Origin of the sequence: Pseudomonas sp. SWRI50 (genome assembly GCF_014269095.1) — a bacterium.
GTDB lineage: Bacteria > Pseudomonadota > Gammaproteobacteria > Pseudomonadales > Pseudomonadaceae > Aquipseudomonas > Aquipseudomonas kermanshahensis.
In genome coordinates, this window is the sequence record NZ_JABWRW010000002.1 from 336,582 (window position 1) to 394,252 (window position 57,671).

Sequence of the window (57,671 nt, forward strand, 5' to 3'; positions counted from 1 at the left end):
GGGTGGCGCACGAGCACTGGGAGAAGGTGAAGGTCGTGCATTGCGGCCTGGAGCGCGACTTCCACGCGGTTGCCGCCGTTGCCGCACCCTCGGCGCCACGCCTGGTGTGCGTCGGGCGCCTGTGCGAGCAGAAGGGCCAGCTACTGCTGATCGAGGCGGCCCGCCTGCTGGCCATCCAAGCCATTGCATTCGAGCTGGTGCTGGCGGGTGATGGCGAAATGCGCGAGCAGATCGAAGCCCTGGTCGCCCAGCATGGTTTGCAGGCGCAGGTACGCATCACCGGCTGGATCAGCAGCGCTCAGGTGCGGGAAGAAATCCTCGCTGCCCGTGCGCTGGTGCTGCCGAGTTTCGCCGAAGGCCTGCCGGTGGTGATCATGGAGGCCATGGCATTGCGCCGGCCGGTGCTGACCACCTATGTGGCAGGCATCCCGGAGTTGGTGCGCCAGGGCGAAAACGGCTGGTTGTTCCCCGCCGGCACGGTAGAAGAGCTGGCTGCGGCAATGGCCGACTGTCTGTCGCAACCGGCCGACGTGTTGCAGCGCATGGGGGAGGCCGCTTACCAGCGGGTGCTGCAACGCCACGATATCGACACCGAGGTCGCCAAGCTGGCCCGCTACTTCAAGGCATCCGCATGATCAGCATCGTGACGTGGTTATTGAGCCTGGTGGCGTTTTGCATCTTCGTGCCCGCGCTGGTGTTGTTTGCGCAGGTACTGCTGGCGTGCCTGCCGGTGCGATCACGACCTGAGGAGGATGGTAGGCGCCCGCGCGTGGCGGTGCTGGTGCCCGCGCACAACGAGGCCTTGATCATTCGGTCGACCTTGGCAAGTGTCTCCCCGCAATTGCTGGCGCAAGACCGCTTGCTGGTGGTGGCGGACAACTGCACCGACGACACCGCGCAGTTGGCACGCAGCGCGGGCGCTGAGGTGGTGGAGCGCGACAACGACCTGTTGCGCGGCAAGGGGTATGCCCTGGACTTCGGCGTACGGCATCTGGCGCAGCGTCCACCCGAGGTGGTCATTATCGTTGACGCCGATTGCCAGGTGGGCGAGGGCGCCATTGACCTGCTGGCACGCCGTTGCCTCGAAGCTTCACGGCCGGTGCAGGCGCTGTACTTGATGCGCGCGCCCGCCGGCGCGGGCCTGAAGGTGCAAATCGCGGAATTTGCCTGGCGGGTCAAGAACCTCGTTCGCCCGCGTGGTTGGGCACGCCTGGGCTTGCCCTGCCAGCTGATGGGCGCGGGTATGGCCTTCAGTTGGCGCGACTTGGCTGCGGTCGACTTGGCCAATGGGCACCTCGTCGAAGACTTGAAGCTTGGCCTGGACTTTTGCCGAATCGGCAAACCGCCGCTGTTTTGCCCGGATGCGCAGGTCACCAGCCAGTTTCCGCTCAGCCAGGAAGGCTTGAGCAGCCAGCGCACCCGCTGGGAGCATGGCCACTTGGGGGTGATCCTGGCCGAGGTACCCAAGCTGCTGGTGAGCGCGGTCACTCGGCGTAACGCGCCCTTGCTGGCCATGACCCTGGACCTTCTGGTGCCGCCATTGGCGTTGCTGGTCATGGCTCTGGTAGGGGTTGCATGTGTTGCCTGGCTGGCTGCGCTGCTGTTCGGTATCACTGCACCTGCATGGGTCGCCACGGGTGCCCTGGTCATGCTGGGTGTTGCAGTTCTGCTGGCGTGGGGCCGGTTTTCTCGCGAACTGATCCCCTTTTCGGTCTTGCTTTACGCCCCGTTCTACGCCGCGAGGAAGATTCCCCTGTACCTGGGGTTCTTGATCAAGCGGCAGGTAGAGTGGGTGCGCTCGAAACGGGATGACAGCTAATGGGCGAATGGCAAAACAGCTGGAAAACGATTATCGGCAAACTTCAGACCGTGAGTGACCCTGCACACGAGCAGCGCTTGCTCGAGGCCCTGGGCCAACCTGAGGCGCCCACGGTGCTGGGTTTTGTCAACGCCCACGCCATGAACCTGGTCGCAGGCAACGCCGATTACTGCCAATCGCTGGCCTCGGCCGATGTGTTGCTGCGCGATGGTGCGGGCATGGCAATCCTGTATCGCCGCCTGGGCCTGGCCCCAGGGCTGAACATGAATGGCACGGATTTCATCCCCAAGCTGCTGGCGGCCTTCAAAGGGCGACGGGTGGCATTCTGGGGTACTCAGGAGCCATTCTTGAGCCGGGCGGTAGCGTGCAGCGAGGCGCGGTTTGGCGTGTTGCCGGTGTCGGTTCACGACGGATTTGCTGAAATGGCCACCTACCTGGAGCTTGCGCGGGTAACGCAGCCAGAGCTGATCGTGCTGGGCATGGGGATGCCCAAGCAAGAAGCCGTTGCCGCTCGCCTGGCTGCCAGTGGGCGGGCGTGCCTGATCGTGTGTGGCGGGGCGATTCTGGATTTTCTCGGCGGCAAAGTTAGCCGGGCGCCGCAATGGCTACGGCGATTGGGCGGGGAGTGGGTCTACCGCTTGCTGAGAGAGCCCAGGCGCTTGTTCATGCGCTACGTGGTGGGCAACCCGCTGTTCCTGTTACGCACTCTGCTGTGTACCAAGGCGATGACGCTTGGGGCCCGGAACACCCCAAGGCGTATCTGATGATTCTGCCTCCCGAGCCGTCCGAAACGGCCAAAATCCATGGCAGGAGTGATTCCGCCCGCCGGGTGTGCGGGCGACTGCTACAGTGATAGCAAGCGCCCAGGGGGCGGCGAAGACTATTCAGTGTGCAGGATTATAGTTTAAAGGCTGGTATTGATTGACTGAATAAGCTGCCAGGCATGTGCTGCGCGCTAATTAATGAGGTCTGAAATGGTTCTCGAACCCAGAAGCAGTCGTTCCTTACTTCAACGAAGAAGCAGCGTAAGTAACGCCATTCAGGCCGGCCTTGATGGGATTGCAGTCACCGGTGTCGCCTGGTACTTGATCTACGATCAGTTTGGTCACATTACCTCGGATTATGTGATCATGCTGCTCTTGTTGATTGGGGCGCTGGCCGTTATTTATGATCATTATGCGATCTATCGGACCAACGTGGGCTTGTCCATCAAGGCGTTCAGGTTATTCAAGGCCTGGTCAGCAACGTTTTGTTTTCTGGTGGTCATGGCGTTTTTGACCAAGCAGAGCGAAACCTATTCGCGGTTGTTGGTGGTGCAGTTGTTCGTCATTGGTTATGTGGTGCAATTGTTTTTGCATTTTGCAGTGCGTGAACTGCAAAAACGGTTTACCGCGCACGCTCGGCTGGACAACGCACTGATTATTGGCGCCGGCGACCTGGCCAACTTCCTGCACCAGAAGATCAGTAACAACCCGTGGTTCGGTGAGCGTGTGCTGGGGTGTGTGCTGATAGACGATGTGGCTGAACAGGGCGCGCCTGATGCAAAGCAACGCCTGCCTGTGCTGGGCCATGTCGCTGACCTTGACGAGATCGTTGCCAAACATGCTATTCGCACGGTGTACCTGGTGACGCCATTAGGCGGCTCGGCGGTCATTAACGAAGTGTATTTGAAGTTGCTCGACAAGTGCATTGCAGTGAACTGGGTGCCGGATATCTTCTCGCTGCGTTTAATCAACCACAGCGTCCGTGAAATTGCCGGTATCCCGGTATTGACGTTGTCAGAAACGCCGTTGACCGGCATGAGCCTGTTCCTTAAAAACCTCGAAGACCGCGTGCTGGCAGCACTGATATTGCTGTGTGCATCGCCGGTGCTGTTGGCAGTGGCGATAGCCATCAAACTAGACAGTCGCGGCCCGGTATTCTTCAGGCAAGAACGCATGGGCTGGACCGGTGAATCGTTCCGGATCTGGAAGTTCCGCAGCATGCATGTTCATCAACCGGAAAACGGTGTGGTCAAACAGGCCCAGAAGAACGACCCGCGACTGACCCGCGTTGGGGCTTTTATTCGCAAGACCAGCCTGGATGAACTGCCGCAGTTGTTCAATGTATTGACCGGCGAAATGTCGTTAGTGGGGCCGCGCCCGCATGCACTTCAGCACGACACGCTGTATTCGCAGGATATTGTCGACTACTTCGCGCGACACAACATCAAGCCTGGCATGACCGGCCTGGCACAGGTCAGGGGCTTCCGGGGTGAAACCAAGGACATCGAGCAGATGATTCAACGGGTCGACTCGGACATCGAGTACATCAACAACTGGTCCTTGTGGCTCGATTTCGTCATTTTGGTGCGCACGCTCAATGCTTTTACCGGCAAGCAGGCCTATTAGCCGGGGTCGACGAGCTGCCCCGGGGCAGGCACTCAACCCAACGGGTGCAATTCCCTGAAGCCACGGGCCTCTTCCACCAGCCAGTCATGCACCGCGCGGGCACCCGGCTGGGTCAGCCCGCCCGGCGGGTAATGCACCACGTAACGCTTGTGGTTGGCGATAGCCACGCCGAACGGCACGATCAGCGCCCCCCGTTCCAGTTCATCGTTGAGCAAGGTACGCCGCGCGATTGCCACGCCAACCCCGGCAATCGCCGCTTCAATGGTCAAGTGGTTGCGGTTGAAGGTATGGCCCCTGCGCACGTCCAAGCCACCTGCGCCGATGCCTTCCAGGTAGAACTCCCATTCAGCGTATTCCGAGGCGCCCCGCCAGGCGGTGATGTCGTGCAGCAGCGGGTAATGCGCCAGGTCAGCGGGCCCGTGCAGCGGCGGGCGACCGCGCAGCAGGGTGGGGGAGCACACGGGAAAGATCTGCTCGTCCAGCAATGGCGTCGACAACATGCCAGGGTAACTGCCGTCGTTCAGGTCGATGGCCAGGTCGAAGTCGCCCGGGTGCAAGGCTTGCGCACTGTCTTCGGCCACCAGCCGCAATTCGATGTCCGGATACCGCTGCTGAAAGCGCGGCAGGCGCGGCGTCAACCATTTGGCCAGGAAGGAGGGGATCGAGCGCAGGCGCAGGGTGCCGCGGATCTCGCCGGCGTCCAGGCGCAGCAGCTCGGCCTCAATGCTGCCATAGGCCTCTGAAACCGTTTGCGCCAGGCGTTGGCCTTCGGCGCTCAGCTCTACCCCACGGGCACGGCGCAGGAACAGTCGATAGCCCAGCCGTTCTTCCAACTGGCGCATTTGCTGGCTGACGGCGCCAGGGGTGATGTGCAGTTCTTCGGCGCAGCGGGTAAATGACAAATGCCGGGCTGCACAGGAGAACACATGCAGCCAGACGAACATCTGGCCATTGAGTTGTCGTCGCATCGTTTAGTACCACTAAAGCCTTGCTTAGGAAGTTTCGTTGGTCATCTTCGCGGGAGCAGGTCAGTATCGCTCAAGTCCGCAGTAGTGTTCAATTTCTCCAGAGAACCGCGCATTGGCGATTCTGCCCAACGCGGTCAGGCATTAGTATGGCTATCAGTGTTTTCGACCTCTTCAAAATCGGCATCGGCCCTTCCAGCTCTCACACCGTAGGCCCGATGCGCGCAGCGGCAACCTTTGCCCAGGCCCTGCGTGAGCGGGGCTTGCTGGCCCAGGTCAGCCGTGTCGAGGTGCGTCTGTATGGCTCCCTTTCGGCCACGGGGGTCGGACACGCCACCGACCGTGCCTGCCTGCTTGGCCTGATGGGGCAGTGGCCCGACCGGATCGACCCGGCCACGATCGAGCCACGTATCGGTCAGGTGATGCAGGAGCAATGGCTGATGCTCGATGGCAGCCATCCCCTGGCGTTCAACTACACCCGCGACATGCTGCTGCTTGAGCAAAGCCTGCCGTACCACCCGAACGCCATGAGCCTGGAAGCACTGGACGAGCAGGGCAGCCTGTTCAGCCAAACCTACTATTCGGTGGGCGGTGGTTTCATCGTCGAGCAGCAAGAAATCGATGCCCCCCAAGGCGAGGCGAATGCGGTCGAACAGCCGTATCCGTTTGCCAGTGCGGCTGAGTTGTTGGCGCTGTGCAAGGCGCACGGAATGGGCGTGGCGCAGCTGATGATGGCCAACGAATGCGTCTGGCGCACGGAAGCCGAGGTGCGCGAAGGCCTGATGCGCATCTGGGCGGCGATGTGTGAATGCGTCGACAATGGCTTGCGCAATGAGGGCATCCTGCCGGGCGGGCTCAAGGTCAAGCGCCGGGCTGCGCGTTTGCACCGCAGCCTGCAGGAGTTGGGCAAGCCGAACGTGATTGGCTCCACCCTGAGCGCCATGGAATGGGTCAACCTGTTTGCCCTGGCGGTCAACGAAGAAAACGCTGCCGGCGGGCGCATGGTCACGGCGCCCACCAACGGTGCGGCAGGGATCATCCCGGCCGTGTTGCACTACTACATGAAGTTCAACCCGGATGCCTGCGACGACGATGTGGTGAGGTTCCTGCTGGCGGCAGCCGCAGTCGGCATCCTGTGCAAGACCAACGCGTCGATCTCCGGTGCCGAAGTGGGTTGCCAAGGCGAAGTAGGCTCGGCCTGCTCGATGGCAGCCGCAGGCCTGGCCGAAGTGCTCGGTGCCACGCCGCCGCAACTGGAAAATGCCGCGGAAATCGCCCTGGAGCACAACCTGGGGCTGACCTGCGACCCGGTGGGTGGCCTGGTGCAGGTGCCGTGCATCGAGCGTAATGCGATTGCCGCGGTCAAGGCGATCAACGCCGTGCAAATGGCCCTGCGCGGTGATGGCGAGCATTTCATCTCGCTCGATCAGGTTATCCGCACCCTGCGCGACACCGGTGCGGACATGCATTCCAACTACAAAGAAACCTCGCGCGGCGGCCTGGCCGTCGCCTTTGTCGAGTGCTGATTCGCAGCCCAAGGTTTATTCAGGGGCATTGACACGCTACCCGGTAGGAGCAGCCTTGTGCTGCGAAGAGACCAGTGAACACATCATCAATCTTCGCTGCTGTCACTGGCCTCTTCGCAGCACAAGGCTGCTCCTACACGGTCAACGGCTCTTCTGTTTCAGCGTCAGGAAGCTCGCACGCATGTCCTTGGCCCAGCCGTCGAGCACTGGTTTGACGTCATTGAGGGTGAGTTTCTGGGTGTCGTTCTCCAGCTCCTTGCCCGCGCCCTTGCGCACCACCTGAGCGAGCACTTTCTGACTGGCACCGTCCAGGAAGGCCGCCTCTACGCCAACATCTACTTCCTGGTCACGGCCGCCCATGGCGGTATTGACACCCGCCGAGATCAGCGCAATAGGGATGACCTCATAAGGCTTTAGGCCTTCGTTGCTGGTAGACACGGCGGTGATCGCCGGGCGTACCACGATGGTGCCTGGGCCGGGGGCTTTGGCCAGGGTCAGCACGCTGCCCAATTCACGTCGCATGGCTTCGTTGAAGTAACGGGTAATCTCCTGCAGCGTCTGCGCCGAAATGACTGCTGTCGGTTGCGGCTTGGGGTAGAACTGGCTGGGCTCGATGAACACCTGGCTGTATTGATTGACGTTGACCTTGGGGTCGATCCAGCGCATCACCGGCGCGCCGGATGGGCTTTCAGCGGGCTGCAAGCGGCTGTAGTCCTTCAGGAAACCGGAGTAGTCACTGGGGTCCACGCGGTTGCTGGAGCAGGCGGTTACGGCAAGCAAGGCTGCGCACAACAAGGTGATGCGGGGCAATGATTTCATGATCGTGATGCATCCATGAGAGGTCGGCCAGAACAACGCTAGCAGCTGCAGGGCAGTTGGCCAGTGACCAGGGCAATCTTGGGAGCTGGCGCAGTGGTGTAATGGGGCGAAGGCGCCTTCGATTGGCGTAAATGCCGGAAGCCCGATGTGTAACAGAGAAGATTCCTACGTCACAGTAGGATCACGATGGCTTTTCATCTGCGCTCGGTATTGGAAAACTATGCCCGTAACGGGTATGGTTGGAGCGAGTCATGGAGATTTTCAAGCGCAAGGATTTCGCGCGTTGGCAAGTCGGGCAAAGGCTTACTGACAGTATGTTGTGCAAGGAGGTAGAAGAAATGCGCAGAGGGTTGGTTGATGCCAGCTTGGGTGGCGAGTTGTTCAAGCAGCGCATTGCGGGCCACGGCGCAGGTAAACGAGGCGGTTTTCGGACTGTGCTCTCTGCTCGGATAGGCAGCCGTTATGTTTTTCTGCATGGGTTTGCCAAAGGCTGCAAGGCGAATATCACGCTGGAAGAGCAAAGGGCGCTCCGCTTTGCGGGCAGGGTTTTTCTCGAGTTGTCATCTATGGCGCTCTGCCGGGCGTTACAGTCAGGTGTATTAATGGAGGTCTGTTGTGAGCAGCAAACTGATTGAGTCGTTGCGTGATGACCTTGCCCTCTTGCATGAAGCAGGTGCCATCGGCAAGGTCACCCTACGCGATTTCGAAGCAATCTGCCCTGCGCCGGTGCGGGATTTCAGCCCGCTGGACATACGGCATTTGCGTGAGGCGCTGAATTTCAGCCAGCCAGTGTTTGCCATGCACCTGCACACGAGTGCTTCAACCGTTCGAAAATGGGAGCAAGGCGAGACACGTCCAGCAGGGCCGGCGCTTAAACTCCTTAACGTAATACAATTCAAAGGCTTACAAGCTATTCTTTAAGTATTTTATTCGTAGTGGGTTCTAGCGTTAATCACTAGCATTCATTAAGTTAACTATTACTCTTCATGTATTGTCTTATTGTCGCTGCCCTCATCGTGCAAGCGTCCACGACGAGGGCACACAGGCAGCACTTACCCCAGCACCTCGCGTAACCGGTACCACAACATCCCCAACGCCAGCAGCGGTGAGCGCAATGCCTTGCCGCCCGGGAAGGTCAGGTGCGGCACCGCACTGAACACATCCAGCCCTTGGCTGTGGCCCACGGCAATGCCCTCGGCCAGCAGCTTGGCTGTCCAGTGGGTCACGTTCAGCCCGTGCCCTGAATAGCCTTGGGCGTAGTAAACGTTAGGGTGCTGGTGCAGCCGCCCGACCTGCGGGAAGCGGTTGGCCGTGATGCCGATCATGCCGCCCCATTGGTAGTCGATGCGTACTTCGGCCAACTGCGGGAACACCTTGAGCACTTTCGGCCGCATGTACGCGGCGATGTCCTTGGGGTCGCGCCCGGAATAGTGGCAGGCACCGCCGAACAGCAAACGCCGGTCGGCAGTGAGGCGGTAGTAGTCCAGGCCTACCTTCTGGTCGCAAAGCGCCATGTTTTGGGGGATCAGGCTATTGGCGAGCGCCTCGGGCAGTGGCTGGGTGGCCACCACGTAACTGCCGGCCGGCAGCACCTTGCCGCTCAGGCGCGGCTCCAGTTCATCGAGGTGCGCGTTGCAGCCAAGCACCAGGCTCTGTGCCCGGACCTTGCCGTGGGCGGTATGCAGGGTCACGCTGGGGCCATGCTCGATGCGCAGCACCGGGCTCTGCTCGAAAATGCGCACGCCAAGGGCTGCGGCCGCACGTGCTTCGCCCTGTACCAGGTCCAGTGGGTGCAGATGGCCCGAGCCCATGTCGACCAGGCCACCGGCGTACTGGTCGCTGGCGACGATCTGGTGCATGTGCTCGGGGCTGACCAGGCGGGTTTCGTGGCGATAACCCAGCGCGGCCAGGTCCTCCTGTTCCGCCTTGAAGGCGGCAAACTGGGCGGGTGTGTTGGCCAGTTCGCAGAAGCCCCACTGCAGGTCGCAGGCAATGCCGTATTGCTCGATGCGCCTGGCCACCAACGCCACCGAATCGATGCCGGCCTGTTGCAGGTAGCGCACGCCGTCCTGGCCGACATAGCGGGCAAAACCACTGACGTCATGGCCGATACCGCGGATCAGTTGGCCGCCATTGCGCCCACTGGCACCCCAGCCGATGCGCCTGGCTTCCAGCACGATCACCGAAAGGCCGCGCTCGGCAAGCTCCAGTGCGGTATTGACCCCGGTCAGGCCACCGCCGACCACGCACACATCGGCGCTCAGTTCGCCGTCCAGGCTGGGGTAGGGCGCCGCGTCGCGAGCCGTGGCAGCGTAGTACGAAGCAGTGTGCAGGGTATCGAAAGGCATGGTGCGTTCTCGGCTCAACGGTTGGACTTGATCTTGCTCCAGGAGCGGGTCATCACGCGCATGATCTTGGGGCTTGGCGTGCTGGAGATGTACAGCTTGTCCAGCACTTGCTGGGGTGGATAGACCTCGGGGTTGTTCACCAGGGACGCATCCATGTAGGCCTGGGCGTCGGGGTTGGCGTTGGCATAGCCGACCGTGGCACTGACTTTGGCGATTACTTGAGGTTCAAGCAGGTAGTTGATGAACGCCAGTGCCTGGTCCGGGTTGCTGGCGTCCTTAGGGATGGCCAGCAGGTCGAACCACAGGTTGCTGCCTTCCTTGGGAATGCTGTAGGCAACCTTGACGCCGTTCTTGGCTTCCACTGCGCGGTTGGCGGCCTGGAACACGTCGCCGGAGTAGCCGAAGGCTACGCAGACATCGCCGTTGGCTAGGTCCGAGACATATTTGGAAGAATGGAAGTAGGTGATGTAGGGCCGCAGTTCGAGCAGGCGGGCTTCAGCCTTGGCGTAGTCCTCGGGCTTTTCGCTGCGTGGGTCCATGCCCAGGTAGTTGAGAATGGCCGGGAACAGCTCGTCGGGCGAATCCATGAAGGCCACGCCACACTGCTTGAGTTTTTTCAGGTTCTCGGGCTCGAACAGCACCGCCCAGGAGTCGATGTGGTCCACGCCCAGCGCGGCCTTGACCTTGTCGACGTTGTAGCCGATGCCATTGGTGCCCCACAGGTAGGGCACGGCGTACTGGTTGCCGGGGTCGTTCTGCTCAAGCTGTTTGAGCAGTTTAGGGTCCAGGTGCTTCCAGTTGGGTAGCTTGCTGCGGTCCAGCGGCAAAAATGCACCGGCCTGGGCCTGGCGGGCGAGGAAGTGGTTCGAGGGCACGACCACATCGTAGCCAGTGCGGCCGGCCAGCAGCTTGCCCTCCAGGGTTTCGTTGGAATCGAACACGTCATAGACCACCTTGATCCCACTGCTGGCCTGGAAGTCGGCCAGTGTCGTGTCACCGATGTAGTCGGTCCAGTTGTAGACGCTGACGGTCGGAGCGGCCTGGGCAGCTGCGCCGAACAGAAAGGTGAATGCAGCGGGAACCAGGGATTGCAGATGACGCATGTCGACACCTCGTTGGTCTTGTTCTTGGGTTCGGTGTATCGGGGGCTGCGTTGCAGCCCTTTCGCGACGCAAGGCCGCCCCCACAGGAAAGCGTGGCCTTGCGTCATCGCACGGGCAGTGCCCTTGGGTTTAAACGCTGAGCATCAGGAATTCACGTTCCCAGGAACTGATCACCCGTTTGTAGTTCTCGTGCTCGGCACGCTTGACCGCTACATAGCCCTGGACGAACTGCTTGCCCAGGTACTGCTGCACGGTTTCGCAGTCTTCCATGTGCTGCAGGGCATCTTCGATTGTGATGGGCAGGCGCAGGTTGCGTCGCTCATAAGCCCGGCCCTGCACCGGCGCACTCGGGTTGATCTTCTCGACCATGCCCAGGTAGCCACACAGCAGGCTGGCAGCAATGGCCAGGTAAGGGTTGGCATCGGCGCCCGGCAGGCGGTTTTCCACGCGCATTGCATCGGGGCTGGAGGTCGGCACACGCAGGCCGGCAGTGCGGTTTTCTTCACCCCACTCGACGTTGACCGGTGCCGACGTGTCCGGCAAGAAGCGGCGGAACGAGTTGACGTTAGGTGCGAACATCGGCAGCAGCTTGGGGATGTACTTCTGCAGCCCGCCGATGTGGTGCAGGAACAGCTCGCTCATGCTGCCGTCTTCATTGGCGAACACCGGCTTACCGGTCGCGATGTCGACCACGCTCTGGTGCAGGTGCATGGCACTGCCGGGTTCGTCAGTGATCGGCTTGGCCATGAAGGTGGCCGCCACGTTGTGCTTGAGCGCGGCTTCACGCATGGTGCGCTTGAACACGGTGATCTGGTCGGCCAGGTCCAGGGCGTCGCCGTGGCGGAAGTTGATCTCCATTTGCGCCGGGCCGTCTTCATGGATCAGGGTGTCCAGGTCAAGGCCCTGCAGTTCGCACCAGTCATAGACGTCTTCGAACAGCGGGTCGAATTCGTTGGCGGCATCGATCGAGAACGACTGGCGACCGCTTTCTGCGCGGCCCGAGCGCCCCAGGGGTACCTGCAGCGGCAGGTCTGGGTCTTCGCAACGCTTGGTCAGGTAGAACTCCATCTCCGGTGCAACGATCGGCTGCCAGCCTTTGTCGGCGTACAGCTTCAGCACCTTCTTCAACACGTTGCGCGGCGACAGCTCGATCGGGTTGCCTTGCTTGTCGAAGGTGTCGTGAATCACGATCGCGGTCGGCTCGATTGCCCAGGGGATCTGGTACACCGCAGTCGGGTCAGGGCGGCAGACCATGTCGATGTCGGCGGCATCGAGCAGGCTGTAGTAGATGTCGTCGTCAACGTAGTCGCCGGTGACCGTCTGCAACAGCACGCTCTCGGGCAGACGCATGCCACGTTCGTGCAGGAATTTGGCGGTCGGTGCGATCTTGCCGCGGGCGATGCCGGTCAGGTCGCTGATCACGCATTCGACTTCGGTGATCCGGTGTTCTTTCAGCCACGTGGACAGCTGATCGAAGGGGGCGTTCATACAGACCTCTTGGTTGGGTTTTTGTGTGCGCGGCGGGAGCGGGTGGCTTCCCAGGTGACGCGCTGGAGACTATCTTGGTCGCAGCCCCCTGGGGCGATCTATCCACTTTCTCCGATAATCAATGCACCAAAAGAGTGCATACAGGACAATGCGTGACAACGCTCAACGCCTTGCAGGTTCAGGCTTTCCACACCACCGACGTCACCGAGCAGGTGCGTGCCACCCCTGGCTGGCAACAGCAATACCGGCAAATGTCGCCCGGGCATTTCAGCGGCGAACTGCGTTGCCTGGGGCTCGATGGCGTGGAGGTTTATGAAGAACGGCTCAATACCCGTGTCGAGCAGTTCTTTCGCCCCCCCAGTGGATCGCTGGCGTTCTGTTTCGACCGCAGCGAAAACAGCCTGTACCTGCTCAACGAGCAGAGCCGCAATATCTGGATCACCCCGGAGAACTACGAAGAAGTGGCCGTGGTGTTCGACCAGGCGTTTCTGGCCCGTCATGGCCTGGATACGCAGCGCCTGGAAGGCTTGTTCATGGTGCCATTGGGCAGCGGCCAGAACGCCTTGTTCGGCAGTTGGCTGAGCGCCACCCTGACCCGTTTGGGCAACGCCGATTGCCCACTGCAGGGGCAGGCGCTGGCGGAACAGTTGCTGGAAGACTGCCTGTTCATCCTCGACAGTGCCTGCCAGCGGCTGGACAGCGGTGCGCTGGGCAGGCGCAGTGAAGAGCGCTTGATCATGCGGCGGGTCAGTGAATGGGCGGCGGACTGCCCCGAAGAAACCCTCAACCTGGTGGCACTGGCTGATGTGGCCGGAGTATCGCTACGCCAGTTGCAGCAGGCATTCAAGGCCTTTACCGGTATGCCGCCGGGGACCTGGCTGCGGTTACGCCGGCTAAACGGCGCGCGACGGGACTTGTTGCGCGGTGGCGAAGTAACGGTAGCGGAAGTCGCCATGCGCTGGTCGTTCTGGCACCTAGGGCGGTTTTCCGAGAGTTACCGGCAGCTGTTCAAGGAGTTGCCGAGCGAGACCCTGAAACGGCGCAGGGGCTGAGGGCCGGCAGCCGGTGCATTGAACCCAGCACCCCCCACGGAAAGTTGCTATCGTGCCGACCTGTTTCCACCCGAGGTCCCGATGTTCTACCTGCCATTGCTCAGCGACCAAGCCGACCGCCTTGCCAGCGAACCCACCGCCAGCGATTTTTTCCCGACTGCCAGTTTGCTGGAGGCCGCGGCGGTGCTGTTCGTGCAAAACCTGCCACGCCAGCCCGCCACTGCAACGGCCGACGCTCAGGAGCGGCGCTTTGCCGAAATCGTGCGCATCGCGAACGAGGTCGAAACGGCCGCGCCGGGGCGCTTTCAAGGCCAGGTGGCGCAGCATTTCGACCGCGAGGCATTCGCCATGGGCCTTGGCATGCTGGGTGAGAATGGCATCGGTTTGCTGTCCGCCGAGGTCCAATACGACGTCGAGGACCTGCAGGATGACCAAAGCCAGTGGAGTTTCCAATTTGCCGATACCTACCGCCAACAGGTCACGCCGCTGCATCCGGTCTATTTGCCATCGCTGGCCAGCGACCTGCTGCTGAGCGATCAACAAAACCGCCTGCTGCGCGAGTTTCTGTCAGGTGTTGACGAGTCGGTGGCGGTGCAAGGCTTTGCCGGCACCGGCAAGACGTTCCTGATTCACCAGTTCGCCCGTTTGCTCGACCCCCAGCGCACGCTGCTGCTGGCCTTGACCGAGGGCCAGCTGCGCGCATTGCAGGCACGCGTCAAGGACGCCCAAGCTTACACCGCACTGACCTTCGGCCAACTGGCAGACGAGCTTCTCAACCGAGACCTCACCAGCAACGGTTGGCGCTTGCGTGACCCGTACCGCACCAAATTGTCCTGGCGCCCGCAGGAGGCGCAGGTGGTGAAGTGGCTGAATATCCCCGATATCGGCCCGCTCGCCGCCCGCGACGTGGTTGCCTTGTGCATCAAGGCCGTGCGCAGTTTCTGCCGCAGCGGCGATGCAGAGGTCCAGCTTCACCATTTGCCCTGGGCCGGGCCGGGCACCTCGCCACTGGATCAGGAAGTGCTGCTGGAAAAGGCCCGGCTGTACTGGCAGGAGCTGATTCGCCCCTCAGCGCGGGAGATTCAACTGCCGGTGCGTGATTACCACCGGGTCAAACTGCTGTCGCTGACCGCTGACATGATCGACAGTCGGTACACCCACGTCATCGTCGACGAGGCCCACGAGCTGTCGGCACCGATGCTCGCCGTGCTGGACCGCAGCCCGCAGTCGATCATCACCCTGGGCGACGAGCTGCAGAACCTCAATGGCTTGAGCCCGCACCACGGTGGCTTCATCCGCCAGCGTTACATCGACCATTCGCTGCGCGCCGGGCCTGCCATGGATAACGTCCTCAACCCGCTGATCCAGGCGCATCCGGCCAAGATCCAGGCGGCATTCAGCGGCAGTGCCGAGCACTACACCCGGGTCAGTTTCTTCGACACGGTCACGGTGCCAGAGCAGCCCACGGCACTGATTGTCGATGACGAGTGGGGCCTGTTTGGCTGGTTCCAGCGCCTTACGCACCAAGGGGTGCCGTTCGTGTTGTTGAAGAGTGCGCGCAAGGATTTCGAGCTGTTCGTCGAAGATTGCATCGAGCTGTACCGCTACGGCACCCGGCCGCGTCACCCCATGCTGTTCCGCTACGCCAGTTGGCAGGCGCTGGAGCAGGACAAGGGCGATGACAAAGCCTTCGTAGCGGTCGCCAACATGCTGCGCAAGGGCTATACACCAGAGCATTTCGCCAAGGCCAAGAGCCGTTATCGTTGGGACAAGGCGCCCAAGCTGTTCCTGGGGCGGGTGCGGGACGTGAAGAACATGGAATTCGCCCGGGTGATGGTGTCACCGGAGCTGATGGTCGCGCCCGTGGCGGCGGGCAATCGCAACGAACGGGCGCGGATGCTGGCGGGCCTGTATACCGCCTGTTCGCGGGCACGGCATGAACTGATCGTGCCGGGGGGGATGCTGGACTGGGTGAAGGACCAGGTCAGGGACTGAGGAAATCGGGGCCGTCAGGCGGCCCCGATTCCCTCCGTCAATTACGGTCCAGCCACACCGTTTGCGCGTTGGTGAATTCCCGCACACCAAAGTGCGACAATTCGCGGCCAAAACCACTCTTCTTCACACCGCCAAAGGCGACGCGGGGGTCGGATGCGCAGTAGCCGTTGATGAACACGCCACCGGTATCCAGTGCTGCGGTCATGCGTTCAGCCAGCGCATAGTCGGCGGTGTAAATGGTCGACGCCAGGCCGAATTCGCTGTCGTTGGCCAATGCCACGGCATGGTCGGCATCCCGCGCAGTGATAATCGCCGCCACTGGCCCGAACAGTTCCTGCTTGAACGCGGTCATTTCCGGGGTGACGTTGGCAAACACGGTCGGTGCGTAGAAGTTGCCCACGCCTTCGATCTTGTTGCCGCCCAGCAGCAAAGTAGCGCCTTCGGCGAGTGTCGCCTGAACCTGCCCATCGAGTTCATCGCGCAGGTCATAGCGGGCCATCGGGCCGATGTAGGTGTCGTCTTCCAGCGGGTTGCCAACCTTCAGCTGGCGCGTTGCTTCAACAAATTTTTGGGTGAATGCTTCAACGATGCTTTCTTCGATGATCAGGCGTTTGGCCGCCGCGCAAACCTGGCCGGTGTTCTGGTAGCGACCGATGACGGCCGCCTTGACTGCGGCATCCAGGTCGGCATCGGCCAGTACGATGAACGGGTCCGAACCGCCCAGCTCCAGCACGCACTTCTTCAGCGCGGCACCGGCTTGCGCACCGATCGCCATGCCAGCGCGCACGCTGCCGGTCAGGGTCACGGCGGCAATGCGAGGGTCGTTGATGGCGCGGGTGACACCGTCCGGCGTGACGTTCAGCACTTCAAAGACGCCTTCCGGCAGGCCGGCATCCTTGAACAGTTCGCCCAGCAAGTAGGCGCTGCCCATGACGTTCGGGGCGTGCTTGAGCACGTAGGTATTACCCGCCAGAATCGCCGGGACAGCACCGCGCAGCACTTGCCAGATCGGGAAGTTCCACGGCATCACGGCCAGGATCGGGCCCAGCGGGCGGTACTCGATGCGCGCTTTTTCGACCTGGGTTGGTTCCGCTGCCAGCATGGCAGGGCCGTGCTCGGCGTACCAACGGCACAACCCGACACACTTGCTCACTTCGCCCCGGGCCTGGGTGATCGGCTTGCCGATTTCACGGCTGATCATTTGCGCGAACGCTTCGGCCTTGGTTTCCAGCGTGTTGGCCAGGGCGAGCAACCACTCACTGCGCTGACCCAGCGACACCTGGCGCCATTGGCCATAGCCCACCTTGGCGCGTTGCAGCGCCGCTTCCAGTGCGGCGTCGGTATCGAACGGGTAGGCGCCAATCTGCTCGCCGCTGTGCGGGTCGAGGGAGATGGCGTGGGTCAGGCTGCTGATCGCGCTCATGGTGGAAACTCTCGCTGTTGTTGATCCGTGACGCCAGACTAGTGGTGTAGGGATTTAATGAAAACTGAATAATAATGAGCGAAACATTCACGTTTGGAGAATGACTGTGGACCTGGTGCAACTGGAAATCTTCAAGGCAGTGGCCGAGCAAGGCAGCATCAGTGCCGCCGCGCAGCATATCCATCGGGTGCCCTCGAACCTGACCACACGTATCAAACAGCTGGAGGAAGACTTGGGCGTCGAACTGTTCATCCGCGAGAAAAGCCGCCTGCGCCTGTCGCCAGCGGGCTGGAACTTTCTCGAATACACCCGGCGCATTCTCGACCTGGTGCACGAGGCGCGGCTAACGGTGGCCGGCGAAGACCCGCAGGGCACCTTTGCCTTGGGTTCGCTGGAAAGCACCGCAGCCGTGCGGATCCCGGCCTTGCTGGCTGCCTATAACCAGCGCTACCCCAAAGTCGACCTGGACCTCTCGACCGGGCCGTCGGGGACGATGCTCGAAGGGGTGCTGTCTGGGCGATTGGTCGCGGCGTTCGTGGATGGGCCGGTGTTGCACCCGACGCTGGAAGGCATGCCAGTGTTCGAGGAAGAGATGATGGTCATCTCGCCCCTCAACCATGCGCCCGTAACCCGCGCCCAAGATGTCAACGGCGAGAATATCTACGCATTTCGGGCCAACTGCTCGTACCGCCACCACTTCGAGAACTGGTTTGTGCAGGATCAGGCCGTGCCGGGCAAGATCCACGAGATGGAGTCGTATCACGGCATGCTGGCATGCGTGAGTGCTGGTGCCGGGTTGGCCATGATGCCGCGCAGCATGCTCGACAACATGCCGGGCTGCAGCACGGTGAGCGCCTGGCCGATGTCGGAGGATTTCCGGTATTTGAAGACCTGGCTGGTGTGGCGGCGGGGGGCGGTTTCGCGCAGTTTGAGTATGTTTGTGAAGTTGTTGGAAGAGCGGCAGGGGAGTTTAGGTATGGCTGTAGATACCGTATAGAGCAACCTTCGAGAGCAGGGGCGTAGCTACCGGCGCTTGCCACGACCCGAAGGCTCTCTCTTCTTGGTTTATCAACTCAGCGATGGACGCTGCTGTGTGATGCGCTGGCAATCAAGCTGGCGCCGCACGCGGTTTTCATGCCGTCAAGGGCGACGGGTACTCCGTTGACGCGGTACGTGTCACTGCCTTCGATGATTGGAAACTCGCCTTTGCACAGAGGGCAGAAAACCATGCTGCCTTCGCCGGCCATTGGTTTGCCGTTGAGGTTAGTATCGTCTATGGAGCCGATCACCATACCACCATGGTCGGTTGGATCCCCAGTCCTTACAATGCTCTTCATGTGAATTTCTCTTGTGTGTTTCAGGTAGGTTAGGTCACTCAAATGACCCTTAATGCGGCGAATGCTACTGTGAGGGGGTTTTAAGTGCGTACAGATTTGTGTAAAAATCCCAATGAATAATTTTTGAGTTATTTTCATTTGCGTATAGAGTGTTTACGTAATCTAGTTCTTGTGCGTATGGTTGCCATTCTTTCAGAGTGGTTGTAATTGCTGGGAAGGCATCATCTATGTTGATGATCATTATGGTTTCTGATTCCTTTAGGTCTATGAGTGATGCTGCGGCGAGTATCTCCATGATTAATTTGTCTCTTTGGATAGAGTGTGCTTCATATTTGTCGGGGATTTTATCCCAATGAATGTTGGATGCGCCTGTTGGTAGTAGCATCCTGGTTTTCATAGAGGTGGGTGTCGATGTAAGCTTGGCATTCTGGTGTGAAGCTCATCGGTTAAATCTCCTTATTATTTTTCCAACTGTTTTTTGTGTTGCCTCAAAGCAAATTGTTATTTCGTTTTTCCTGTTGAAAGCATTTATATGAGCCTTGTGTCTGTTGTCATATCCCACACGAAATCCCCGGTGTTCATCTTAATTGTCATGAAGGTAGGGGTTCCTGATTTGGTAGTAGTCGCCTGATAGTGCACTCGTATAGTTTTTTACTTCCATAAGAAGAGTAGTCAATTGAGATTTGAATTGAGAGGTCGCTAGTAAAAAATCTTAATTCGTCACTGACGCTTTTGTCAAAGTCAAATTGAGGATTTATAATGGTTTTTTTGGGTAGTTTTATGGCTCCATAATATTTCCAGTCTTCGTCGATGAATGCGTAGAATTCTTTTTGATATAATTCGGGCGAGAAGCGGTTCAAACACTCGGAAAAGGAGTGGAGTTCCTCGTTTAGGCAGGTTTTTAGTTTTAATTTTTTTATTTTATTTAGTACATCATCTGTCTCAGTTAGCTTTAGTTTTGCTATTTTCTGATGGTTGTTAGTAAATATTTCTCGGATTTTTTTCTCGTGGCTATTCTGTATTTTTTTTCCTTGTGCTTTTCTATAGAGCAACTCTTTATCATATGGATTGATAGTCAATTGCAGCACTCCTTAGTGTAAAAGACTTTTCCTTTTCCATTTCGAATTTGTGGCCGATTATGTCTGCTCATTCTGGGGTTTCCATCGTCATCTAGTTTAACCTTTCCCGCTTCCCAGTGTGGTTTTTCGATATGGCTGCTATCTAACGTTTGCTGCTGCACAGATGCAAGGCCTTTCGCTCCTCCTGGTTGCGCCATCTCATAACGGTATTCAAATCCGGATTGGTTCCTGGATTGACTAATGGGTTGCTGACTTGTAGGGATTTTTGCCTGCCTCATAGCTTCACGCCTAGCTCCCCTCGAAGTGGCAAACGGATTGACTTCACTTCCTAGTGCTTCTGGAAGTTACCGCCGCTGGGCAAGAATTCGCGAAACTGCGGCTGATTCAGGCCAGCGATCACGATGGTGAACTTGCTGTTGCGTGATTCGGTGCTGTCGCCGACCAAGAAGTTGTTATCGAGTTGGCAATTGCGGGTGCCTAGGCCATTGCGCTGGGGCAAGGGAATCGGCACCGTACGTTTTTCGTATTCACGGATAACCACCTGCTGCAGGTCGAAGCAGTGCGCGATCATGCCGGCCACCATGCTCGGTGATCGGCTGCGGCTGGCGATCATCCCCACATAACTGAGCAACCGGCTCCACGGTAGCGGTGTGGCGCCTCGCAACGCTGAGTCATCCAGCCCGATGAGGGCAAAGATGTAGCGAGAGAAGCCATCTTTTGCGCCCGGTTGAAAGCGCCGGTAGTAGCGGTACTTGCGCCATCCCTGATGCAACAGGGTGTGCAGGCGATGGTTGAAGAAGTTGAAGTACGCCGGACGCAGCCCGATGCCATGAGCGTGTTCGTAGGCAATGTCGTCGAGATAGTAGGTGGGCAGCGGCGAATCTGTGCCATGCAGCCCCAGGAAGCTGGCCTGAATCCGATAGCGATCGTCCTCCAGGCGGTCAGCGCGCAGTACGTCGGCAACCGGGAACGATAAACTGGGAGAAACCTCCAGCCGCAAGCGGCGCCGAGCCTCCCGGGACAGGGGGCGTTGTTCGAGATCGTCCCCGTGCAGCTGGTGCATCAGTTCCAGTAATTGGAAGTAGGTGTACTGGTGCGCGCTACGTAGAACAATATCGGCTCGTTGACGACGTGTTTCTTTATCGAGGTTGTCCATAGCGTATTGCATATCCCACTGTGTTTGATTATGCCTGTCGTGGCGCTATTTGATCTGTGTTGATGTAAGTCATGTTGTTGGATGATGGGTTATGTTCGATCGGTGGATCTTTAAAAGTTTGTAGGAAAATTCGCTATCGCGTTCGTCGAAATTAAACAGCTCGAACACTGGAGTGCATTCTTCCGGAAATTCACGATGTACTGGGTGATGGTTTCCTGTCGAGTATTTGGGTGTAAGAAAATGTGTGTTCGCTAGTCGTTTGCCGATCCAGCTTTTTTGAATAAAGAGTGCAATATGCCCATGAAATATAAATGCGCACGTTGAAGCGCCGACTTGCTGCCCGTGCCCGGACGACCCTCTGTCAGTAAGAAAACGAGTGTCGTTAGAGGGCGTAATAATAGGTAAACCATCCTCAGAAGGAGGGTTCTACCATGCGTAATCATCACTATGCCCTTGGTGCTGCGCTACTGCTCACCCTGGCCATGCCTTGGACGTTAGCGGCGGCTGCCGACCTCAATGCGCCTATCGACATGCAGGCTGTCCAGCTGCAGCCGCAAGAGCAAAACGGCATCCGTTATCTGGAAGGCGGTATTGGCCAGGATGAAGCCAATGCCCTGCGCAAGACCAAAGGGTACGACTTGCATGTCGAACTCTCGGCAGGCCCGGGAAGCGAGTTCCAGAGTGGCGCCACAGTCGACATCCAGAGTGCACAGGGCCAGCCCGTGCTGAGCGTTACCAACGTAGGCCCGCTGCTCTATGTGCAGTTGCCACCGGGCCATTACAAAGTTACCGGCAACGCCCAAGGTGAGACGGTACAACAGCAGGTGGCCGTCGACGGCAAAGCGCCTGTGACGGTGAACCTGCACTGGCGTTGAATGGCACAGTCCGGGCAGGAGTACATCTGTACTCCTGCCGAATGGGAGCGCACCGCCATGAGCCTGGACCTTCAGCTGGAGATGTTGGACGAGCGGGGTTTTGTGTTGATCCCCGGTGTGCTCGAACCCCTGCGTATCGCTTTGCTGCGCTGCGCCATCGATGACTTGCAGCCCATTCACTGGGATTACCAAGGGCTGCTCGAACACTACAAGTGCGTGTTCAACCGCAACCCCCTGTGGTTGCCCTTTCTGGATCTGCCACCGCTTATCAACCTGGCCGAGGCCGCGCTCGGCGAGGACTGCCACGTGATCGGCCAGACCGCCTGGCGCAGCCACCCCGGCTACCCCGGCATGGCGCTGCACCTTGATCACCTGCCCATGAAACTGCCTGCCTGGCTCAGCGAGCGAGGTGCCTTTACCCAGCCCATGCAGATCCTTACCGTGCAGCTGTACCTCAGTGATATCGATCACAGCATCGGGCCGACCTGGATCGTGCCTGGTAGCCATCGTGCAGCACGCCCACCCGAGGCCGGCGAGTCCGAGTGGCAAGGGCGTGAAGCGCATCCGGTGTTGTGCAAGGCGGGGGATGCATTGGTGTTTCGCAGTGATGTCTGGCACAGCGGCGGCGCCAATTGCACGCAGTCGCGTGAGCGCGACATGCTGCAGGTGCATTACGGCCGACGCATGGTGGCGCAGAAGTTTTCGCCGTATTTGCACTGGCAATTCAACCCGCAGGTGTTGCAGGAGGCGACGCCGAGGCAGCGGCGGCTGTTGGGTGAGCATGAAGAGGCGGCCTACGACTGAATGGCGACAGGGCCCGTGATAGGGCGGTCGCCCTGGTATTAGCCAATGGTGGCAAACAGCTTTCAACTTTCTGATTATCTGGACAATAATCAGAGAAGTATTACTTGGTGTGACCGGTTTGGATGCGCCGGCCACCGCATAAGCTCGAGGGGCTCAAGCCCCCACTTTGCCCGTGTTGTAGACCATCAGGAGATGTCATTGATGAAAACCCGTCTCGCTGCTTCGCTGGCCGCTGCAGTGCTGGCCTTCGCGGGGGCCAACCTGGCCCAGGCCGCGCAGGTATCGGCTGCAGTTGGCGCCACCAGCCAAGGCGACATGACCTACCGTATCGGCCTTTCGTTCGACTGGGACAAGAAATGGCTGGAAAGCAGTACCGGTTATGTGACCGGTTACTGGGATGCGGCCTACACCTATTGGGAAGGCGGCGACGCCAGCGGCGCGCACTCGTTGTCGTTCAGCCCGGTATTCACCTACGAGTTCAGCGGTTTCACCTATACCCCATACATCGAGGCCGGTATTGGCCTGGCGGCATTTTCCAAGACTGAAGTGGGCGACCAGCGCCTGGGTTCGGCGGTCAACTTCGAAGACCGCATTGGTTTCGGCCTGAAGCTGCCAGGTGCGCAGAAGGTCGGCATCCGCGCGATGCATTACTCAAACGCGGGTATCAAACAGCCTAACGACGGGATCGAGTCTTACGCGTTGTTCTACAGCAAGGCGTTCTGAGTTTGATGCGCTTTTTGTAGGAGCAGCCTTGCGCTGCGAAGAGGCCGGTACCGGCAACAGATATGCAGTGCCAGTACCGACCTCTTCGCAGCACAAGGCTGCTCCTACAGTCAGCTAGAAGGTGTACGAAACCCCGGCCTGCACCGTTCGCGGTGCGCCCGGGTACACGTAGTTGTTGAACGCCCCTTCGTCATACCCTTTGTTGAAGACGTTCTTCACATCGAGGTTCAGCCGCACGTGTTCATTGACCTTGTAGAAGCTGAGCAGGTCAACCACGCTGTAGCGCTCCATGGTGTAGGTCGTCACGGCTGTCTGGCCGGCGCGATCATCCACGTATTTCAGGCCAACACCCAATCCAAGGCCTTTGACCGCGCCGTCCTGGAATTCGTAAGTGTTCAGCAGGCTGAAACTGTTGCGTGGGATGTTGGCCAGGTGGGTGCCGGTAGGCAAGCTGGTGTCTTTTGTCACTTCGGCATCGACATAAGCGTAGCCACCTATCACGCGCCACTCGGGGGTGATGTTGCCCGCAATGTTGATGTCCAGCCCGCGGCTGCGCACCTCACCTGCTGCAATGCTGTAGACCCCGGTGGGGTCGTTGGGGTCGCGTGCCAGCACGTTTTCCTTGACGATGTGGTACACCGCCGCATCGATGCTCAGCTGGCGATCGAGCGCTTCCCACTTCACGCCCAGCTCGTAGGATTTACCCTTCTCCGGGTCGAAGCTGCCGCCTCCCGCAGGGGCGCCACTGTTGGGCTTGAATGAACGCGCCGTGTTGGCATAGACCGCCACCGTGTCGGTCAGGTCGTAGATCAGGCCAACGCGCGGGGTGACGCCGTTCTCGCCCTTGCTGAAGTCACGGGTGTCGACCAGCTTGTCGTCATAGTCGTGCTCAAAGCGCTCGAAGCGGATGCCGGCCAACGCTTTGAGGCGCTCGGTCAACGCCACTTGGTCCTGAATGAAGAAGGCCCAGGTCTGCAGGTTTTCCTTGTCCCAGGTGGTGGTGCGTGTCAACGCGGGCCTTGGCTGGCCGAGCACTGGGTCGTAGATATCGATGGGGTAGGTGCCGACGGCTGCCGAGGAACGCTGGATGATCGAGTTGTAATCGTAGTTTTCGTACTCGATGCCGGTCAGCAGGGTGTGGCTGAAACCACCGGTGTCGAAATGCCCGGTAAGGTTCAACTGCCAGTCACGGTCAGTCCATTCCAGTTTGCGGTAGTTGAAGTTGCGCTGCAGGGTACGCCCGTCAGCGGGTGCGCCGTTGGCTTCGACCGCGTTGCCCTTGAGCGAGCCATCGAGAAACTGGAACCCGCCCCCCAACGTCCAGTTGTCATTGAGCAGGTGCTCGAAGCGTACCTGGGCCATGTTGTTGTCGTTGTGCAGCACGTTGTCGCTGCCTTTCTCCCAGATATAGGTGTCGCGCGAGGCGCTGCCGGTCTGGGTGGCATAGCGGGTCAGGCCGCGGTCCAGTGGGTGGTTGTTGCGCATGAAGTCGCCTTCGAAGACGATTCTGGTGCTGTCGTTGACCTGCCAGCTGACCACGGGCGCCACGTCGTAGCGCTCGCTCTCGACATCATCGCGAAAGCTCTCGCCACCTTCGCCAAGCACGTTCAACCGGTAAGCGAGCGAGCCGTCCTCATTCAGCGGGCCGGTGGCATCGAGGGTAGCGCGGTGCATGCCTTGGTCGTCGATCTGGCTGCCCAGGGTGACCTTGCGTTCAGCCAGCGGTTGCTTGCTGACCACGTTGAAGGTGCCACCAGGGTCGCCACGCCCATACAGGCTGGTGGCTGGGCCGCGGATCACTTCAAGGCGCTCGACAGTATTGGCGTCGGGGGCGTTGGGGTAGCCGCGGTTGATCGGGAAGCCATTGCGGTAGAACTCGCCCGTGGTAAAGCCACGCACCGTGAACGTGGTCAAGCCCTGGCCGCCAAAGTTGTTGGCGCGGCCAACGCCGCCGGCGTAGTCCAGGCCATCTTGCAGCCGTGTGGCGCCGGTGTCTTCGAGCACGTCCTTGGGGACCACGCTGACCGATTGCGGGGTTTCGTGCAGGGCGGTGTCGGTGCGCGTGGCGCTTGCCGAACGGCTGGCCTTGTAGCCGACGACCGGGCCATCGGCGCGTTCACTGTCGGCAGTACCGGTGATACTCAAGGCCTGGAGTTCGATCCGGGCGGGGTCGCTGGGCGATTCGGGCTCAGCCCAGGCCAACGGGGAGACAGCATGAAGCACACAAAGCGAAACGAACGTGCGACGCATCGACGGTACGATCCTGGAGTAGGGCGCTAGGGGGAGGGGTAGAAAGCGTCGCGACACTACTACGAATCATTATCAAATGCATTCTTTTTAAATGGAGCGCGCGTGCCAAATGCCTACCTTCACCGCCGGCCCCTGTAGGAGCGGCCTTGCGTCGCGAAAGGGCCGCGCAGCGGCCCCAGCAATATTGTAGGTGACACTGAAATCGGGGACTGCTCCGCAGCCCTTTCGCGACGCGAGGCCGCTCCTACAGGGGCTGCGGATTAATGACGAATCGGGCACATAGTTCGCCGAATACTCAATGCATCGCCTTGATCGCCAGCACATTGCACAGCGGATGCTCCAGCACATGCGCCGTGGTACCGCCCAAAAAGGTCTGCATGGCGTCGTGGCGATGGCTGCCCATGACGATCACATCGACCCGGCTATGGCTGACGAACTGGGCAATCGCACGAATCGCTGGCCCCTCGACGAAATGCCTGCGCTCCAAGGGCACCTGGTGATGGTCGCCCAGGCGGTTGAATGCTGAACGCTGTGCGGTACGCACACTGCCATCGAAGCCAGGCATGGTGACGGTGCCGGCACCGAAGTCGGCGATGTGGGTCTTGGCCGCGTCGCACACATGCAGCAGGTGCAGTTCGGCATTGCACTGCAGCGCCAGCGCATGGGCGCTGTGAATGACCTGCTCATCGAGGTGTTCACCGGCGCCATGGCTGTTCAGGTCCACTGCGGCGGCGATCTGCTTGGGCAAGGGCAGGCGGATGTCACTGATCAGGTGCACGGCAACCGGGCTGTCCTTGAGCAACTGCCAGTCCAGCGGTGTCACCAGCAAGCGTTTGAGCACCGGTTCGTGCTGCACGTCCTTGATCAGCAGGTCGCAGCCCAAGCGTTCGATACGCTCGAGCACGCTGGCCAACGGGTCGCGGGTCAGCAGCAGTTCGGTGGACACATCCAGGCCGGCGTCGGCCATCTGCTCGGCTTCATCGGCCAGCCACTGGCGATTGTCGCTGAGCAGCCGTTCACGCTCCCGGCCATCGCTCATCAAACCGAAAGTGTCGACATCGTCGACGAATACGTTGATATCGAGTAGCGCACCGCTTGACTCTGCCAACGCCGCCGCGCGTTGTAGAGCCGGCGTGTGGCGCATCTGCGGGCCGAGCATGACGAACAAACGCTTGAACTGGCTCATCTCACACCTCCGCGTGTGGAAGCCCCCCGGTTCATGCCTGGTGATCTGGCCCTGTTCAGTCTAGACCCACGTAGGCACCCTTGGGCGCCGCTTCGCTTGCGCTTGCCGCAGACGGAGCCTGGGTGTCAGCGGCCTCTTTCCACCCGCCACCCAACGCCGCGTACAGGTTCACCTCTGCCACCAACTGCGCCAGGCGGTCATTGATCAGCCCCTGCTGGGCACTGAACAACGAGCGCTGCGCGTCGAGAAAGGTCAGGCTGCTGTCCACGCCGATCCGGTAGCGGTGTTCAGCAAGGTTGTAGTAACGCTGGTTGGAGGCCACCAAGTCGCGTTGCGCCTGCAGTTGCCGCTGGTAAGTCGCCCGCGCCGCCAAGCCGTCGGCCACTTCCTGAAAGGCGCTTTGGATTGCTTTTTCGTACTGCGCTACCTGAATGTCCTTCTGCAATTGGGCATAGTCCAGGCTGGCACGCAGGCTACCGGCGGTGAAGATCGGCAGGTTGATCTGTGGCTGGAACAGCCAGGTCCCTGACCCTGCATCGAACAGCCCACTGAGCGCCGGGCTGGTACTGCCGGCATTGGCGGTCAGGCTGATGCTCGGGAAAAACGCCGCACGCGCGGCGCCAATATCGGCGTTGGCCGCACGCAGCTGGTATTCGGCCTGGAGGATGTCGGGGCGGCGTTGCAGCAGGTCTGACGGCAGCCCGGCTTGCAAACCGGCGATCTGTTCGTCGGCCAGCGGCAAGGCGCCGAGGCCGTCGGCCACAGGGGCGCCCACCAGTACCGTCAGTTGGTTGAGGTCTTGGGCGACTTGGCGTTTGTAACGGGCGACGGCCGCCCGGGTACTGTCGACACTGGTCCGCGCCTGGATCTGGTCCAGGGCCGACACTGTGCCGGCGCGGCGCTGGTTGGCGGTCAGGCGCAGGCTGCGCTCGTCCGCGGCCAGGGTTTCGTTGGCCAGCGTCAGCAGTTCCTGGTCGGCACGCCAGGTCAGGTACACGCTGGCGACACTGGCCACCAGGCTCAATTGGGTGCTGCGCCGGGCCTGGTCGCTGGCCAGGTAAGTCAACAGCGCTTGGTCACTGAGGCTGCGCAGGCGACCGAACAGGTCCAGCTCATAAGCACTCACGCCTAGCGTCGCAGCAGTGGTGGAACTGATCATGCCCTGGTCGGTACCGGTCATGCGCCGCGGCAGATACTGGCGTTGCCCCTGGCCATTGGCCGAGACCTTTGGCAACAGCTCGGCGCGCTGAATGCGGTATTGGGCGCGGTAGGCTTCGACATTGAGCGCCGCGCTGCGCAGGTCGCGGTTATTGGCCAGGGCGCTGTCGATCAGTTGGCGCAGGCTCGGGTCGTGGAACACCTGGCGCCAGTCCTCGATGGCCGGGTGCTTCTGCACATCGCCGGCGTAGGCCGGCCCTTGCGGGTACTGGGTGGCGACGGGGGTGTCCGGGCGCTGGTAGTCAGTGGCCAACGAACAGCCGCACAACAGCGCCGCGCACAGGATAAGGCTGGATCGGGGCATCAGAGGGTCTCGCAGAGTCAGGCGCCTGCCATCCACTTGGTCAAACCATGGCGGCCACTGACCCCCAGCTTGGCGGTGGCGCGCTTGAGGTAGGTTTCGATCGAGCTGTTTTTCACGTTAAGCCGCTGCGCCATTTCTGGCACCGTGCCGCCCGTCAGCAGGCCCAGGCAGACCTCCTGTTCACGCGTCGAAAGCCGCACGGCTTCCTGCACCAGCCGTTCACCAAAGGAGTGGCGTAACGCGCCCGCCTGCAGATCGCACAGCGGCGACCCGGTCTGCCGCGCGGCCCCTTGGTTGAGCAACTGGCCGTGGTGCTCGACCAGGGGCAGCAAGGTGTCGGACAGGCTTTTCAACTGCGACAACTCACTCAACGAAAAGCCCCGCTGGCTGGGCAGGCGGTGAAAGCAGATGACCCAGCGCCGGGCACCGCTGCAAGACACCAAGTTGCACTGGTGGGCGCTGTGGCGCGGGTGGTCGGTGTCCGGGGGGGCCTTGAATTCGATCAGCAGCGGGTCTTTCATCTGCATGATGCTCTGCAGCAGAGGGTGGCGCAGAGGATCGACGCCGGGCAGTTCAGGTGCTGGGCCGGCGCTGCCGAGTACCCTGATGCGGCTGATGCTGGCGCCGCGTGGCTCGAGGGTCCATTCGCTGAGGTCGAGCCTGTGGATCGGCACTTGGGCATCGACCAGTTGCAACATCTGTTCGGCAAAGCCCTCGGCGCCGGTACTGGCGATCAGTTCGCCAAGTTGCAGATACAGCTGGGGGTCGGGGCGGTGTTCGAGGCTGTCGGTCAGCTTCATAGCGTTGTCATCCTTGATCCAAAGCGTTACGGCGGGTGGTGTCGCAGGCGAGTCCTCCGGGTGGCGAGTGGTTTGTGGCGGTATTCAAGCCCGGCCTGGGGGCCGCGTCTGTAATGGAAAACAGGGACAGAAAGTGCCACCGATTACGGATCAGTGGGGCAGGGCACTTACAGGCGAGACACTGCACATGAACGGAACAGCCAGCCAATTGACGTCAGAAGCGTGGCGATCAAGGCCTGATCCCGACCGATGGCCCTTGGCGTAGGCCAAACCGGGCAGCCGCTGTGGCAAATCTCCTACATGTTTTTCAGCAGCCATCGACAGGCCCGGTGCGTGTCCGGGTTTCGGGGGCCATACAGCCTGAAGGTGGGGTGCTTGAATCCGCGGATGATCAACCAGAAGGACCTGCCTAACCATGCCTGCCGCCCAAACCTTTGCCCTGACCGTTGCCCAGCGCGACATCTGGCTGGACCAGATCAGCCACGGCGACTCGCCGCTGTACAACATCGGCGCGTACGTCGAACTGGCCGGCGGGGTGGATGCCGAGCGGCTAAACCGGGCACTGGCGCACCTGGTCGCCCAGCATGATGGCCTGCGCACCGTGCTGGTGACGCACGCGGGCCAGGGTGGGGTAGCCCGCCAGTACTTTGCCGAGGCCCTCGATGTGCCGCTGGTGCAGCACGATGTCCGCAGCGCGGATGACCCGTTCGGCGCTGCCCAAGGCCTGTTGCAAACACAGATGCAGACACCCTACCGCCTGGATGCCAGCCCACTGTGGGGGGCGACATTGATCCGCCTGGGCGAGCAGCGGTACCTGTTTGCCGTGCAGGCCCATCACCTGATTCTCGATGGCTGGGGCGTGGACCAGTGGTTCAAGCAGATCGCCGATCATTACCGCCTGCTTGAACAGGGGCTGGCATTGCCAGACAGCGCACCGTCCTACCGCGCGTTCATCGAGGACGATGCCCAGTACCAGGGTTCGCCACGCCATGACCGCGACCGCGATTACTGGCTGGCCAAGTACCAGCAGCTACCCGATGCCTTGCTGGCACCCCGCGAGCGCAATGCGCAGCACGTGTCGCCGCCCAGTGCGGTACTCGAACAGCCCTTCGATACCCGCTTGCTGGCACGTATGCGTGCCCTCGGTACCACGCTGCAGGCCTCGCCCTTCCATGTGCTGCTGGCGGCGTTGCATGTGTGCAGCGCACGTACCTGGCAGCGTGACGAGTGGGTGGTCGGCCTGCCGGTGCGCAACCGTGGCAACGCCCAGTTCAAGTCTACCCTGGGGCTGTTTACCCAAGTCAGCGCACTGCGCATGGACTTTGGCCGTGAACGCTCGTTCAGCGCGTTGGTACAGGGGATCCGCGATGCGCTCAAGCAAGACTTTCGCCATCAGCGTTTCGCCCTTAGCGAACTCAATCGCAGCCTTGGTGCATTGCGTGAAGAGCGGCCGCACCTGTTCGAGCTGATGGTGTCATTCGAGGAGGATGGCAACGACCTACGCTTCGGTGATGTGCCCGGCCACACGGTGATGGTCTGCAATGGCCACGAGCCCACGCCCTTGAGCATTCACCTGCGTTGCAACAGCCAACGCGACAGCGCGTGCCTGCACCTGGTGCACAACCGCGCCTGGTTCAGCGATGAAGACGTGACAGCATTGGCCGAGCGCCTGCTGCATGTGCTGGAGCAAGGCCTGGAGCAGCCCGAACAAAGTATCGCGGCGTTCGATCTACTGACCGCCCGCGAGCACGCCCGCCTGCGGCAGTGGAATGCGACGGCGCAAGCAGCGCCTGAACAGGCTGAGGCGTTGATCCATCGTCGTATCCAAGCTCAGGCCAACGCCACGCCACACGCCGTGGCGGCGCAGCACGACGGCCAGCGCCTGAGCTATGGCGAACTCGACCGGCGTGCCGACGCGCTGGCCCGGCACCTGGCAGCCCTTGGCGCCAAACCTGACCAGCGGGTAGCGGTGGTCGCCCAGCGCGGCCTGGACACCTTGATCGGCCTGCTGGCCGTGCTCAAGGCCGGGGCCGCTTACGTGCCGATTGACCCTGCCCACCCGCAGGAGCGCCTGGCCTATCTGCTGCAAGACAGCGCGCCGGCCGTGGTGCTGACCCAGTCGCGGCTGCTCGACCGCCTTCCACCCCATGGCCTGCCACAGGTCGTGTTGGACCGCTGGGACTGGAACACGGCAACCGCCGCAATGCCAGCCCCTGTGCAGCCGCAAGCGAGCGACCTGGCCTATGTCATCTACACCTCCGGCTCCACCGGCCAGCCAAAGGGCGTGATGGTCGAGCACCACATGCTGGCCAACCTGGTCGACTGGCACTGCAGTGCCTTCAACCTGGGCCCCGGGCGCCACCAGTCGAGCCTGGCCGGCTTCGGCTTTGACGCCATGGCCTGGGAGGTGTGGCCCGCGCTGTGCAGTGGCGCTACTTTGCACCTGGCACCGGTGCGTGACGGTGCTGAAGACATCGACGCCTTGCTCAGTTGGTGGCGCGCCCAGCCGCTGGATGTCAGCTTCCTGCCCACCCCGGTGGCCGAGCATGCCTTCGCCCAGGGCGAGCTGCACCCGACCTTGCAGACCCTGCTGATTGGCGGCGACCGCCTGCGGCGTCTGGCCCGCGAGCGGCGCTACCGGGTCATCAACAACTATGGCCCCACCGAAGCCACGGTGGTGGCGACCTCGGGCGAAGTAAACGCCGGCGGCCCGCTGCATATCGGCCGCCCGGTGGCCAACACCCAGGTGTACGTCCTCGATGAGCAGTGCCGTCTACTCCCAATCGGCGCCCCAGGCGAATTGTATGTGGGCGGCAAGGGGGTGGCCCGGGGTTACCTCAATCGGCCGCAGATGACCGCCGAGCGTTTTCTCGATGACCCGTTCAGCGCGCTGCCAGGGGCACGCATGTACCGCACGGGCGACCTGGTACGCTGGCTGCCCGACGGTACGCTGGAGTACCTCGGGCGCAATGACGACCAGGTGAAAATCCGCGGTGTGCGGGTTGAACTGGCCGAAATCGAGGCCGCCCTGGCCAGCCATGCGGCGGTGCGCGAGTGCGTGGTGATGCTTCGCGATGGCCAGTTGCAGGCTTGGTTCATTGGCGAGGCGGCGGTGCTGCCCAGAGTGCTGCATGACCACCTGCGCGAGCGGCTGCCAGTCGTTTTGTTGCCGGTGGCCTATGTCAACCTGGCCAGTTGGCCATTGACCGCCAATGGCAAACTCGACCGCCGTGCCTTGCCGACAGCGGACGAAGCCGCCAAGGTGCGCCGCGAGCACGAAGCGCCGATCGGCGACATTGAGCAACGCCTGGCCTTGCTGTGGGCCGAATTGCTGCAGGTCGAGCGGGTAGGGCGCCAGGACCACTTCTTCGAGCTGGGCGGCCACTCGCTGCTGGCCGTGCAACTGATAGAGCGCATGCGCCAGCAGGGCCTGCAAGCCGATGTACAGGTACTGTTCGGCCAATCGACCCTGGCCAGCCTTGCGGCCAGCGTAGTGGTCGGCGAAGCCGAGCGCGTGCCGGCCAACCGGGTTCCGCCAGGGTGCCAGCACATCACGCCGGGCATGCTCACCCTCAGCGAACTGTCGCAGGTTGATATCGACCGCATCGTTGCCACGGTGCCGGGCGGCGCAGGCAACGTGCAGGAAATTTATCCGCTGGCGCCCCTGCAACAAGGCCTGCTTTACCACCACGTCACCGATGCTCGCGACCCGTACCAGCAGCAGGCTTTGTTCACCTTTGCCAGCCGCATGCAGTTACAGGCCTTCACCGAAGCGTTGCAGCAGGTGATAGACCGTCACGACATCTTGCGCACCAGCCTGGCCTGGGAGGGGCTTGAACAGCCCCAGCAGGTGGTCTGGCGCCAGGCCCTTCTGACGGTCGACAACTGGGTGGGGGAGGCACACGCAGGCAACATAGCCGGGCAAATGCGCAGCCACTTCGACCCCCAGCAACGGCCCTTGGACCTGCGCCAGGCACCGATGATGGCGCTGGCCTGCGCCGAGGATGCCCAGCACGGGCGTTGGTTGGGCTTGCTGCGCTTCCACCACTTGGTCAACGATGCCGTTTCGCTGCAGGTGCTGTTGGGCGAGCTGGACGCCTTCATGGCTGGGCGCGGCGAGCCGTTGCCGGCACCTGTGCCGTATCGTGACTACGTGGCGCTAAGCGCTGCCCCCGAGCGCCAGGCCCGGCACGAAGCCTTCTTCCGCGAGCAACTGGCTGGCATCGAACCACCAGCGCCGATTGCCGGGCTGGGTGGCGAGCCGGTCGACGAGGGTGACCTGCACAGCCACAGCCAGGTGATCGATGCGCCGCTGGCAGGGCTGTTGCGCGCTCAGGCCCGGCACCAGGGCGCGAGCCTGGCCAGCCTGCTGCACCTTGCTTGGGCCCAGGTGCTTGGCGCCCTCGGTGGGCGTGATGAGGTCACCCTGGGCACCGTGTTGCTGGGCCGCAGCATGGCTGGCAACGGGGCTGATCGTGCCCTGGGCATGTTCATCAACAGCGTGCCCTTGCGGGTAGGCCTGGCGAATCGCTCGGTCGACCAGGCGCTGAGCGAGACCCACGCGCGGTTGGCCGCCTTGCTTGGCCATGAAGATGCGCCGCTGATCCTCGCCCAGCAGTGCAGTGGTTTGCCCGCCGGCACGCCGCTGTTCAACAGCCTGATCAACTACCGCCAAGGGGCAGTAATGCTCGGTCCGGTATTGCCCGGCGTAGAGCTGGCCGAAGCCAGTGAAGTACACAGCCATGGCCTGGTCCTCACGGTGGACGACCATGCCGACGGGCTACAGCTCGCCCTGCGCGCGCCGCGTGCGATTGGCGCGCAGCGGGTGCTGAACTACTTGTTGACCACCTTGCGCCAACTGGGCAATGCCCTGGCCGAGCGCCGCAGCACGCGCCTGGATGCACTGTGCGCGGTGCCGGACGGCGAGCTGCACCGCTTGCTGCAGGGCTTCAACGCCACCGAAGACCCGCAAAGCCCGGTCAGGCAGACCTTGCCGGCGCTGTTCCAGGCCCAGGTGCGGCGTACACCCCATGCCATCGCCCTGCAGGCTGAGGACGGTTGCCTCGATTACCAAGCCCTCAACGCCCAGGCCAACCGCCTGGCCCACCACCTGATCGCCCTGGGTGTTAAGCCCGACGCGCGGGTGGCGGTTTGTGTCGAACGTGGCGTTGCACTGATGGTCGCCTTGCTGGGCGTGCTCAAGGCCGGCGGCGCCTACGTGCCACTCGACCCCGCTTACCCGGCCGAGCGGCTGCGCTTCATGCTGGAAGACAGCACGCCGTCGGTGGTGCTGGTGCACGGCGCTACCCTGGGCCTGTTCGAGCAAATGCCAGGCCCTGTGCTTGACCTTGACCGTGGCGATTGGCACACCTGCTCGGCAGCCGAACCGCAAGTGCCAGGCCTGGGCCCGAGGCAGTTGGCTTATGTGATGTACACCTCGGGCTCCACCGGCACCCCGAAGGGAGTGATGGTCGAGCACCGTGGCCTGTGCAACCTGATGCACTGGGGTTCGCGCATCTGCCCGCCACGCCCGGGCGATGCGTTGCTGCAACGGGCGCCGTTCACCTTCGACGGTTCGGTCTGGGAGCTGTTCTGGCCGCTGACCGCCGGTTTGCGCCTGGTCCTGGCGCGCCCTGATGGGCACCGCGACCCTGCGTACCTAGTGCAGTTGGTGCAGGCCAGGCAGGTGACCACGATCAAATTCGTCCCGGCGCTGCTGCATCAGTTTTTGGAAGAGCCGGGTGTTGAGCGTTGCACTAGCCTGACGGACATTTTCTGCGGCGGCGGTGAATTGACATTGGCGCTGGTACAACGCCTGCGCGAATGTCTGCCCACGGTGCGCCTGCACAACGTCTATGGCCCGACCGAAGCGACGGTAGACAGCACCGCCTGGACCCTGCAGCCGCACGAACCGCTGCCGTTGATCGCGCCCCCGATCGGCCGGCCGATCGCCAATACCCGCCTGTATGTGCTCGATGCGCATGACCGCCCGGTGCCACTCGGCGCGGTGGGCCAGTTGCACATTGGCGGCGTCGGCGTGGCCCGCGGCTACCTCGGGTTGCCGGCATTGCAGGCTGAGCGCTTCATCGCCAGCCCATTCGTCGAGGGCGACCGCCTGTATCGCACCGGGGACTTGGTGCGGTACCGCCTGGACGGTGAGCTGGACTTTGTCGGCCGCAACGATTTCCAGGTCAAGCTGCGTGGGTTGCGGGTCGAGCTGGGGGAAATCGAAGCGTCGCTGACGGCGCATCCGGCCATCGGGCAGGCCGTGGTGCTGATGCGCGAAGAGCGCCTGGTGGCCTACTTCACCTGCCGTGAGGGCAGTAGCGCACCCGCGCTTGAGGTGCTGCGCAGCCACGTGCTGGCGCGCATGCCCGATTACATGGTGCCGCAGGCGTTCGTGGCCCTGGCCGAGCTGCCGTTGAGCAACAACGGCAAGGTCGAGCGCCAGGCCTTGCCAGCGCCGGGGGCCGAGGCAGTGATCAGCCGCCAGTACCAGGCCCCGCGCGGCGAGCTGGAAACGGCGCTGGCCGAGATCTGGACCGATGTGCTGAAGCTCGAGCAGGTTGGGCGTGACGACAACTTCTTCGAGCTGGGCGGCCACTCACTGCTGGCGGTCAGCCTGGTGGCACGCATGCGCCAGGCCGGGTTGCATGTGGATGCCCGCACCTTGTTCAGCCAGCCGACCCTGGCTGCGCTGGCCGCCAGCACCCGCCTCGAGCAGGTCGAGGTGGTGATACCGCAGACCACCATTCCCAGCCTGGGCAAACGCAGGCGCATCTGAGATTGCCGGGGCCGCGTTGCGGCCCATCGCCGGCAAGCCAGCTCCTACAGGGTGCTCACAAGGTCTAAGCCTGCGCAGATACCTGTGGGAGCCGTCTTGCCGGCGATCGCTTTCCGAAATTGTCCCCGCTTCCCATGTCAGACCGACCGGTCACGATCCTTTAGCGTGTCCACGATTCCCATTCCAGGCAAAGCAGGATGCTTACCGATGCACTTCAGCGAACTGATGGCTGCTCTTTCCACCCGTGCGATCCGACTCCAGCGTGAAGACCAGGACCTGATCGTCCTCGGCGATGACGATACCCTGGACGACAGCTTGTGGGAGGCGTTGTCACGGCACAAGCCGGCGTTGCTGGAGATGCTCGCCGAACGCGATGACGACTGGCTCAGCCCGGCCTTCCGGATCACCCCCGACATGCTGCCGCTGGTCACGCTGGACCAGGAAGCCATCGACCGCATCGTCGCCAGCGTGCCGGGCGGCGCAGCCAACGTTCAGGACATCTACCCGCTGGCCCCGCTGCAGCAGGGCATGCTGTACCACCACCTGTCCGCCACCGAGGGCGACCCGTACCTGTCGCAGGTGCAACTGCGCTTCGCCAGCAAAACCCACCTGGAAGCCTTCGCCGAGGCGCTGCAGTGGGTGATCCAGCGCCACGATATCCTGCGCACCGCGCTGCACTGGGAATACCTCGACCAACCGGTGCAGGTGGTCTGGCACGAGGCGACGCTGGTCCGCGAAGCCGTGCCAGTCGCTGGCAGCACAGCCCTTGCCGAGCTGTGCGCGCGCTTCGACCCGCGCCAGTATCGTCTCGACCTGCGCCAGGCACCGTTGATGCAACTGATGCACGCGCAAGGCGAGGGCACTACGTGGGTGGCGCTGCTGATGTTCCACCACGTGGTGATGGACCATACCGCCCTGGATATCGTGCGCCGCGAAATCCAGGCGCACATCGCTGGCCAGTCCGACCGACTGGCGGCCCCCATGCCTTTTCGCAATGTGCTGGCCGCCGCTCGCCAGGCACTGGATGAGGACGCCCATGAGCGCTTCTTCCGCGAGATGCTGGGCGACATCGATGAGCCCACGCTTGCCTTCGGCCTGCAGGACAAAGGTGATGTGCAACTGGAGCAAGCACGCCTGACCCTGCCACCTACGCTCAGCCAGCGCCTGCGCAGCCAGGCCCGGCAACTCGGCGTGAGCCCGGCAAGCGTGTTGCACCTGGGCTTTGGCCGGTTGATTGGGCAGCTGTCGGGCCGCCAGCAGGTGGTGTTCGGCAGCGTGCTGCTGGGCCGCATGACCACCGGCGACGGCAGCGAGCAGGCGCTGGGGATGTTCATCAACAGCCTGCCGTTGCGCATCGACCTGGGCCCAACCAGCGTGCGTGACGCCCTGCTGGCCACCCACCGACGGCTCAGCGCCTTGCTCGGCCACGAACAGGCGTCGCTGGCCCTGGCCCAACGCTGCAGCGGTGTGGCCGCGCCGGCGCCGCTGTTCAATAGTCTGCTCAACTACCGGCACAGTGACGCCGGTGATGCCGCCGAGATCATCCCGGTGGCTGCTGGCATCGATATCGTCGGCGCCGAGGAGCGCACCGATTACCCGCTGACTGTCAGCGTCGACGACCTGGGCGACGCGCTGCGCCTGACCGTGCAGAGCCTGCCGGGGTGGAGCGCGTCACGCCTGTGCGCGCAGTTCGAACAGGTATTGGCAAGCCTGGTTGACGCCCTGGAACACACCCCCACGGCAGCGCTGCAAGGGTTGCAGGTATTGCCGCCTGCCGAGCGTGATCAGGTACTGCAACAGTTCAACCACACCGCCCAGCTTTATCCGCAGGGGCAGACCGTACACGCCATGGTCGAGGCCCGCGCCGCCACCGCGCCAGCAGCGGTTGCGCTGTTGCAGGATGGCCAGGCGCTGCGTTACGACGAACTCAACCGCCGTGCCAACCAACTGGCTCACCAACTGATCGAACGCGGCGTTCAGGTGGGGGACCGCGTGGCCCTGTGCCTGCCGCGCAACAGCGGGCGCGTGGTTGCGTTGCTGGCAGTGCTTAAAGCGGGCGCGGCCTACGTGCCGGTGGACCCGGCGTACCCAGCTGAGCGCATTGCCTACCTGCTGGCTGACAGTGCCCCGGCACTGGTCGTGAGCGAGACTGCGGTGAACGGGCTGCCGGCCGAGGTGCCGCGCCTGGACTTGGACCCCATCAGCACCTGTGCTGCGCACGACAGCAACCCACAGCGACCTGGGCTGGACGTGCAGCAACTGGCCTATGTGGTCTACACCTCCGGCTCCACCGGCCAGCCCAAGGGGGTGATGATCGAGCACCACACGCTCGCCAACCTGGTGCATTGGCACTGCCAGGCCTTTGCGCTGGACGCCGATGCGCACACGTCAAGTGTGGCCGGTTTCGGGTTTGACGCCATGGCCTGGGAGGTCTGGCCAGCCTTGTGCGCCGGGGCCACGCTGCACCTGCCACCCGCGCACATCGCCAACGAGCATGTCGATGAGTTGCTCGACTGGTGGCTGTTGCAGCCACTGAAGGTCAGCTTCCTGCCCACCCCGGTAGCGGAGCAGGCCCTGCGTCGCGAACACCAGCACCCGACCCTGCGCACCTTGCTGGTGGGCGGGGACCGCCTGCGCCAGTTCGAGCGAGCGCCAGGCTTTGCCCTGATCAACAACTACGGGCCAACCGAAACGACTGTTGTCGCCACCTCTGGGCAGGTCTTGCCCAACGGCGCACTGCACATCGGCCGGCCCATCGCCAATACCCGCGTCTATGTACTGGACGAAGGCTTGCAGCCAGTCCCGGTTGGCGTCGCGGGTGAGTTGTTCATCGGCGGCGCGCAAGTGGCGCGGGGCTACTTCAATCGCCCGGCGTTGACCGAACAGGCTTTTCTTGTCGACCCGTTCAGCGAGCAGCCCAACGCACGCATGTACCGCAGCGGTGATCGGGTGCGCTGGAATGCCGACGGCACCCTCGACTACCTCGGCCGCAACGACGACCAGGTGAAGATCCGTGGTGTGCGGGTTGAGCTGGGTGAAATCGAGGCCACCCTCGCGGCGCAGCCGGGTATCGACGCCGCCGTGGTGCTGGTGCGGGGCGAGCGTTTGCTGGCCTGGTTCACCGAGACCGCCCCTGTCGCCCTCGACGCCTTGCGCCAGGCCCTGCAGGCCCGCTTGCCGGCGCACATGGTGCCGCTGGCGTTCGTGCGCCTCGATGAGCTGCCGCTGACCAGCCATGGCAAACTCGACCGCCGTGCGCTGCCTGACCCAGAGGCCTCGCAGTTGTTTGGCCAGGCCTACGAAGCGCCCACGGGCGAAACCGAAGCGACGATGGCGGCGATCTGGGCCGATGTGCTGGGTGTGGAGCGGGTAGGGCGCCATGACAACTTCTTCGAACTGGGCGGCCACTCGCTGCTGGCGGTGACGTTGGTCGAGCGCTTGCGCAAGGCTGGCCTGCTGATCGATGTGCGGGTGCTGTTCGCCCAACCGACCCTGGCGGCCTTGGCCGGCGCGGCGGGCATCGGCCACGAAGTGAAGGTGCCTGCCAACCGGGTGCCCGCGCAGGCCCAACGCATCACGCCGAGCATGCTCAGCCTGATCGACCTGGACCAGGCAGCAATCGACGACATCGTCGCCACAGTGCCGGGTGGCGCCGCCAATGTGCAGGAAATCTACCCGCTGGCCCCGCTGCAGGAAGGCATTCTCTATCACCACCTGAGCGCCGAGCAGGGCGACCCCTACCTGCTGCAGACCCGTCTGGCCTTCGACAGTGTCGAGCGCTTGCTGGCCTGGGCCGGTGCGCTGCAAAAAGTCATTGATCGCCACGATATCCTGCGCACCGCCGTGCTTTGGCAAGGGCTGGCGCAGCCGCTGCAAGTGGTTTGGCGCAAAGCCGAGCTGGTGGTCAGCGAAATCGACGACCTGGCCGATGACGATGGCCTGGCGCGGGTTGAACAGTTGCATGCCCGGTTCGATGCGCGGCACCACCGGTTGGACCTGACCCAGGCGCCATTGACCCGCCTGTATTACAGCCTGGACCCAGCCAACCAGCAGGTGGTGGCGATTCTGCTGTTCCATCACCTGACCCTCGACCACACGGCCATGGACGTGGTCGCCCGCGAGATGCGCGCCTTGCTGTTCGGCCAGGGGCACACACTGCCGGCAGCGGTGCCATACCGCAATTACGTGGCCCAGGCTCGCCTGGGTGACCAGGCGGCCCACGAAGCGTTCTTCCGCGAGATGCTGGCGGATGTCGAAGAACCGACCTTGCCACTGGGCTATGCCGATGTGCAGGGCGATGGCCGCGGCATCGAAACGGCGTTCCAGGCACTGGACGGCGAAGTTGCCCACGGTTTGCGCACCCAGGCGCGGCAACTGGGCGTCAGTGCCGCCAGCCTCATGCACCTGGCCTGGGCGCGCGTACTGGGCGTGCTGGCCAACCGCGATGATGTGGTGTTTGGCACGGTACTGATGGGCCGCCTGCAGGGCGGCGAGGGCGCCGACCGGGCGTTGGGGATGTTCATCAACACCCTGCCGCTGCGGGTGGACACCACGCTGGCCGTGCGTGCCGCCGTGCGCGCCACCCACCGCAACCTCTCGGCCTTATTGGGCCATGAACACGCGCCGCTGGCCTTGGCCCAGCGCTGCAGTGGCGTGGCCGCGTCCGCGCCGTTGTTCAGTGCCTTGCTCAACTATCGGCACAGCGCCGACGCGGCCACCGGCGAGGCAATCTGGGAGGGTGTGCGCCTGCTCGGTGGCGAGGAGCGCAGCAACTACCCGCTGACCCTCAGCGTCAATGACCTGGGTGAAGGTTTCACCTTCAGTGTGCTGGCTATCGCAGGGATGGGTGCGGCGCGGGTCGCCGCCTGGATGGTCAATGCCGTCACCCAGCTGCTGCAAGCATTGCAGCAAGGGCAGGAGGCGCGGGTCGACAGTTTGTCGATCCTGAGCGACGAAGCGCGCCAACAGCTGCTGGGCAGTTTCAACGCCACCGCACAGCACTACCCGCAAGGGCTGACGGTGCACGCGCTGGTGGAGGCCCGCGCAGCCGACACCCCGGATGCCACGGCCGTGAGCCAGGATGGCCAGGCACTCAGCTATGGTGACCTGAACCTGCGGGCCAACCGCCTGGCGCATCAGCTGATCGCACGCGGCGTGCGCGGCGGTGACCGCGTGGCATTGTGCGTGGGCCGCAGCGCCGAGCGAGTAATCGGCCTGCTGGCCGTGCTCAAGGCCGGCGCTGCCTATGTGCCGGTCGACCCGGGCTATCCTGCCGAACGCATTGCCTACCTGCTGGCCGACAGCGCACCCGCCCTGGTGCTGAGCGAAACGGGCATTGCCGGCCTGCCTGCTGACATACCCCGCCTGAACCTCGACCAGGCCGCCGCCGATGATGCCCTGGACAGCAACCCGCACGTACCTGGGCTGGACGCGCACCACTTGGCCTACTTGGTCTACACCTCCGGCTCCACCGGCCAGCCCAAGGGCGTGATGATCGAGCACCACACCCTGGCCAACTTGGTGCACTGGCACTGCCAGGCCTTCGCGCTGGAGGCCGGTGTGCGTACCTCGAGCGTTGCTGGCTTTGGCTTTGACGCCATGGCCTGGGAAGTATGGCCGGCGCTGTGTGCCGGTGCCACGCTGCACCTGCCACCTGCGCACATCGGCAATGAACATGTGGATGAACTGCTCAACTGGTGGGTCGAGCAGCCGCTGGCGGTCAGTTTCTTGCCCACGCCGGTGGCCGAACAGGCGCTGCGCCGCGAACGGCAACACCCCACCTTGCGCACCTTACTGATCGGTGGCGACCGCCTGCGCCAGTTCGACCGCGATCCAGGTTTCGCCCTGGTCAACAACTATGGGCCGACCGAGACCACGGTCGTCGCCACGTCTGGCCAGGTCTTACCGGGTGCGGCGTTGCACATTGGCACCCCCATCGCCAATACCCGCGTCTATGTGCTCGATGCGCATCACCAAGCGGTGCCCGTGGGCGTCGTGGGCGAGCTGTACATTGGCGGCGCGCAGGTGGCGCGGGGCTATTTCAATCGCCCTGAGCTGACCGAAGAGCGATTTATCGCCGACCCGTTCAGCCGCAAGCCCGGCGCGCGCATGTACCGCAGTGGCGACTTGGTGCGCTGGAACGCTGATGGCACGCTGGACTACCTCGGCCGCAATGACGACCAGGTGAAGGTCCGCGGCGTGCGCGTGGAGTTGGGTGAAATCGAGGCGGCGCTGACAGCCCAGCCCGGTATTGCCGATGCCGTGGTATTGGTGCGTGGCGAGCGTCTGCTGGCCTGGTTCACCGAACAGGTGCCGGTGGCGGTCGAGGCTCTGCGTCACGCGCTGCAGGCCAGCTTGCCGGGGCACATGGTGCCGCAGGCGTTCATCCGTCTGGACCAATGGCCGTTGACCCGCCATGGCAAGCTGGACCGCCGGGCCCTGCCTGAGCCGGACGCGGCCCAACTGATCAGCCAGGGCTATGAAGCCCCTGCCAGCGAGACCGAAGCGGCCATGGCCAGCGTCTGGGCCGATGTGCTGGGCGTGGAACGGGTAGGGCGGCACGACAACTTCTTCGAGCTGGGCGGCCACTCGCTGCTGGCTGTGACCCTGATCGAACGCTTGCGCCAACAGGGCCTGCAGACCGACGTGCGGGTGCTGTTCGGCCAGCCCACCGTGGCTGCACTGGCTGCCGCGCTGGGCAAAGGTCGCCAGGTCAGCGTGCCCGCGAACCGTATTCCAGCGGGCTGCACCCACATCACCCCCGCCATGCTGCCTTTGCTGACGTTGGACGCCAGTACCCTCGAGCGCATCGTCGCCACGGTGCCAGGTGGTGCTGCCAACGTGCAGGACATCTACCCGTTGGCACCGCTGCAGGAGGGCATTCTCTACCATCACCTGAGTGCCGCAGACGCAGACCCGTACCTGCTGCAGTGGCGTGTGGCATTCGACAGCCAAGCCCGCCTGCTGGCCTTCGCCCAGGCCTTGGACAAGGTCATCGCGCGCCACGATATCCTGCGTACCGCCGTGCTCTGGGACGGCCTGGTGCAGGCGGTGCAGGTGGTATGGCGCAGCGTGCCGGGCTCGGTGCTGGTCAATAGCAGCGAAGCCACCGGGCCTCTCGACCTGAGCCAAGCCCCACTGATCCGCCTGCTGCAGACCCCACAGCCAGGCACCGAAGGCCTCGAAGCCACTCTGCAGTTCCACCACATCGCCCTGGACCACACGGCAATGAAGGTGGTGCTGGAAGAAATCCGCGATCACCTGCGCGGCCAGCAGCCCAGCCAACCGGCCGTGCCGTACCGCAACTACGTGGCCCAGGCGCGCCTGGCCATCAGCGAGGCCGAGCACGAGGCGTTCTTCCGCGCCGAGCTGGCCGACATCGACGAACCGACCTTGCCCTATGGCCTGGCCGACCTGCAGGGCCAGGCCAGCGCCTTCGAGTTGGCCACGGTGCAACTGGCCCCTGAGCAATACCGGTGCCTGCGCAGCCAGGCCCAGCAGTTGGGCGTGAGCGCCGCCAGCGTGCTGCACCTGGCCTGGGCGCGGCTGGTGGCCGCCACCAGTGGCAACGACCGCGTGGTGTTCGGCACTGTGCTGTTGGGGCGCCTGCAAGGCGGCGCTGGCGCTGATCGCGGCCTGGGCATGTTCATCAATACCTTGCCACTGCGCCTGGACCTGCAAGGGCTAGGCGTGCGCGCAGGGGTGCGCCTGGCCCACCAGCGGCTGAGTGCATTGCTGGTGCACGAGCACGCTTCGCTGGCCTTGGCCCAGCGTTGCAGCGGCGTGGCTGCGCCAACGCCGTTGTTCAGCGCCATGCTCAACTACCGGCATGGCGCCAGCCAGCCCGAGCAGCAAGCGCAACGCGAAGCCCTGGAAGGCATCCAGGCACTGCCCAGCGGCGGCCACGGCAATTACCCGCTAAGTGTCAACGTGGACGACCTGGGCGATGGCCTGCGGCTGACGGCCCAGGTCAGCGCTCAGGTGGGCGCGCAGCGTGTCTGCGACCAACTGCTGCAGGTGCTGCACGGGTTGCTGGATGCACTTGAGCACGCACCTGACACGCCAGTGCAGCAGTTACCGGTACTGACGCCTGATGAGCGCCGGCGACTGCTGGCCAGTGCCCCGCAAACGCCTCACGACATGGCGCAACCGCTGCACGGGCTGTTCGAGGCCCAGGTACGGCGCACGCCCACTGCCATTGCACTGGTCGCCGAGGAAGGCGAGCTGAGCTATCGCCAGCTCGATGAGCAAGCCAATCGGCTTGCTCATCATTTGATCGGCTTGGGCGTCAAACCGGATGATCGTGTAGCGATCTGCGTCGAGCGCGGGCTGTCGATGGTGGTCGGCTTGCTGGCCATCCTCAAGGCAGGCGGCGCGTATGTGCCAGTTGACCCGGGCTACCCGGCTGAACGTATCCGCCACATGCTGAGCGACAGTGCGCCGCTGGCCGTGCTGGCGCACAGCGCTACCCGTGAGGTCGTACACGGCACCCCGGTGCAGTTGATCGACCTCGATCAACCTTGCTGGGAAGCCCAGCCGATCAGCAACCCTCGCGTAGCCGCGCTGAACGCGAGCCACCTGGCGTATGTGATCTACACCTCCGGCTCCACAGGGCAGCCCAAGGGGGTGATGGTCGAACACCGCAACGTGGTCAACCTGGTGCGCTGGAGCCAGCGCCTTTGCCAGCTACCTGGCAAAGGCGCTGTGCTGCACAAGACCCCGGTCAGCTTCGATGCCTCGGTGTGGGAACTGTTCTGGCCGTTGTGCAGCGGCCTACGCCTGGTACTGGCGCGCCCGCACGGCCAGCGTGACCCGCACTACCTTGCGCAATTGATCGAGGCGCAGCAGGTCAGCGTGGTGCAATTTGTGCCGGCGTTGCTGCAGCAGTTCCTCGAAGCACCTGCGAGCGCTCGCTGCGCCAGCCTCAGCGATATCGTCTGCGGTGGTGGTGAGTTGACCCAGGCGCTTGCCGCTCAGGTACGCGAGCGCCTGCCGGGTGTGCGCCTGCATAACGTGTATGGCCCGACCGAGACCACCGTCGATTGCAGCGCCTGGACGCTGGAACCGGGCGCGGACCTGCCGCACGGGGCGTTGCCGATTGGTACCGCCATCGACAATACCCGGCTGTATGTACTCGACCACTACGACCAACCCGTGCCGTGGGGCGTGGTCGGCCACCTGCATATCGGCGGCGCGGGCGTAGCGCGGGGTTACTTGGGCTTGCCCGAACAGCAGGCCGAACGCTTCATCGCCAGCCCCTTCGTTGACGGCGATCGCCTGTACCGCAGCGGTGACCTGGTGCGCCACCGCGAGGATGGCAACCTGGTCTTCCTCGGCCGTAACGACCACCAGGTCAAAATCCGTGGCCTGCGCATCGAGCCGGGCGAGATCGAAGCCTGCCTGGTGCGTGTGCCCGGTGTGCGCGAGGCCGTGGTACTGGCTTACGACGCCCCGGCCAGTGGGCCGCGCCTGGTCGCCTACCTCACCGGTGAGCCACCCGAGGCGGACAGCCTGCGCCAGGCACTGCTGCAGGACCTGCCGGAATACATGCTGCCGGCACAGTACATCCACCTCGACCAGTTGCCGTTGACGCCCAATGGCAAGCTCGACCGTAAAGCGCTGCCCGCGCCGGATACCGCCTTGCATGAACGCCCCTACCAGGCGCCGCAGGGGCAGACCGAAACCCTGCTGGCCCAACTGTGGGCGCAACTGCTGGGCGTCGAGCACGTGGGCCGGCACGACAACTTCTTCGAGCTGGGTGGCCATTCGCTGCTGGCGGTAAGCCTGACTGCGCGTCTGCGCCTGGAAGGGCTGCAAGTCGATGTACGGACCCTGTTCGGCCGGCCTACCATCGCGGCCCTGGCCGAGACCTTGGGTCGCAACCAGCAAGTGCGGGTACCTGAAAACCGCATCCCTGCCGGTTGTACTCATATCACCCCAGACCTGTTGAGCCTGATCGACCTCGACCAACCCGCGATCGACCGCATCGTCGCGCGCGTGCCGGGCGGTGCGGCCAATGTGCAGGACATCTACCCGCTGGCCCCGCTGCAGGAAGGTATCCTTTACCATCACCTGAGCGCCGAGCACGATCCCTATGTGCTGTATTCCCGGCTGCGTTTTGACAACGGCGAACGCCTGCAAGCCTTCGCCAGCGCGCTGGACCAGGTCATCGCCCGCCACGACGTGCTGCGCACAGCAGTGCTATGGGACGGCCTGCCGCAGGCTGTGCAGGTGGTCTGGCGTCACGCCCCGCTGCAGGTCCTGCGCGACGACGATGCGGCTACCGTTGGCCTGGACTTGAGCCAAGCGCCGCTGATTCGTCTGCTTCATCGCCAGGCACCGGGCAGCGAGTGCATCGAAGCCACCTTGCAGTTCCACCACATCGTCCTCGACCACACCGCCCTGGAGGTGGTCGGTGAGGAGTTGATGGGCTTCCTGCAGGGCACGCCGCCGGTCCAGACCCCCGTGCCGTATCGCAACTACGTGGCCCAGGCGCGCCTGGGTGTCAGCCAGGCCGAGCATGAGGCGTTCTTCCACGAGCAGTTGGCGGATGTCGACGAGCCGACGTTGCCGTTCGGCCTTAGCGATGTGCAAGGCGATGGCCTTGGCATGCAAGAAGCCAAGCTGGCGCTGTCGGCCGAGCTGGCCGCAGGGCTGCGGCGCCAGGCACGGCACCTGGGCATCAGTGTCGCCAGCCTGTTCCACCTGGCTTGGGCGCGCCTGTTGGCCGCTGCCAGCGGCAAGGACCGCGTGGTGTTCGGCACGGTGTTGCTGGGGCGCCTGCAAGGCGGTGAGGGCGCCGAGCGGGCGCTCGGCATGTTCATCAATACCTTGCCGCTGCGGGTCGACCTGGGCGAGGTGAGCCTGCGCGAAGGGGCGCAGGCCGTGCATCAGCGCCTCAGTGCACTGCTGGCGCACGAACACGCGTCCTTGGCGTTGGCCCAGCGCTGCAGCGCTGTGGCTACACCGTTGCCGTTGTTCAGCGCCATGCTCAACTACCGCCATGGCGCAGAAGCCAGCACCGAACAGCGGCAGGCGTGGCAAGGCATCGACGTGCTCGAAGGCCAGGAGCGCACCAACTACCCGTTGAGCCTGAACGTCGACGATTTGGGGGAGGGCTTCCGCCTGGTTGCCATGACCCCGGCCGACGTAGGCGCGGCGCGTATCTGTGGGCAGATGAACCAGGTGCTGGAGGCCATGGTCGAGGCGCTGGAGCAGACGCCAGAACTGCCAGTGCAGCGCTTGCCGGTGCTGGAAGCGCAGGAACGTGAACGTGTGCTGCTGGGCTTCAACGACACGGCGGTGGACTATGACCTTGAGCAGACCCTGCACGGGATGATCGAGGCGCAGGTGTTGCGTACGCCGGATGCGGTCGCGGTTAAAGCCGAAGAAGGCATACTGAGCTATCGCCAGCTGAATGAGCAGGCCAACCGCCTTGCGCATCACCTGATTGAGCTCGGTGTTAAACCTGATGATCGGGTGGCGATCTGCGTCGAACGTGGGCTGTCGATGGTGGTTGGCCTGCTGGCCATCCTCAAGGCCGGCGGCGCGTATGTGCCGGTTGACCCCGATTACCCAGCTGAGCGCGTGCGGCATATGCTGAGCGACAGCACGCCGGTGGCGGTGCTGGTGCACAGTGCTACGCGTCATGTACCGGATTCGGCCCAGGTTATCGACCTGGATCAGCCGACCTGGAACGCCCAGCCTTCCAGCAACCCCGTTGTCACCAGCTTGACCCCGCGTCACCTGGCCTACGTGATCTACACCTCAGGCTCCACCGGCTTGCCGAAGGGCGTGATGAACGAGCATGCGGGCGTGGTCAACCGCCTGTTGTGGATGCAAGACGCCTATAACCTCGGCGCTGACGACGTGGTCTTACAGAAGACCCCATTCAGCTTCGACGTATCGGTATGGGAATTCCTCTGGCCGCTGCAAACTGGCGCACGTCTGGTCATGGCGCGCCCCGGCGGCCATCGCGATCCGGAGTACCTGCGTCAGGTGATCCGCAGCGAAAACGTCACCACCTTGCACTTCGTGCCCTCGATGCTGGATGTGTTCCTGGCCCATGGTGACGTCTCGGCGGCTTCGTTGAAGCGCGTCCTGTGCAGCGGCGAAGCCTTGCCGGGCAGCCTGGTTCGACGCTTCCACGCGCAATTACCAACCGTTGAACTGCACAACCTGTACGGCCCGACTGAAGCAGCGGTGGACGTGAGCGCCTGGCACTGCGTGACGGCACCGGACAACACCCCCATCGGCAAACCGATCGCCAACACCACGCTGTACGTACTCGATACGCTGGGGCAACCCGTACCGCAAGGCGTGGCTGGCGAGCTGTTCATCGGCGGCGTGCAAGTCGCCCGAGGCTACCTGAACCGCACCGAACTGACCGCCGAACGCTTCATCGACGATCCGTTCAGCACCCGCCCTGGTGCACGCCTGTACCGCACCGGCGACCTGGCGCGGCACCTGGCCGATGGCAACATCGAATACCTGGGCCGCAACGATGACCAGGTGAAGCTGCGCGGCCTACGCATCGAGCTGGGTGAAATCCAGGCTGGCCTGACGGCCATCGAAGGCGTGAAAGAAGCCGTCGTGGTCGCCCGCGACCAGCGTCTGGTGGCGTATTACACCGGTGAGCAGCAGGCCGCAGACGTTCTGCGCACGGCATTGCTGGCCCACCTGCCGGAGTTCATGGTGCCCGCGCTGTTCCTGCACCTGGACGCATTGCCCCTGAGCCCCAACGGCAAACTCGACCGCAAGGCTTTGCCACTGCCGGACACCGAAGCCCTGCAAAACCGTGCGTACGAAGCCCCAGAAGGCGAAACCGAAACCCTGCTGGCAACGATATGGGCTGAGCTGCTGGGCGTTGAGCGGGTAGGGCGCCACGACAACTTCTTCGAACTGGGCGGCCATTCGCTGCTGGCGGTGACCCTGACCTCGCGCCTACGCCAACAAGGCCTGCATGCCGATATCCGCGTACTGTTCGGCCAGCCGACCTTGGCAGCGCTCGCCGCTGCGGTGGGCGGTGAAGCCCGCATTAGCGTGCCAGCCAACCGCATTCCGGCAGAGGGCACACGCATCACGCCGGACATGCTACCGCTCGCCGAGCTGTCCCAGGCGGCCATCGACACCCTGGTCGCGCAGATCCCCGGTGGCGTGGCCAATGTCCAGGATGTCTACGGCCTGGCCCCGCTGCAGCAAGGCATCCTCTACCATCACTTGGCCAGCGAAGGCGCAGACCCCTACGTGCTGCAGGCACGCTTTGCCTTCCCGGCGCAAGCCGAACTCGATGCCTTTGCCGCAGCGCTCGACCAGGTCATCGCCCGTCACGACATCCTGCGCACCAGCATCCACTGGCAGGGGCTGGAGGAGCCCGTGCAGGTCGTCTGGCGCACTGTGCCGGCAGTCGGCGCAGCCGTGCGCGGTGATGAAAGCAGCACCACGCTCGACTTGAACAAGGCCCCCTTGATCCGCCTGCTCCCTAGCCACGGCGAGGGGCGCGTGGAAGCCACGCTGCTGATCCACCACATCATCCTCGACCACGCAGCCGTCGAACAGCTGGTGGCCGAGATCACCGCTGTGCTGCAAGGCCAGGCCCTGTCGCAGGCCAGCGTGCCCTACCGCAACTATGTGGCGCAGGCACGGCTGGGCGCCGATAGCCAGGCTGACGAGGCACTGTTCCGCGAGCTGCTGGGCGACATCGACGAACCCACCACGGTATTCGGCCTACGCGATGCGCTCAGTGACGGCAGCCGTGTGTTGGACAGCCGTCTGGCCCTGGACACGGCGCTGGCCGGCCGTTTGCGCGAGCAGGCCCGCCTGCTTGGCATCAGCGTCGCCAGCCTGGTGCACCAGGCCTGGGGGCAGGTGCTGGCGCAACTGTCAGGGCGCGAGGAAGTGGTGTTCGGCACGGTGTTGCTCGGTCGCCTGCAAGGCGGCGAGGGGGCTGAACGGGCCCTGGGCATGTTCATCAACACCTTGCCGCTGCGGGTGAGCGTGGGTGCCACGGCGGTGGCCGAGGGCGTACGCCTGACCCACCAACGGCTGGCCCGCCTGCTGGCCCATGAGCAAGCCTCGCTGGCGTTGGCTCAGCGTTGCAGTGCAGTCCCGGCGTCTCAGGCGCTGTTCACCAGCCTGCTCAACTTCCGCCACAGTGCACCGGCCAAGGCCGAGCTGCGCCAGGCTTGGCAGGGTATCGAGCAACTGGCCGCGCATGAGCGCAGCAACTACCCATTGGTGGTCAACGTCGACGATGTGGGCGACGCCTTTGTGCTGACCGTGCAAGCGGTGCCGGAGGTCGATGGCGCGCAGGTCTGCCGCCTGCTCAGCACCGCCCTTGAGCAACTGGCCCAAGCCCTTGCGCAGGCGCCGACCACGGCCCTGCACAAGGTGAGCCAACTGGCAGTTGACGAGCGCGAACTGGTGTTGCAAGGCTTCAATGCCACCCGCCGCGATTACCCACGGGAACATGCGCTGCACACCCTGTTTGGCACCTATGCCGCGCTCAGCCCGGCTGCACCGGCGGTGGTTCACGGTGGCCGGCAGTGGAGCTATGAGCAGCTCGAACAGCACGCCAACCGCCTGGCTCACCACCTGCTCGCCCTGGGCGTGCGCCCTGGCGATCGTGTGGCCCTGCTGCTGCCCCGCAGCATCGAGTTGCTGGCTGCGCAACTGGCGGCGAGCAAATGCGCGGCGGTCTTCGTGCCGCTGGACAGCAACGCGCCTGCCGAGCGCCAGGCCTTCATGATCGAAGACAGCCAGGCGCGTGTCTTGCTCACCTTCAGCAGCGAACAGCGGGTAGGCAATGCCCTGCGCGTCGAGCTGGACCGCCTCGACCTCACCGGGTACGCGCAGCAGTCGCCGGGCCTGGCGGTAGCTGCCGAAAGCGCCGCCTACATCATGTACACCTCCGGCTCTACCGGCACCCCTAAGGGCGTGCAAGTGCCGCACCGGGCCATCGTGCGCCTGGTGATCAATAACGGCTTTGCCGAATTCACCTGCCAGGACCGTGTCGCGTTCGCCTCCAACCCTGCGTTCGACGCCAGTACCTTGGAAGTCTGGGCACCGCTGCTCAACGGCGGCACGGTGGTCGTCATCGACCAGGACCAGGTGCTGTCGCGTCAGGCATTGCGTGAGGTGTTGCTGGCGCAGCGCGTCAGCGTGCTGTGGCTGACTGCCGGCCTGTTCCATCAGTTTGCCGATGACCTGCTGCCGGCATTCGCCAAGCTTCGCTACCTGATGCTGGGCGGCGATGTGCTGGACCCGGCCATCGTCGGCCGGGTGCTGCGCGAAGGCGCCCCACAACACCTGCTCAATGGCTATGGCCCGACTGAAGCTACCACCTTCAGCACCACCCACCTCATCGCCACGGTCGGCGAGGGCAGCATCCCGATTGGCAGGCCGATCGGCAATGCCCGTTGCTATGTGCTCGACGCCCGTCAGCAGCCGTTGCCGGTTGGCGCGGTCGGTGAGCTGTACATCGGCGGCGCTGGCGTCGCCTTGGGGTACCTCGGCCAGCCGGCTCTTACCGCTGAGCGCTTCCTCGACGACCCGTTCAGCCGTGAGCCGGGTGCGCGCATGTACCGCAGTGGCGACCTGGCCTGCTGGCAGGCTGATGGCACCTTGCGTTACCTGGGCCGTGCCGACCAGCAGATCAAGCTGCGAGGCTTCCGCATCGAGCTGGGTGAAATCGAAGCGCGCCTGGGCGCGTGTGCCGGTGTGCGTGACACGGCCGTGGTGGTGCGTGAGGACGTGCCCGGTGACAAGCGCCTGGTGGCCTATTTCACCGCCAACAACCCGGCCCCTGGCATTGCCGAACTGCACCAACAGCTGCAAGGCCAGTTGCCGGACTACATGCTGCCAGCGGCCTACGTGTGCCTGGATGAATTGCCGCTGACCGCCAACGGCAAGCTTGACCGCCGTGCCTTGCCGCAACCCGGCAGCGAGGCAGTACTCAGCCGCGCCTTCGAGGCGCCACAGGGTGAGGTCGAAACCACCCTGGCGGCGATCTGGGCCGACCTGCTCAAGGTCGCGCAGGTTGGGCGCCACGACCACTTCTTCGAGCTGGGCGGCCATTCGCTGCTGGCCGTGACCCTGGTTGAGCGCATGCGCAAGGCCGGCCTCAGCGCCGATGTGCGCGTGCTGTTTGCCCAGCCCACCCTGGCGGCGCTGGCCGCCGCCGTGGGCAGCGGTCGCGAGGTGCAGGTGCCCGCCAACCGTGTGCCACACACGGCCCGCCACATCACCCCGGACATGCTCAGCCTGATCGAGCTCGACCAGGCCAGTATCGACCGTATCGTCGCCACGGTGCCGGGTGGCGCCGCCAATGTGCAGGAAATCTACCCGCTGGCCCCGCTGCAGGAGGGCATCCTGTACCACCACTTGAGCGCCGCACAGGGCGACCCGTACCTGCTGCAGTCGCGCCTGGCCTTCGACAGCCTGGCGCACTTGCAGCGCTGGGCGGGCGCCTTGCAGCAGGTCATCGACCGGCACGACATTCTGCGCACCGCAGTGGTCAGCGAAGGGCTTGCGCACGCAGTACAAGTGGTTTGGCGGGAAGCGCGGATGCAGGTGAGCGCAATCGAAGGCCTGGCTACTGGGTCGGTGATCGATGCCTTGCAGGCCCGCTTCGACGCCCGTCACCAGCGCCTCGACCTGTCGCGGGCACCCTTGCTGCGCCTGCTGCATGCCGATGACCCGGCCAACCAGCGCGTGGTGGCGATTCTGCAATTCCATCACCTGGCCCTGGACCATACCGCCATGGAAGTCATCGCCAGCGAGATGCAGGTGTTGCTGGCGGGCCAGGGCGAACGCTTGCCGGCGCCAGTGCCTTATCGCACCTATGTTGCCCAAGCCCGCCTTGGGGCCGACGATGCCAGCCATGAAGCGTTCTTCCGCGAGATGCTGGGGGACCTTGATACCCCGACCTTGCCGTTTGGCCTGAGCGACGTACAGGGTGACGGCCACGCTATCGAAGAAGCCCACCTGGTCATCGACGCCAGCGTGGCGCGCGGCTTGCGCGAACAGGCTCGGCAGCTGGGCGTGAGTGCCGCGAGCCTGGCGCACCTGGCCTGGGCACGGGTGCTGGGTGTGCTCGCCAACCGCACCGATGTCGTGTTTGGCACCGTGCTGATGGGGCGCTTGCAGGGCGGTGAAGGGGCCGACCGGGCGTTGGGCGTGTTCATCAACACCTTGCCGCTGCGCATCGACTTGACTGCACCGGTGGCGCAGGCGGTGCGCGCCACCCATCAGCGGCTCTCGGCGCTGTTGGCGCACGAGCATGCCTCGCTAGCGTTGGCCCAGCGCTGCAGTGGCGTGGCCGCGTCCACACCGTTGTTCAGCGCCTTGTTCAACTACCGCCACAGCACGGCAGGGGTGCCTGCCGACGGCGATACCCACAGCCAGGGTGTTCGCCTGCTGGGCGGTGAGGAGCGCAGCAACTACCCGCTGACCCTGAGTGTCGACGACCTGGGCGAAGGCTTTGCCTTGAGTGTGCTGGCCCAGGCAGGCATTGGCGCCGAGCGGGTCGCTGGCTGGATGAACCAGGCCCTGGTGGAACTGCTGCAGGCGCTGACGCAGTCTGCGGCCAAGCCGGTCGAGGCATTGTCGATCCTGGACCCGGTGGCCCGGCAGCAGGTGCTGGAAGCGTTCAATGCCACCGCACGCGACTACCCGAAAGGGCAGGCCGTGCACGCCCTGGTCGAGGCCCAGGCGGCCCGCGCACCGCAAGCGGCAGCACTGGTGCAGGATGGCCAGGTACTGAGCTACGGCGAGCTTAATCGCTGCGCCAACCGCCTGGCGCATCACCTGATCAGCCGCGGGGTGAAGGTCGGCGACCGGGTGGCATTGTGCTTGCCGCGCACCCTGGAGCGCCTGGTCGGCCTGTTGGCCATTCTCAAGGCCGGTGCGGCCTATGTGCCGATCGACCCGGCCTACCCAGGCGAACGCATCGCCTACCTGCTTGAAGACAGCACGCCGGCATTGGTGCTGGTCGATGCGGCCACCCTGGCGCTGGTGGGGGACACCCCACGTGTCGAGCTGCACCGCGATGCCTGGCAGGGCGCAGCCGACAGCAACCCCTGCGTGGCAGGCCTGGATGATCGCCAACTGGCGTATGTGATCTACACCTCCGGCTCTACCGGCCAGCCGAAAGGGGTGATGGTCGAGCATGCGACCCTGGTCAACCTGGTGCACTGGCACTGTGAGGCCTTTGCCTTGAAAGCCGGCAGCCATACCAGCACGGTGGCCGGTTTTGGCTTCGATGCGGTGGCCTGGGAGGTGTGGCCGGCGCTGTGCACGGGGGCCGTGCTGCACGTACCGCCCGCACGCATTGCCGGTGAGCACGTCGACGAATTGCTCGACTGGTGGCTGGAGCAGCCGCTGGCTGTCAGCTTCCTGCCCACACCCGTGGCCGAACAGGCGCTGCGCCGCGAGCGTCAGCACCCGACCTTGCGCACGCTGCTGGTCGGCGGCGATCGCCTGCGCCAGTTCGAGCGCGACCCAGGTTTTGCCCTGGTCAACAACTATGGCCCGACCGAAGCCACCGTAGTGGCCACGTCCGGGCAACTGCTACCCGAAGGGGCGCTGCATATCGGTAAGCCTATCGCCAACACCCAGGTGTATGTGCTCGACGAGCGCCGCCAGCCGGTGCCGGTGGGCGCCGTGGGTGAGTTGTACATTGGCGGCGCTGGGGTGGCCCGCGGTTACTTCAATCGCCCGGCACTGACCGAGGAGCGCTTCATTGCCGACCCGTTCACCGCCCAACCCCATGCGCGGCTGTACCGCACAGGTGACCTGGTGCGCTGGAGCGCTGACGGCACCTTGGATTACCTGGGCCGTAACGACGACCAGGTGAAGATCCGCGGCGTACGGGTGGAGCTTGGCGAAATCGAAAGCGTACTTGCCGCGCAGCCTGGTATCGGCGATGCGGTGGTGCTGGTGCGTGGCGAGCGGCTGCTGGCCTGGTTCACTGAAACCACACCGGTGGCGGTGGACACACTGCGCCAAGCTTTGCAGGCAAGCCTGCCCGCACACCTGGTGCCGTTGGCCTTCACCTGCCTGCCAGCACTGCCGTTGACCAGCCATGGCAAGCTCGACCGCAAGGCGTTGCCCGATCCGGATCCGGCGCTGCTTGCAGGCCAGGCCTATGTCGCCCCGCAGGGCGAAGTGGAAATGGCCCTGGCAGCGGTGTGGGCTGACATGCTGGGCGTTGAGCGAGTGGGCCGCCACGATAACTTCTTCGAGCTGGGTGGCCATTCGTTGCTGGCGGTGAACCTGACCGCGCGCTTGCGCCGCGAGGGCGTGCAGGTGGATGTGCGTACGCTGTTTGGCCAGCCGACGGTGGCGGCACTGGCGACGACCCTGGGCCAGGTGCAACAGGTGCAGGTGCCGGACAACCTGATCCCGGCCGGCTGCCCGCACATCACCCCCGGCATGCTGCCGCTGGTGGCGCTGGAGCAGGCGGCCATCGACCGTATCGTTGCCCAGGTACCCGGCGGTGCCCGCAATGTGCAGGACATCTACCCGCTGGCACCCTTGCAGGAGGGCATCCTGTACCACCACCTCAGCGCGCAGGGGCACGACCCTTATGTGCTGCAGTCGCGCTTCGGGTTCGCCAGCCGCGAACACTTGAACAACTTCACGGCAGCATTGGACAAGGTCATCGCCCGCCACGACGTGCTGCGCACAGCGGTGCTCTGGGAAGGCCTACCGCAGCCGGTGCAGGTGGTCTGGCGGCAGGCGCCGTTGTCGGTCATGGCGCGTGGTCGCGACAGCGAGGCAATGCTTGACCTGAGCAAGGCACCGCTGATCCGTCTGCTGTACACGCAGCAGCCGGGCGCGGCCCGCATCGAAGCCACCTTGCAGTTCCACCACATCGTGCTCGACCACACGGCCATGGAAGTGGTCGGCGAGGAGCTGATCGGTTATCTGCAGGGTGCGGCCGAGCCGGCCCAGGCACCGGTGCCGTACCGCAACTACGTGGCCCAGGCGCGCCTGGGTATCAGCCAGGCGGAGCATGAAGCGTTTTTCCGCGGGCAACTGGCGGATATCGACGCGCCAACGCTGCCGTTCGGCCTTAGCGATGTGCAGGGTGACGGTCGTGACATCGAGGAGGCCCAGCTGTGGCTGCGTGACGACCTGGCACAAAGGCTGCGCCAGCAAGGCCGGCAATTGGGTATCAGCGTCGCCAGCCTGTTCCACCTGGCCTGGGCGCGCCTGCTGGCGGCCGCCAGTGGCCAGGACAGCGTGGTGTTCGGCACCGTACTGCTGGGCCGCCTGCAAGGCGGTGAAGGCGCCGAGCGGGCGTTGGGCATGTTCATCAACACCTTGCCGCTGCGGGTCGACCTGGGCGGTATCAGCCTGCATGAAGGGGCCCATGCTACTCATCAGCGCCTCAGTGCCTTGCTGGCCCACGAGCATGCATCGCTGGCCTTGGCCCAGCGCTGCAGTGGCGTGGCTGCGCCCTTGCCGTTGTTCAGCGCCATGCTCAACTACCGGCACAGCACGCAGGTCACTGACAGCCAGCGGCAGGCGACGCAAGGTATCGACAACCTAGAAAGCCAGGAACGCAGCAACTACCCGCTGGGCTTGAACGTGGATGACCTGGGGGAGGGCTTCCGCCTGGTTGCCATGACCCCGGCCGACGTAGGCGCGGCGCGTATCTGTGGGCAGATGAACCAGGTGTTGGAGGCCATGGTCGAGGCGCTGGAGCAGACGCCGGAACTGCCGGTGCAGCGCTTGCCGGTGCTGGAAGCGCAGGAACGTGAACGTGTGCTGCTGGGCTTCAACGACACGGCGGTGGATTATGACCTTGAGCAGACCCTGCACGGGATGATCGAGGCGCAGGTGTTGCGTAAGCCGGATGCGGTCGCGGTTAAAGCCGAAGAAGGCATACTGAGCTATCGCCAGCTGAATGAGCAGGCCAACCGCCTTGCGCATCACCTGATTGAGCTCGGTGTTAAACCTGATGATCGGGTGGCGATCTGCGTCGAACGTGGGCTGTCGATGGTGGTTGGCCTGCTGGCCATCCTCAAGGCCGGCGGCGCGTATGTGCCGGTTGACCCCGATTACCCAGCTGAGCGCGTGCGGCATATGCTGAGCGACAGCGCGCCGGTGGCGGTGCTGGTGCACAGTGCTACGCGGCACGTACCGGATTCGGCCCAGGTTATCGACCTGGATCAGCCGACCTGGAACGCCCTGCCGTCCAGCAACCCAGTTGCAACCGGCTTGACCCCGCGTCACCTGGCTTACGTGATCTACACCTCAGGCTCCACCGGCTTGCCGAAGGGTGTGATGAACGAGCATGTCGGCGTGGTCAACCGTCTGTTGTGGATGCAAGACGCGTACAACCTCGGTGCAGACGACGTGGTCTTGCAGAAGACCCCGTTCAGCTTCGACGTATCGGTATGGGAATTCCTCTGGCCGCTGCAAACCGGCGCACGTCTGGTCATGGCGCGCCCCGGTGGCCATCGTGATCCGGAGTACCTGCGTCAAGTGATCCGCAGCGAAAACGTCACGACCTTGCACTTCGTGCCTTCGATGCTGGATGTATTCCTGGCCCATGGTGACGTCTCGGCGGCTTCGTTGAAGCGCGTCCTGTGCAGCGGCGAAGCCTTGCCGGGCGGCCTGGTCCGACGCTTCCACGCGCAATTACCAACCGTTGAATTGCACAACCTGTACGGCCCGACCGAAGCTGCGGTGGACGTGAGCGCCTGGCACTGCGTGACGGCGCCGGACAACACCCCCATCGGCAAACCGATCGCCAACACCACGCTGTACGTACTCGACAGCCAAGGCCAGCCGGTCCCGCAAGGCGTGGCCGGCGAACTGTTCATCGGCGGCGTGCAAGTCGCCCGAGGCTACCTGAACCGCACCGAACTGACCGCCGAACGCTTCATCGACGATCCGTTCAGCACCCGCCCTGGTGCACGCCTGTACCGCACCGGCGACCTGGCGCGGCACCTGGCCGATGGCAACATCGAATACCTGGGCCGCAACGATGACCAGGTGAAGCTGCGCGGCCTACGCATCGAGCTGGGTGAAATCCAGGCTGGCCTGACGGCCATCGAAGGCGTGAAAGAAGCCGTCGTGGTCGCCCGCGACCAGCGTCTGGTGGCGTATTACACCGGTGAGCAGCAGGCCGCAGACGTTCTGCGCACGGCATTGCTGGCCCACCTGCCGGAGTTCATGGTGCCCGCGCTGTTCCTGCACCTGGACGCATTGCCCCTG

27 protein-coding genes and 1 pseudogene (2 of these 28 cut by a window edge) are annotated in these 57,671 nt (G+C 63.4%); 15 read left to right on the forward strand and 13 right to left on the reverse strand.

The features are described 5' to 3' along the window. From HU750_RS03735 to HU750_RS03750, 4 genes are all read left to right on the forward strand, one after another. Positions 1-635 carry the 3' portion of a glycosyltransferase gene (locus tag HU750_RS03735; protein WP_186676839.1) on the forward strand. It extends 568 nt beyond the left edge of the window, so only the last 635 of its 1,203 coding nucleotides appear in the window; its start codon lies beyond the left edge, outside the window; it ends in the stop codon at positions 633-635. Further along, positions 632-1,819, forward strand: a complete 1,188-nt coding sequence (locus HU750_RS03740; protein ID WP_186676841.1) for a glycosyltransferase family 2 protein — start codon at positions 632-634, stop codon at positions 1,817-1,819. The genes HU750_RS03735 and HU750_RS03740 overlap by 4 nt, the downstream gene beginning before the upstream one ends. Next, positions 1,819-2,583: a WecB/TagA/CpsF family glycosyltransferase gene (locus HU750_RS03745; RefSeq protein WP_186676852.1), complete on the forward strand. Its 765-nt coding sequence runs from the start codon at positions 1,819-1,821 to the stop codon at positions 2,581-2,583. The genes HU750_RS03740 and HU750_RS03745 overlap by 1 nt, the downstream gene beginning before the upstream one ends. A gap of 210 nt (positions 2,584-2,793) precedes the next feature. Next, on the forward strand, positions 2,794-4,209 hold the full coding sequence (locus tag HU750_RS03750) for an undecaprenyl-phosphate glucose phosphotransferase (protein WP_085273370.1): 1,416 nt from the start codon (positions 2,794-2,796) through the stop codon (positions 4,207-4,209). Between the two features lie 32 nt (positions 4,210-4,241). On the opposite strand, the gene HU750_RS03755 is transcribed toward HU750_RS03750, so the two are convergent. Beyond that, entirely contained in the window at positions 4,242-5,177 is a 936-nt protein-coding gene (locus HU750_RS03755) for a LysR substrate-binding domain-containing protein (protein WP_099454034.1), read from the reverse strand. Positions 5,178-5,323: 146 nt separating this feature from the next. Between HU750_RS03755 and HU750_RS03760 the strand changes: the two genes are divergently transcribed. Beyond that, positions 5,324-6,700 (forward strand): L-serine ammonia-lyase, encoded by a 1,377-nt coding sequence (locus HU750_RS03760; RefSeq protein WP_186676865.1) that lies wholly within the window; start codon positions 5,324-5,326, stop codon positions 6,698-6,700. 141 nt (positions 6,701-6,841) lie between these two features. On the opposite strand, the gene HU750_RS03765 is transcribed toward HU750_RS03760, so the two are convergent. After that, positions 6,842-7,519, reverse strand: coding sequence for a DUF3313 domain-containing protein (locus tag HU750_RS03765; protein ID WP_099454036.1), 678 nt, complete (start codon positions 7,517-7,519; stop codon positions 6,842-6,844). 251 nt (positions 7,520-7,770) lie between these two features. On the opposite strand from HU750_RS03765, the gene HU750_RS03770 reads away from it, so the two are divergent. Both HU750_RS03770 and relB read left to right on the forward strand, forming a co-directional pair. Further along, positions 7,771-8,154, forward strand: a complete 384-nt coding sequence (locus tag HU750_RS03770; protein WP_186676868.1) for a type II toxin-antitoxin system RelE/ParE family toxin — start codon at positions 7,771-7,773, stop codon at positions 8,152-8,154. Next, positions 8,135-8,440: a type II toxin-antitoxin system RelB family anti-toxin transcriptional regulator gene (gene relB / locus HU750_RS03775; RefSeq protein ID WP_186676873.1), complete on the forward strand. Its 306-nt coding sequence runs from the start codon at positions 8,135-8,137 to the stop codon at positions 8,438-8,440. The genes HU750_RS03770 and relB overlap by 20 nt, the downstream gene beginning before the upstream one ends. A 131-nt stretch (positions 8,441-8,571) precedes the next feature. Here the strand turns inward: relB and HU750_RS03780 are convergent, their stop codons facing one another. The 3 genes from HU750_RS03780 to HU750_RS03790 form a co-directional block, all read right to left on the reverse strand. After that, positions 8,572-9,867 carry an NAD(P)/FAD-dependent oxidoreductase gene (locus tag HU750_RS03780; RefSeq protein ID WP_186676875.1) on the reverse strand — a complete coding sequence of 432 codons (1,296 nt, stop codon included), beginning with the start codon at positions 9,865-9,867 and terminating at the stop codon, positions 8,572-8,574. Positions 9,868-9,881: 14 nt separating this feature from the next. After that, the gene (locus tag HU750_RS03785) at positions 9,882-10,970 is read right to left on the reverse strand and encodes a polyamine ABC transporter substrate-binding protein (protein WP_186676878.1); all 1,089 of its coding nucleotides are present in this window, start codon (positions 10,968-10,970) and stop codon (positions 9,882-9,884) included. A 129-nt stretch (positions 10,971-11,099) separates the two neighbouring features. Then, positions 11,100-12,458, reverse strand: a complete 1,359-nt coding sequence (locus tag HU750_RS03790) for a glutamine synthetase family protein (protein ID WP_027596784.1) — start codon at positions 12,456-12,458, stop codon at positions 11,100-11,102. Positions 12,459-12,610: 152 nt separating this feature from the next. On the opposite strand from HU750_RS03790, the gene HU750_RS03795 reads away from it, so the two are divergent. Further along, a complete protein-coding gene (locus tag HU750_RS03795; RefSeq protein WP_099454041.1) occupies positions 12,611-13,510 on the forward strand; it encodes a helix-turn-helix domain-containing protein in 900 nt (299 codons plus the stop codon). A gap of 81 nt (positions 13,511-13,591) precedes the next feature. Next, entirely contained in the window at positions 13,592-15,505 is a 1,914-nt protein-coding gene (locus HU750_RS03800; RefSeq protein WP_186676880.1) for a DEAD/DEAH box helicase, read from the forward strand. A 37-nt stretch (positions 15,506-15,542) separates the two neighbouring features. Here HU750_RS03800 and HU750_RS03805 read toward each other — a convergent pair whose 3' ends face one another. After that, positions 15,543-16,928, reverse strand: coding sequence for an aldehyde dehydrogenase family protein (locus HU750_RS03805; protein WP_027596787.1), 1,386 nt, complete (start codon positions 16,926-16,928; stop codon positions 15,543-15,545). A gap of 106 nt (positions 16,929-17,034) precedes the next feature. Here HU750_RS03805 and ptrR point away from each other — a divergent pair, with 106 nt between their 5' ends. Then, entirely contained in the window at positions 17,035-17,925 is an 891-nt protein-coding gene (gene ptrR, locus HU750_RS03810; RefSeq protein ID WP_099430907.1) for a putrescine utilization regulator PtrR, read from the forward strand. 76 nt (positions 17,926-18,001) lie between these two features. Here ptrR and HU750_RS03815 read toward each other — a convergent pair whose 3' ends face one another. The 3 genes and pseudogenes from HU750_RS03815 to tssG form a co-directional block, all read right to left on the reverse strand. Then, positions 18,002-18,265, reverse strand: a complete 264-nt coding sequence (locus HU750_RS03815; protein WP_186676881.1) for a PAAR domain-containing protein — start codon at positions 18,263-18,265, stop codon at positions 18,002-18,004. A gap of 590 nt (positions 18,266-18,855) precedes the next feature. Continuing rightward, positions 18,856-19,344: a hypothetical protein gene (locus HU750_RS03820; protein WP_186676885.1), complete on the reverse strand. Its 489-nt coding sequence runs from the start codon at positions 19,342-19,344 to the stop codon at positions 18,856-18,858. 340 nt (positions 19,345-19,684) lie between these two features. After that, positions 19,685-20,500: pseudogene (gene tssG, locus HU750_RS03825) on the reverse strand (type VI secretion system baseplate subunit TssG); the annotation flags it as partial. 431 nt (positions 20,501-20,931) lie between these two features. Between tssG and HU750_RS03830 the strand changes: the two are divergent. The 3 genes from HU750_RS03830 (at position 20,932) to HU750_RS03840 (ending at position 22,902) form a co-directional block, all read left to right on the forward strand. Then, positions 20,932-21,375, forward strand: coding sequence for a hypothetical protein (locus tag HU750_RS03830; RefSeq protein WP_099454046.1), 444 nt, complete (start codon positions 20,932-20,934; stop codon positions 21,373-21,375). Positions 21,376-21,432: 57 nt separating this feature from the next. Beyond that, a complete protein-coding gene (locus HU750_RS03835) occupies positions 21,433-22,179 on the forward strand; it encodes a phytanoyl-CoA dioxygenase family protein (protein WP_186676893.1) in 747 nt (248 codons plus the stop codon). 201 nt (positions 22,180-22,380) lie between these two features. Beyond that, entirely contained in the window at positions 22,381-22,902 is a 522-nt protein-coding gene (locus tag HU750_RS03840) for an acyloxyacyl hydrolase (protein WP_027596791.1), read from the forward strand. A gap of 114 nt (positions 22,903-23,016) precedes the next feature. Here HU750_RS03840 and HU750_RS03845 read toward each other — a convergent pair whose 3' ends face one another. From HU750_RS03845 to HU750_RS03860, 4 genes are all read right to left on the reverse strand, one after another. After that, a complete protein-coding gene (locus HU750_RS03845) occupies positions 23,017-25,152 on the reverse strand; it encodes a TonB-dependent siderophore receptor (RefSeq protein ID WP_186676896.1) in 2,136 nt (711 codons plus the stop codon). Positions 25,153-25,447: 295 nt separating this feature from the next. Beyond that, positions 25,448-26,338, reverse strand: a complete 891-nt coding sequence (locus HU750_RS03850; protein WP_099454048.1) for a universal stress protein — start codon at positions 26,336-26,338, stop codon at positions 25,448-25,450. 55 nt (positions 26,339-26,393) lie between these two features. Further along, a complete protein-coding gene (locus tag HU750_RS03855; protein ID WP_186676899.1) occupies positions 26,394-27,860 on the reverse strand; it encodes an efflux transporter outer membrane subunit in 1,467 nt (488 codons plus the stop codon). 17 nt (positions 27,861-27,877) lie between these two features. Next, on the reverse strand, positions 27,878-28,660 hold the full coding sequence (locus HU750_RS03860; RefSeq protein WP_186676902.1) for a helix-turn-helix transcriptional regulator: 783 nt from the start codon (positions 28,658-28,660) through the stop codon (positions 27,878-27,880). Positions 28,661-29,075: 415 nt separating this feature from the next. On the opposite strand from HU750_RS03860, the gene HU750_RS03865 reads away from it, so the two are divergent. Then, on the forward strand, positions 29,076-35,444 hold the full coding sequence (locus HU750_RS03865) for a non-ribosomal peptide synthetase (protein ID WP_186676905.1): 6,369 nt from the start codon (positions 29,076-29,078) through the stop codon (positions 35,442-35,444). Positions 35,445-35,651: 207 nt separating this feature from the next. After that, a protein-coding gene (locus HU750_RS03870; RefSeq protein WP_186676917.1) for a non-ribosomal peptide synthase/polyketide synthase crosses the window boundary here: on the forward strand, positions 35,652-57,671 show its 5' portion. It continues 312 nt past the right edge of the window; 22,020 of the gene's 22,332 nt are visible here — the first part of the coding sequence; its start codon is at positions 35,652-35,654; the stop codon falls past the right edge of the window.

What these genes read in the sequence shown, in the direction of transcription:
- HU750_RS03805 (WP_027596787.1), bottom strand. Translation starts at nt 16,928, where the DNA reads ATGAGCGCGATCAGCAGCCTGACCCACGCCATCTCCCTCGACCCGCAC.
- HU750_RS03800 (WP_186676880.1), top strand. Translation starts at nt 13,592, where the DNA reads ATGTTCTACCTGCCATTGCTCAGCGACCAAGCCGACCGCCTTGCCAGC.
- HU750_RS03860 (WP_186676902.1), bottom strand. Translation starts at nt 28,660, where the DNA reads ATGAAGCTGACCGACAGCCTCGAACACCGCCCCGACCCCCAGCTGTAT.
- HU750_RS03790 (WP_027596784.1), bottom strand. Translation starts at nt 12,458, where the DNA reads ATGAACGCCCCCTTCGATCAGCTGTCCACGTGGCTGAAAGAACACCGG.
- HU750_RS03750 (WP_085273370.1), top strand. Translation starts at nt 2,794, where the DNA reads ATGGTTCTCGAACCCAGAAGCAGTCGTTCCTTACTTCAACGAAGAAGC.
- HU750_RS03845 (WP_186676896.1), bottom strand. Translation starts at nt 25,152, where the DNA reads ATGCGTCGCACGTTCGTTTCGCTTTGTGTGCTTCATGCTGTCTCCCCG.
- HU750_RS03830 (WP_099454046.1), top strand. Translation starts at nt 20,932, where the DNA reads ATGCGTAATCATCACTATGCCCTTGGTGCTGCGCTACTGCTCACCCTG.
- HU750_RS03835 (WP_186676893.1), top strand. Translation starts at nt 21,433, where the DNA reads ATGAGCCTGGACCTTCAGCTGGAGATGTTGGACGAGCGGGGTTTTGTG.
- HU750_RS03785 (WP_186676878.1), bottom strand. Translation starts at nt 10,970, where the DNA reads ATGCGTCATCTGCAATCCCTGGTTCCCGCTGCATTCACCTTTCTGTTC.
- HU750_RS03840 (WP_027596791.1), top strand. Translation starts at nt 22,381, where the DNA reads ATGAAAACCCGTCTCGCTGCTTCGCTGGCCGCTGCAGTGCTGGCCTTC.
- HU750_RS03815 (WP_186676881.1), bottom strand. Translation starts at nt 18,265, where the DNA reads ATGAAGAGCATTGTAAGGACTGGGGATCCAACCGACCATGGTGGTATG.
- HU750_RS03765 (WP_099454036.1), bottom strand. Translation starts at nt 7,519, where the DNA reads ATGAAATCATTGCCCCGCATCACCTTGTTGTGCGCAGCCTTGCTTGCC.
- HU750_RS03770 (WP_186676868.1), top strand. Translation starts at nt 7,771, where the DNA reads ATGGAGATTTTCAAGCGCAAGGATTTCGCGCGTTGGCAAGTCGGGCAA.
- HU750_RS03745 (WP_186676852.1), top strand. Translation starts at nt 1,819, where the DNA reads ATGGGCGAATGGCAAAACAGCTGGAAAACGATTATCGGCAAACTTCAG.
- HU750_RS03760 (WP_186676865.1), top strand. Translation starts at nt 5,324, where the DNA reads ATGGCTATCAGTGTTTTCGACCTCTTCAAAATCGGCATCGGCCCTTCC.
- HU750_RS03865 (WP_186676905.1), top strand. Translation starts at nt 29,076, where the DNA reads ATGCCTGCCGCCCAAACCTTTGCCCTGACCGTTGCCCAGCGCGACATC.
- HU750_RS03855 (WP_186676899.1), bottom strand. Translation starts at nt 27,860, where the DNA reads ATGCCCCGATCCAGCCTTATCCTGTGCGCGGCGCTGTTGTGCGGCTGT.
- HU750_RS03755 (WP_099454034.1), bottom strand. Translation starts at nt 5,177, where the DNA reads ATGCGACGACAACTCAATGGCCAGATGTTCGTCTGGCTGCATGTGTTC.
- HU750_RS03850 (WP_099454048.1), bottom strand. Translation starts at nt 26,338, where the DNA reads ATGAGCCAGTTCAAGCGTTTGTTCGTCATGCTCGGCCCGCAGATGCGC.
- HU750_RS03740 (WP_186676841.1), top strand. Translation starts at nt 632, where the DNA reads ATGATCAGCATCGTGACGTGGTTATTGAGCCTGGTGGCGTTTTGCATC.
- HU750_RS03780 (WP_186676875.1), bottom strand. Translation starts at nt 9,867, where the DNA reads ATGCCTTTCGATACCCTGCACACTGCTTCGTACTACGCTGCCACGGCT.